44 protein-coding genes and 2 pseudogenes (1 of these 46 running past the window's edge) are annotated in these 57671 nt (G+C 69.9%); 20 read left to right on the forward strand and 26 right to left on the reverse strand.

Annotated elements, in window-relative coordinates; all coding sequences use genetic code 11:
- The 4 genes from ACFYML_RS03240 to ACFYML_RS03255 all read left to right on the forward strand — a co-directional run.
- A partial coding sequence (locus ACFYML_RS03240) for an amino acid adenylation domain-containing protein (RefSeq protein ID WP_387419030.1) occupies window positions 1-3483 on the forward strand: 3483 nt, incomplete at its 5' end.
- Window positions 3480-4490, forward strand: coding sequence for a 2,3-diaminopropionate biosynthesis protein SbnA (sbnA, locus tag ACFYML_RS03245; RefSeq protein ID WP_387419031.1), 1011 nt, complete (start codon window positions 3480-3482; stop codon window positions 4488-4490). The genes ACFYML_RS03240 and sbnA, both read left to right, overlap by 4 nt.
- 14 nt (window positions 4491-4504) lie before the next feature.
- A complete protein-coding gene (gene sbnB / locus ACFYML_RS03250) occupies window positions 4505-5518 on the forward strand; it encodes a 2,3-diaminopropionate biosynthesis protein SbnB (protein ID WP_387419032.1) in 1014 nt (337 codons plus the stop codon).
- A gap of 2 nt (window positions 5519-5520) precedes the next feature.
- Complete coding sequence (locus tag ACFYML_RS03255) at window positions 5521-7311, forward strand: ABC transporter ATP-binding protein/permease (protein ID WP_387419033.1); 1791 nt, start codon at window positions 5521-5523, stop codon at window positions 7309-7311.
- 3 nt (window positions 7312-7314) lie between these two features.
- Here the strand turns inward: ACFYML_RS03255 and argH are convergent, their stop codons facing one another.
- From argH to ACFYML_RS03290, 7 genes are read right to left on the reverse strand one after another with little or no spacing between them, the layout of a single operon-like run.
- On the reverse strand, window positions 7315-8790 hold the full coding sequence (gene argH, locus ACFYML_RS03260; protein WP_387419034.1) for an argininosuccinate lyase: 1476 nt from the start codon (window positions 8788-8790) through the stop codon (window positions 7315-7317).
- Entirely contained in the window at window positions 8791-9993 is a 1203-nt protein-coding gene (locus ACFYML_RS03265; RefSeq protein ID WP_387419035.1) for an ATP-grasp domain-containing protein, read from the reverse strand.
- The gene (locus tag ACFYML_RS03270; protein WP_387419036.1) at window positions 9990-11051 is read right to left on the reverse strand and encodes a pyridoxal-phosphate dependent enzyme; all 1062 of its coding nucleotides are present in this window, start codon (window positions 11049-11051) and stop codon (window positions 9990-9992) included. The genes ACFYML_RS03265 and ACFYML_RS03270 overlap by 4 nt, the downstream gene beginning before the upstream one ends.
- Window positions 11029-11982 carry a hypothetical protein gene (locus ACFYML_RS03275; protein ID WP_387419037.1) on the reverse strand — a complete coding sequence of 318 codons (954 nt, stop codon included), beginning with the start codon at window positions 11980-11982 and terminating at the stop codon, window positions 11029-11031. The genes ACFYML_RS03270 and ACFYML_RS03275 overlap by 23 nt, the downstream gene beginning before the upstream one ends.
- Window positions 11979-12563 carry an NADPH-dependent FMN reductase gene (locus tag ACFYML_RS03280; protein ID WP_387419038.1) on the reverse strand — a complete coding sequence of 195 codons (585 nt, stop codon included), beginning with the start codon at window positions 12561-12563 and terminating at the stop codon, window positions 11979-11981. The genes ACFYML_RS03275 and ACFYML_RS03280 overlap by 4 nt, the downstream gene beginning before the upstream one ends.
- Window positions 12564-12568: 5 nt before the next feature.
- Complete coding sequence (locus ACFYML_RS03285) at window positions 12569-17842, reverse strand: amino acid adenylation domain-containing protein (RefSeq protein ID WP_387419039.1); 5274 nt, start codon at window positions 17840-17842, stop codon at window positions 12569-12571.
- Between the two features lies 1 nt (window position 17843).
- Window positions 17844-18059, reverse strand: a complete 216-nt coding sequence (locus ACFYML_RS03290) for an MbtH family protein (RefSeq protein ID WP_357446539.1) — start codon at window positions 18057-18059, stop codon at window positions 17844-17846.
- 207 nt (window positions 18060-18266) lie between these two features.
- Between ACFYML_RS03290 and asnB the strand changes: the two genes are divergently transcribed.
- From asnB to ACFYML_RS03310, 4 genes are read left to right on the forward strand one after another with little or no spacing between them, the layout of a single operon-like run.
- On the forward strand, window positions 18267-20141 hold the full coding sequence (gene asnB / locus ACFYML_RS03295) for an asparagine synthase (glutamine-hydrolyzing) (RefSeq protein ID WP_387419040.1): 1875 nt from the start codon (window positions 18267-18269) through the stop codon (window positions 20139-20141).
- 41 nt (window positions 20142-20182) lie between these two features.
- Window positions 20183-22027, forward strand: a complete 1845-nt coding sequence (locus tag ACFYML_RS03300) for an amino acid adenylation domain-containing protein (protein ID WP_387419041.1) — start codon at window positions 20183-20185, stop codon at window positions 22025-22027.
- Window positions 22024-24300, forward strand: coding sequence for a 7-cyano-7-deazaguanine synthase (locus ACFYML_RS03305; protein WP_387419042.1), 2277 nt, complete (start codon window positions 22024-22026; stop codon window positions 24298-24300). Before ACFYML_RS03300 ends, ACFYML_RS03305 begins: the two co-directional genes overlap by 4 nt.
- Entirely contained in the window at window positions 24297-25034 is a 738-nt protein-coding gene (locus ACFYML_RS03310) for an aspartate/glutamate racemase family protein (protein WP_387281456.1), read from the forward strand. Before ACFYML_RS03305 ends, ACFYML_RS03310 begins: the two co-directional genes overlap by 4 nt.
- Here ACFYML_RS03310 and ACFYML_RS03315 read toward each other — a convergent pair.
- On the reverse strand, window positions 25006-26733 hold the full coding sequence (locus ACFYML_RS03315; protein ID WP_387419044.1) for an acyl-CoA dehydrogenase family protein: 1728 nt from the start codon (window positions 26731-26733) through the stop codon (window positions 25006-25008). The genes ACFYML_RS03310 and ACFYML_RS03315 overlap by 29 nt on opposite strands.
- The gene (locus tag ACFYML_RS03320) at window positions 26734-27012 is read right to left on the reverse strand and encodes an acyl carrier protein (RefSeq protein WP_387419045.1); all 279 of its coding nucleotides are present in this window, start codon (window positions 27010-27012) and stop codon (window positions 26734-26736) included.
- Window positions 27013-27199: 187 nt separating this feature from the next.
- Here ACFYML_RS03320 and ACFYML_RS03325 point away from each other — a divergent pair, with 187 nt between their 5' ends.
- From ACFYML_RS03325 to ACFYML_RS03340, 4 genes and pseudogenes are all read left to right on the forward strand, one after another.
- On the forward strand, window positions 27200-28444 hold the full coding sequence (locus ACFYML_RS03325; protein WP_387419046.1) for an LLM class flavin-dependent oxidoreductase: 1245 nt from the start codon (window positions 27200-27202) through the stop codon (window positions 28442-28444).
- Window positions 28445-28451: 7 nt separating this feature from the next.
- Window positions 28452-33002, forward strand: a complete 4551-nt coding sequence (locus tag ACFYML_RS03330; protein WP_387419047.1) for an amino acid adenylation domain-containing protein — start codon at window positions 28452-28454, stop codon at window positions 33000-33002.
- Between the two features lie 7 nt (window positions 33003-33009).
- Entirely contained in the window at window positions 33010-33816 is an 807-nt protein-coding gene (locus ACFYML_RS03335) for a CPBP family intramembrane glutamic endopeptidase (protein WP_387419048.1), read from the forward strand.
- A 363-nt stretch (window positions 33817-34179) separates the two neighbouring features.
- A pseudogene (locus ACFYML_RS03340) lies at window positions 34180-34260 on the forward strand (hypothetical protein); the annotation flags it as partial.
- 471 nt (window positions 34261-34731) lie between these two features.
- Here ACFYML_RS03340 and ACFYML_RS03345 read toward each other — a convergent pair.
- Window positions 34732-35034 (reverse strand): DUF4193 domain-containing protein, encoded by a 303-nt coding sequence (locus ACFYML_RS03345; RefSeq protein ID WP_387419049.1) that lies wholly within the window; start codon window positions 35032-35034, stop codon window positions 34732-34734.
- A 212-nt stretch (window positions 35035-35246) separates the two neighbouring features.
- Complete coding sequence (locus tag ACFYML_RS03350) at window positions 35247-35741, reverse strand: YfbM family protein (protein WP_387419399.1); 495 nt, start codon at window positions 35739-35741, stop codon at window positions 35247-35249.
- Between the two features lie 194 nt (window positions 35742-35935).
- Here ACFYML_RS03350 and ACFYML_RS03355 point away from each other — a divergent pair, with 194 nt between their 5' ends.
- From ACFYML_RS03355 to ACFYML_RS03365, 3 genes are all read left to right on the forward strand, one after another.
- Complete coding sequence (locus ACFYML_RS03355) at window positions 35936-36763, forward strand: LacI family DNA-binding transcriptional regulator (protein ID WP_387419050.1); 828 nt, start codon at window positions 35936-35938, stop codon at window positions 36761-36763.
- Between the two features lie 61 nt (window positions 36764-36824).
- Entirely contained in the window at window positions 36825-37175 is a 351-nt protein-coding gene (locus tag ACFYML_RS03360) for a hypothetical protein (RefSeq protein ID WP_387419051.1), read from the forward strand.
- Between the two features lie 521 nt (window positions 37176-37696).
- Window positions 37697-38737: a glycoside hydrolase family 6 protein gene (locus ACFYML_RS03365; RefSeq protein WP_387419052.1), complete on the forward strand. Its 1041-nt coding sequence runs from the start codon at window positions 37697-37699 to the stop codon at window positions 38735-38737.
- 68 nt (window positions 38738-38805) lie between these two features.
- Here ACFYML_RS03365 and ACFYML_RS03370 read toward each other — a convergent pair whose 3' ends face one another.
- A complete protein-coding gene (locus tag ACFYML_RS03370; protein ID WP_387419400.1) occupies window positions 38806-40896 on the reverse strand; it encodes a bifunctional polysaccharide deacetylase/glycosyltransferase family 2 protein in 2091 nt (696 codons plus the stop codon).
- 1034 nt (window positions 40897-41930) lie between these two features.
- Window positions 41931-42602, reverse strand: a complete 672-nt coding sequence (locus tag ACFYML_RS03375) for a PPOX class F420-dependent oxidoreductase (protein ID WP_387419053.1) — start codon at window positions 42600-42602, stop codon at window positions 41931-41933.
- A 289-nt stretch (window positions 42603-42891) separates the two neighbouring features.
- Here ACFYML_RS03375 and ACFYML_RS03380 point away from each other — a divergent pair, with 289 nt between their 5' ends.
- Window positions 42892-44100: a hypothetical protein gene (locus ACFYML_RS03380; protein ID WP_387419054.1), complete on the forward strand. Its 1209-nt coding sequence runs from the start codon at window positions 42892-42894 to the stop codon at window positions 44098-44100.
- Window positions 44101-44244: 144 nt separating this feature from the next.
- Window positions 44245-44385 (forward strand): hypothetical protein, encoded by a 141-nt coding sequence (locus ACFYML_RS03385; protein ID WP_387419055.1) that lies wholly within the window; start codon window positions 44245-44247, stop codon window positions 44383-44385.
- A gap of 924 nt (window positions 44386-45309) precedes the next feature.
- Here ACFYML_RS03385 and ACFYML_RS03390 read toward each other — a convergent pair.
- The 5 genes from ACFYML_RS03390 to ACFYML_RS03410 all read right to left on the reverse strand — a co-directional run bounded on the left by ACFYML_RS03390 (window position 45310) and on the right by ACFYML_RS03410 (window position 47553).
- Window positions 45310-45528, reverse strand: coding sequence for a hypothetical protein (locus ACFYML_RS03390; RefSeq protein ID WP_387419056.1), 219 nt, complete (start codon window positions 45526-45528; stop codon window positions 45310-45312).
- A gap of 23 nt (window positions 45529-45551) precedes the next feature.
- Window positions 45552-46139, reverse strand: coding sequence for a YcxB family protein (locus tag ACFYML_RS03395; RefSeq protein ID WP_387419057.1), 588 nt, complete (start codon window positions 46137-46139; stop codon window positions 45552-45554).
- Window positions 46140-46296: 157 nt separating this feature from the next.
- Window positions 46297-46503 (reverse strand): hypothetical protein, encoded by a 207-nt coding sequence (locus ACFYML_RS03400; protein ID WP_387419058.1) that lies wholly within the window; start codon window positions 46501-46503, stop codon window positions 46297-46299.
- Window positions 46504-46671: 168 nt separating this feature from the next.
- A complete protein-coding gene (locus tag ACFYML_RS03405) occupies window positions 46672-47154 on the reverse strand; it encodes a hypothetical protein (RefSeq protein WP_387419059.1) in 483 nt (160 codons plus the stop codon).
- A gap of 219 nt (window positions 47155-47373) precedes the next feature.
- Window positions 47374-47553 (reverse strand): hypothetical protein, encoded by a 180-nt coding sequence (locus ACFYML_RS03410; protein ID WP_387419060.1) that lies wholly within the window; start codon window positions 47551-47553, stop codon window positions 47374-47376.
- Window positions 47554-47569: 16 nt separating this feature from the next.
- Between ACFYML_RS03410 and ACFYML_RS03415 the strand changes: the two genes are divergently transcribed.
- Window positions 47570-47749, forward strand: a complete 180-nt coding sequence (locus tag ACFYML_RS03415) for a hypothetical protein (RefSeq protein ID WP_387419061.1) — start codon at window positions 47570-47572, stop codon at window positions 47747-47749.
- A gap of 119 nt (window positions 47750-47868) precedes the next feature.
- Here ACFYML_RS03415 and ACFYML_RS03420 read toward each other — a convergent pair whose 3' ends face one another.
- On the reverse strand, window positions 47869-49044 hold the full coding sequence (locus ACFYML_RS03420) for a CU044_5270 family protein (protein WP_387419062.1): 1176 nt from the start codon (window positions 49042-49044) through the stop codon (window positions 47869-47871).
- Entirely contained in the window at window positions 49041-49565 is a 525-nt protein-coding gene (locus ACFYML_RS03425; RefSeq protein ID WP_387419063.1) for an RNA polymerase sigma factor, read from the reverse strand. Before ACFYML_RS03425 ends, ACFYML_RS03420 begins: the two co-directional genes overlap by 4 nt.
- Before the next feature lie 110 nt (window positions 49566-49675).
- On the opposite strand from ACFYML_RS03425, the pseudogene ACFYML_RS03430 reads away from it, so the two are divergent.
- Window positions 49676-49957: pseudogene (locus ACFYML_RS03430) on the forward strand (helix-turn-helix domain-containing protein); the annotation flags it as partial.
- Between the two features lie 207 nt (window positions 49958-50164).
- Here the strand turns inward: ACFYML_RS03430 and ACFYML_RS03435 are convergent.
- Window positions 50165-50890, reverse strand: coding sequence for a helix-turn-helix transcriptional regulator (locus ACFYML_RS03435; protein ID WP_387419064.1), 726 nt, complete (start codon window positions 50888-50890; stop codon window positions 50165-50167).
- Between the two features lie 34 nt (window positions 50891-50924).
- On the opposite strand from ACFYML_RS03435, the gene ACFYML_RS03440 reads away from it, so the two are divergent.
- Entirely contained in the window at window positions 50925-52505 is a 1581-nt protein-coding gene (locus ACFYML_RS03440) for an FAD-dependent oxidoreductase (protein WP_387419065.1), read from the forward strand.
- A 321-nt stretch (window positions 52506-52826) separates the two neighbouring features.
- Here ACFYML_RS03440 and ACFYML_RS03445 read toward each other — a convergent pair whose 3' ends face one another.
- The 5 genes from ACFYML_RS03445 to ACFYML_RS03465 form a co-directional block, all read right to left on the reverse strand.
- Entirely contained in the window at window positions 52827-54425 is a 1599-nt protein-coding gene (locus tag ACFYML_RS03445) for an FAD-dependent oxidoreductase (protein WP_387419066.1), read from the reverse strand.
- Between the two features lie 91 nt (window positions 54426-54516).
- Complete coding sequence (locus ACFYML_RS03450; protein ID WP_387419067.1) at window positions 54517-55653, reverse strand: cellulase family glycosylhydrolase; 1137 nt, start codon at window positions 55651-55653, stop codon at window positions 54517-54519.
- Window positions 55650-56621: an acetylxylan esterase gene (locus tag ACFYML_RS03455; RefSeq protein WP_387419068.1), complete on the reverse strand. Its 972-nt coding sequence runs from the start codon at window positions 56619-56621 to the stop codon at window positions 55650-55652. Before ACFYML_RS03455 ends, ACFYML_RS03450 begins: the two co-directional genes overlap by 4 nt.
- A 114-nt stretch (window positions 56622-56735) precedes the next feature.
- Window positions 56736-57623: a carbohydrate ABC transporter permease gene (locus tag ACFYML_RS03460; RefSeq protein WP_387419069.1), complete on the reverse strand. Its 888-nt coding sequence runs from the start codon at window positions 57621-57623 to the stop codon at window positions 56736-56738.
- Window positions 57620-57671: the end of a carbohydrate ABC transporter permease gene (locus ACFYML_RS03465; RefSeq protein WP_387419070.1), read on the reverse strand. 770 nt of this gene lie beyond the right edge of the window; only the last 52 of its 822 coding nucleotides appear in the window; its start codon lies beyond the right edge, outside the window; the stop codon is at window positions 57620-57622. Before ACFYML_RS03465 ends, ACFYML_RS03460 begins: the two co-directional genes overlap by 4 nt.

The raw sequence follows: 57671 nt of genomic DNA on the forward strand, positions 1-57671 counted from the left end.
AACCACCCACACACCCCCATCGACGACCTCAACATCCTCCTACCCAACGAACACCACCAGATCCTCACCACCTGGAACAACACCACGAGCGACCATCGCCCGGGCACGCTGAGCAAACGTTTCGAGCAGCAAGCCGCGCGCACTCCGTACGCCATCGCGGTCACCGACGGCGCCACCACGCTCACCTACCAACAGCTCAACGACCGCGCCAATCAGCTTGCTCACCACCTCGGCGCGGGCCTCGACACCACCATCGCCGTCGCGGTGCCCCGCAGCACCCAGCTGCTCATCACCCTGCTGGCCATCGGCAAGACCGCGGCCGCCTATCTCCCCATCGACCCGGACCACCCCGCCACCCGCATCCAGCAGCTACTCGCGGACGCGCGGCCCCGGCTGCTCATCACCACCACCGGCAACGGCGCGAACGACGTCCCCGTTCTCTACCTCGACGACCCGGAAACCGCTGCGGCCGTGGCCGCCCAGCCCACCACCAACCCGCCCACCAGGACACACCCCGACAACACCGCGTACCTCATCTACACCTCCGGGTCCACCGGCCGGCCCAAGGGCGTCATGGTGTCGCATCGGTCGATCGTCAACCGCCTCGACTGGATGCAGGCCGAATTCGGGCTCACGCCCGAGGACCGGGTTCTGCAGAAGACGCCGGCCGGCTTCGACGTCTCGGTGTGGGAGTTCTTCTGGCCGGTCCTCGTGGGCGCAACCCTCGTGATGGCCAAGCCGGACGGCCACCGCGAGCCCGACTACCTGGCCGCCCTGATCCAGCGTGAGCGAATCACGACCATCCATTTCGTGCCGTCGATGCTCGCCACCTTCCTCCAGGAGCCGGCCACCACGGCCTGCCGCAGCCTGAAGCGGGTCATCTGCAGCGGCGAGGCGCTGCCCGCCCACCTGGCCGAGAAGTTCCACGCGACGCTGCAGGCCGGGCTCTTCAACCTCTACGGGCCCACGGAGGCGGCGGTGGACGTCACCTTCGCCCCCTGCACCCCCGGCCGGCAAGGTGCCTCGGTGCCGATCGGCCGGCCGGTCTGGAACACCCAGGTGTACGTGCTGGACCGGCGCCTCCGGCCGCTGCCACCCGGCGTCCCCGGCGAGCTCTACCTAGCCGGCGTCCAACTCGCCCGCGGCTACCACAACCGCCCCGACCTCACCGCCGAACGCTTCACCGCCAACCCGCACGGCACCCCCGGCAGCCGCCTCTACCGCACCGGCGACCTCGCCCGCTGGCTCCCCGACGGCACCCTAGACTTCCTCGGCCGCGTCGACCACCAGGTCAAACTCCGCGGCATGCGGATCGAGCTCGGTGAGATCGAAAGCACGATCCTGGAGCACGAGGCGGTGGCCGAGGCCGTCGTGACGCTCGACGTCGACCAGCGCGGCGAGCAGCGGCTGGTCGGCTACCTGGTGCCGGACGGGTCCAGGGCGGCCGCGGTCCGGGCGCTGTTAGCACTGGAGAAGGACCGGACCCCCGACGGCGTACCGCGCATGACCTTCCCGGACGGGATGTCGGTCTTCTACCGCAACCGGTCGGAAACCACGTTCCTGCGCGAGGAGATCTGGGAGGACGAGGAGTACCTGCGAAACGGCATCGTCATCGCGGAGGACGCGTGCGTGTTCGACGTCGGCGCGCACATCGGCATGTTCACGCTGTACGCCGCGGCGCGCGCCCCCAAGGGTGTGGTGCACGCCTTCGAGCCGATCCCGGACCTGTTCCAGGTGCTCGCGCTCAACACCCGGTTGCACGGCGTCAACGCGCGGCTGCACCCGATGGGCCTGTCCGACGCCGACGGGACGGTGAAGTTCGCCTACTACCCGGAGCTGTCCATCATGTCCGGACGCTACGCGGACACCGACGAGGACCGGACGGTCGTCCAGGCGTACACGGAACAGACCTGGCAGGAGGTCACCGAGCCGGGAGTCGAGGGCCTGCGTGCGATGGTGGACGAGCTGGTCAGCGACCGGATGCGGCAGGAGATCGTGTCGACCCGGGTGCGCACGCTGTCCCAGATGATCCGCGAGACCGGGGTCGACCGCATCGACCTGCTGAAGGTCGACGCGGAGAAGAGCGAGGAGGACATCCTGCGCGGCATCGAGGACGCGCACTGGCCGATCATCGACCAGGTCGTCGCCGAGGTGCACGACGTGGGCGGCCGCCTCGACGCGATCACCGAACTCCTCAAGGGGAAGGGCTTCCAGGTCACTTCCGGCGTTACCTCGGCGCTGCACCGCACCCGGCTGGTGACGCTGTACGCCGTCCGCGAGGTGCGCGGCGGCGCCATCCCGCCACCGGTGAAGCGATGGTCCGACCCGGACCGCCTGGTCGAGGACGTGCGCGGGCACCTGCGGGAGCGGCTGCCGCTGCCGATGGTCCCCGACGCCATGGTCGTGCTCGACGGGCTGCCACTGTCGCACAACGGCAAGCTGGACCGGCGCGCCCTGCCCAACGCGGCCCGGGCGGACCGGGGGCCGCGCCGGCCACCGCGGACCGACCGTGAAGAGGCGCTGTGCCGGTTGTTCGGCCAGATCCTGGACGTGCCGGAAATCGGCATCGACGACGACTTCTTCGAGCTGGGCGGCCAGTCGTTACTGGCGATCCGGCTGGTCAGCCGAGTGCGCGCCGAGCTGGGCGGGGACGTGAGCATCCGGACTGTGTTCGAGTCGCCCACGGTCGCCGCGCTCGCCGAGCGGATCGGCGAGCGGACCGGCCGGGATGATGTCGCCGTGCTGCTGCCGATTCGGGCGTCGGGCAGCGAGCCGCCGCTGTTCTGCATCCATGAGCTGTACGGGCTGAGCTGGGCGTACCGCCGGCTCGCCGAGCACGTGCCGGCCGATGTTCCGGTGTACGGCCTGCAGGCCCGCGGGATCCTGGAGCCCGACCGGTTGCCCCGCTCGGTGGCGGAGATGGCGCTCGACTACGTGGAGCAGATCCGCTCGGTCGCGCCCCACGGGCCGTACCGGCTGCTGGGCTGGTCCTCCGGCGGCAATGTGGCGCATGCCGTGGCCACGGCCCTGCAACAGGAGGGTGAGCAGGTCAGCTTCCTGGCGCTGCTTGACTCGTACGTGCCGGACTGGCACCGCCGACAGGGTGACGACGACGAGGACATGGTCCTGCGCCGGATCGTCGAATTCCTCCGGCGGGACGACGGCCGGCAGCGGGACCGGGAAGCTGTCCTGGCGCTGCTGCGGGAGGAATACGGCGGCTGGGAGCATCTCGGCGACTGGATCTTCCCGGCGTTCGTGGACGCCGCGATCAACACCCGCGCGATCGTCCGGGAGTCCAAGCCTGAGGTGTTCGAGGGTGACGTGCTGTTCTTCTCGGTCGAGGGTGACCAGCCGCACCTCGGCTGGGAGCCCTACGTGACCGGACAGGTCGAACAACACCCGGTCTCAGGCGCGCACAACGACATGATGGAGCAACCGGCGGTGGACGAAATCGGCGCCGTCCTCGGCCGGAGACTGGCATGACGAGCGGCAACCGAGAGCGCGACGGGCTGATGCGGCACGTCGAGTCGCTGGCCGCGGCGATGATGCCGACACCGCTGGTCCCGCTGGCCGACGAGCGGCTGGACCTCTACGCCAAGCTGGAGTTCAGCAACTTCTCCGGCAGCGCCAAGGACCGGTCGGCCCTGTGGATCCTGCGGCAGGCGATTCTGCGTGAGCAGGTGACCCGGAAGTCGGTCCTGGTCGAGTCGTCCTCGGGCAATTTCGCCATCGCCCTTGCGTCGCTCTGCGCCTCGCTCGGTCTCGAGTTCGTCCCGGTGATCGACTCGAACATCAACCGGAGCACCGAAAACTTTTTGCGAGCGCTCAGCAGCCGGGTGGAGCGGGTGCACGACATCGACGACACCGGCGGCTTCCTGAAGTCGCGCCTCCGACGGGTGCAGGACCTGCGCGCGGAACTGCCGGACTCTTACTGGCCCAACCAGTACGCGAACACCGACGGCGCGGACGCGCACTATCGCTTCACCGCATCGGAGTTGTGCGACGCGCTGGACCGTATCACCCACGTCTTCGTCGGTGTCGGTACGGCCGGCACCATCGCTGGTCTGTCCCGTCGTCTGAAGAAGACCGATCCGCGCGTACGCGTCATCGCCGTCGACGTCGAGGGATCGGTCATCTTCGGCGGCGCCCCGGGCCGCCGGCGCATCCCCGGCATCGGCTCCAGCATCGTCCCGCCGCTGCTGCAGCACGCACTCATCGACGAGACCCTGCTGGTGTCCGAGTACGCGAGCATCGTCGGCTGCATCCAGCTGTGGCAGCGGCACGGCATCTTCGCCGGCGGGTCCAGCGGCAGCGTCTACGCGGCCGTCCAGCACTACTTCGCCGACTACCGCGGGCCCCGCCCGCGGGTCGTGTTCCTGTGCGCCGACCGCGGCAACGCCTATGCCGACACCGTCTTCAACCCACAGTGGGTCGCCGAGACCTATCCGGAGCGGATCGACGACGTGTTGATCTCAACGGCATCGGTGTGATTGGAGGAGAGAGCATGCCCTACGCCCCGCCCGAAGCACTGCTCGTCGTCCGCGGCGCCGAGGTCGCCGAGCAGATCGAAGGGAACCGGGAAACGGTTCAGGACATCGTGCGTGACGCGTACCTGACGCACGCCCGTGGCGACTCGTCGCTGCCGCACAGCAGCTTCCTGCGCTTCCCGGACCGAGAACGGGACCGGATCATCGCGCTGCCCGGTTACCTGGGCGGGCGGTTCCGGGTCTCGGGCGTGAAGTGGATCGCCAGCTTTCCCGGCAACATCACGCACGGATTGGCGCGGGCGTCGGCCGTCCTGCTGCTCAACGATGCCAGGACCGGGTTCCCGTACGCGTGCCTCGAGTCCTCGCTCATCTCGGCCGCCCGCACCGCCGGGTCCGCCACGCTGGCCGCCGAGGAACTCATCGGCGGGCGGCGTGCCGGGCGGGTGGGCTTCGTCGGCACCGGCTTGATCGCCGAGCACATCCGGCGCTTTCTCACCGAGCTCGGCTGGGAGATCGGCGGGTACCGGCTGTTCGACACCGATCCGGCAGCAGCCGAGCGGTTCGCGCAGACGCTGCGCGAGACCGGCGCGCCCGACGTCAGGGCCGTCGGCGACGTCCGCGAGGCGTTCTCCGCGTGCGACCTGGTGATCCTCGCGACCGTCGCGGGCACGCCGCACCTCGCCGACCCGCAGCTCCTCCGGCACGCCCCTGTCGTGCTGCACGTCTCGCTCCGCGACCTCGACCCGGCGCTGATCGCCGCGGCGCAGAACGTCACCGACGACATCGGGCACGTCGTGCGCGAGCGGACCTCGCTGCACCTCGCGGCGGAGCGGTTCGGACACCAGGACTTCATCGACGGCACGCTCGCCGATGTGCTGACGGGCGGCTTCACCCGGGACCCGGGGCGAGCCGTCGTCTTCTCCCCGTTCGGGCTGGGCGTGCTCGACCTGGCCGTCGGCAAGCACGTCTACGACAGGGTGGCCGGACTCGGCGGAGGAAGCCCGGTGGCCGGCTTCTTCCCCGCGGGCTAGCCATGGACGAGCCGTTCCTGGACATCAACGGCCTTACCCGTACGTACCGGAGCAAGGGTGGCGCCCTGGTGCACGCCAACGTCGACATCGACCTGGCCGTCGCGCCGGGTCAGGTGTTCGGCCTGCTCGGCGCCAACGGCGCGGGCAAGACCACCATGGTCATGCAGATCCTGGGGCTGCTCACGCCGACATCGGGATCGATCCGGGTGGCGGACGTCGACGTCGTCCAGCAGCCGGAGGCAGTCAAGCACCTGGTGGGTTTCCTGCCGCAGCAGGGCCTGGCGATGCGGCTCATCGAGGTGCGGCGGGCACTCGCCTACACCGGCCGGCTCCGCGGGCTGTCCGGCGAGGCCGCCCGGCGGCAGAGCGACGACCTGCTCGACGAGTTCGGCATCGCCGCCGAAGCCGACCGCTACGTCAACGCGTTGAGCGGCGGCCAGTTGCGCCTGGTCAACCTCGCCATGGCGCTGGTCGGCCGGCCGCGGCTGCTGGTGCTGGACGAGCCGACGAACGAACTGGACCCGCGCAGCCGACGGATGGTGTGGGACGCGCTGCGGCGCCGCAACGAGCAGGACGGCACCACCGTCCTGCTGGTCACCCACAACGTGCACGAGGCCGAGCAGGCGGTGCACCGGGTGGCCGTGATGAACGGCGGCCGGATCGTCGCCGAGGGCACTCCCGGCGAACTCAAGGAGCACCTGGGCAGCCAGGTCCGGCTGGAGCTACGGCTCAAGGAGGGTGAGACGCTCACCCCGGCCGCCGCCGAGCGGCTGGCGTCGTTCGGCTCGCTGGCTCCGCGCGGCAAGGAGGGCGGGTACGTGATCCGGGCCGAACCGGATCGCATCGGCGCGCTTATGGACGTGGTGGTGTCCGACGTCCGGCTCAAGCGCGTCGACGACTTCCGGGTGGCGCGGCCCAGCCTGGAGGAGGCCTATCTGGAACTGGAGGCGACCGGCGACCGGCAGGAGTTCCCCTCGCCGCCGGCGGCGCCGGTGCCCCCGGCCGTTCCCGCCGCAACCCCCCGCCCGCGGCCACCGGCCCGGGAGTCGATCGGCCGCCGGGTGCGCGAGGTGGGCCACCTGTGGCTGGAACAGATGCTCGGAGCCCGTACCACCTGGGTGTGGAATGTGCTGTTCGGGGTTCTCATGCCGCTCGCCATGGTCTTCGGCATGACGAAGATCGGCTCCGGACTGACCGACCGGCAGAGCATGCTCTACATCATCAGCGGCGCCACCGTCTTCGCGCTGACCACCGAGAACGTCAGCAACCTGGCGCAACGGGTCGGCATGCTCAAGGCCGAAGGCACAATCATGTACTACGCGTCACTACCGATCAGCAAGGTCTCGTTCGTCTCCGCGCTCATGCTCTCCCGGCTGCTGCTGATAGCTCCGGGCCTGCTCACCCCGATGGTGGCCGGGGCGATGCTGTACGACCTGCAGCTGTCACCCTCCCCGCTCCTGCTGCTGGTGCTGCCGCTGTCGGCGCTGTCGCTGGCATCGCTGGGCATGATGATCGGCAGCCTGTTCGCCCGGGTGGACATCATCGCGATCGTCACCAACATCCTGGTGTTCGCGCTGCTGCTGATCGCCCCGGTGATGATCCCCGCGGCCGCGCTCCCGGTGCCCCTGCAGATCATCGGGTGGGCGCTGCCGCCGACGTACGCGGCCGACGCGCTCCGCCGGACGATGAGCGGAGACCTGGGTATGCCGCTGACCGTCGATCTCGTCGTGCTCACCGGGATGGCGCTGCTCGGCCTGATCGGGTCGGCCCGCTGGCTACGCTGGCGGCTGTGAGGCTCACGCCGCCGGCGTGCCGGTGATGATCCCCTGCACGGCGGCGGCCAGCCGCTCCTCTCCCGCCTCCCATCCCATCGTCCAGCCGAGCAGACGGCGCCGGTGAGCCACCGCGCGCTCACCGGCCTCGGCGATCGCCCGGGCTCGGGACCGGGGACCCGGGCCGCCGCCGTACTCGGCCGCGGCGCACACCTCCGCCGGCTCCGTCGGCACGTCCTCGATACGGTCCTTCAGCGCCTCACCCATCGACGACGCCTCCGCCTCCAGGACAAGCCGCACGGCCCGGCCCACCTCGTGGTGGGCGCGCCGGAACGGGACGCCGCTGCGCACCAACTCCTCGGCGATCGCCGTCGCGACGGTCATGCCGTCCCGCGCGCGCCGCTGCATGGCCGCGGGGTTCACTGTGGTCCGGGAGAACACCTTGACCAGGATCGCGGCGGCGTCGCTGCTCTCGCGCAGCGCGTCCCATATCGGCTTGATTCCCTCGGTGCCCACCGAGATCGAGTTGGTGTACGGCTCGTTGCGCATCGCCGCGGCCGCGGTCACGAACGCCCCGAGCGCAGCCGAGGACTTGCCGCGTACGTTTTCAAGGACGAACGGATTGCGTTTCTGCGGCATCATCGAACTCGAGCCCACCAGGTCATCGGGCACCGTCAGCAGGTCGAACTCCTGTGACGACCAGAGCAGCAGGTCGGTCGCGGCCCGGCTCAGCAGCACACCCAGCGTCGCGGCCGCGGCCGCGATTCGCAGCACCACGTCCCGCGCGGCTACCGCGTCGATCGAGTTGCGCAGCGGGCCGGCGAAGCCGAGCAGCTCGGCGGTCCGATCCGCGTCGATCGGGATCGAGGTGCCACCGACGGCACCGGCACCTAGCGAGCTGTAGGCCAGCCCCTCGCCCGCTGCCAGCAGCGCGTCCACCTCCCGGGCCAGGCCGCCGGCCAGGCCGGTCAGGTAATGCCCGTACGTGATGGGGGTCGCCGGCTGGAAATGGGTGTAGGCCGGCATGACGCACTCGCCGTACCGCCGGCTGCGGTTGATCAGGACGAGTTCCAGCCGGATCAGGCGGTGGATCAGCTCGGCCAGCGGCTCGCGCAAGCCGAGCCGCAGGCAGGTGGCGTTGAGGTCGTTGCGCGAGCGGCCGGTGTGCAGCAGGCCGCCCACCCCCTCGCCCAGCGTCTCGATCAGGTGGCCCTCGTAGGCAAGGTACAGGCCGCGCGGCGCGGGCCGGCCCTCGATTGGCCGGAAGTCCTGCCGGCGCAAATCGGTGACGGCCGCCAGCAGGGCCGCGGCCGCGGCCCGCCCGACGATGCCTCGCTCGGCGAGCATGACCACGTGCGCCAGGTCCACCCGGGCGATGCGGTCCAGCTCGGCCTTCCACGGCGCGGTGACCTTCCAGCGGGGTTCCAGCAGCATGCGCTGAAGCTCGGGGTCCAGGCCGGTGGTCAGTCGTCCGGTGTCCGCCCCTCCTGTCGCCGTCATTCAGGGTTCCTTCCGGATCTCCGGTGTGAGCTTGTGCAGCGCCGCCTCGGCGGCCGCGCCGGACTGCGCGACGACGTGGCCGATGCGGTCGCGGAAGTCGCCGTTGCGGGCCAGCAGGGTGCCCGGCTCGCGGTAGATCTGCACCTCGACGACGCCGGGGATCGCCCCGGCGTCCTCGACGCCGTGCACGGCGACCAGCTCGCCCTCGGCGTCCGGGATGAGGAAACGGATCGAGCTGGGTCGCGGTGCGACGTCCTGGGACAGGCGCGGCGGCAGGCCGGCGAACCCGCGGACGGTCTCCAGCACCAGGTCCAGGCCGGTCGCCTCTTGCACCAGGCGGGGAATCCAGCCGCCCGCCAGCCGCGGGTTGACCTCGATGAGCACCGGGCCGTCCGGGCCGAGGCGCAGCTCCACGTGCGCCGGGCCGAAGGACAGCCCGAGCCGCAACACCGCCCGCCGGGCCGCGTCTCGCAAAGCGTCCTCGTCCGGCGGGGAAAGCGGCGCCGGAAAGTCGTGGCCGGTCTCCACGAAGGACGGCGGTGCGCCGAGATGCTTGCGCGTCACGCCGACCGGGACACCGGCGAAGAGCTCGACGGAGAACTCCGTCCCTGGGACGTACTGCTCCAGCAGGATCCGCTGCGGTAGCGGCCGGCCGCGCTCGTCGACCCGCTCGCCCAGCAGCTTGCCCGCGTACCGGACGGCCTCCGCCGCGGTGCCGCACAGGCGCACGCCGCGGCTGCCGCTGCCGGAGACCGGCTTGACGACGACCGGCGTGCCGAGCCGGTCAACCGCGACCGCCGCGTCGTCCACATCGGAGACGCCGGCGAAGCGCGGGACCTGAACGCCAGCGGCGTGCAGCAGCTCGCGCTGCCGTTCCTTGTCCCGGGTGACCTCGACCGCGGCCGGGTCGGCGCCGGGCAGCCCGAACCGGCCCGCGGCCGCGGCCGCGATGCCCACGTAGTACTCCGAGCTGGTGCCTACCCCGGCCAGATCGCCGGCCAGGTTCGCGCACGCGCGCACCACGTCGTCGAGGTCGTCCGTCCGGGCCGCGACGACGTCCGGCTCGTCGTCTCCCCAGTGGTAGCGGGACGCGTTCTCGGTGAGCAGCACGGGCCTCAGGCCGCTCGCCCGGGCGCGCCGGACGAAGAGCCGCCCGGTGCCGGAGGTGTTGCTCTCCACCAGGACGAGGATGCGGTCGCTCATCGCGCGCCCACCGCCGCCCGCAGGTCGACGACCTCGTCGCGGGTGCGCCGCCCCCAGGCGTACCGGCTCCAGCGGTCCTCCAGGTCGCCTGGATGCGCGATCTCCGTCGGCTCGCGGGGCGCTTCGACGCCGGCCAGCCCCTCCCGCCGCAGCCACGCGTCGTGGAAGACCGTCCGCTGGTAGCGGTGCCCCTCGTCGGGCATCACGGCCAGCACCGTGCCGCCCGGGTTGTGCCGCGTCCACCACTGGCCCACCTGGTAGGCGGCACCGCTGGTCGGGCCCATGAAAAGCGTGTGGTCGGCGTGCAGCCGCCGGGTCATGGCGAACGCGTCCCCGGCCGGCACCCAATGCACCTCGTCGAACAGTGAATGGTCCAGCACCTTCGGCAGCAGCCCGTTGCCTAGGCCGCGGAGCCGGCGCCGGCCGTTCGGCGCGCCGAACAGGACGCTGCCGGGGGTGTCGACGCCGATCAGCACGAGATCGGGCCAGAGCAGCCGGAGGAAACCGGCGATGCCGGTCGAGGAGCTGCCCGAGCCGACCGGGCAGATCAGTGCGTCCACCTGCGGGAACGACTCGGTGATCAGCTCGGCGACCCGGCCGTACGCGTTGGCGTGCATGGTGTTGTCGTACTGGCCGGGGGTGAATGGCGAGCGGTGCCGCGCCCGGATGCGTTCCACCCGGTCGAGGCGCGCCTGCTGGATCCCACCGGTCCGGGCGGCCTGTCCGCTGACGATGCTCACCCGGGCGCCGAGCGCCTCCAGCCGGCGCCGCAGGTGACTGTCGATGGCGGTGTCGCCGACCAGGATCAGCGGTAGCCCGAGCCGGCGGCACACCATGGCCAGCCCCAGCCCGTACGTGCCGGAGGTGGTCTCGATGACCGTGCTGCGCTCGGTCAGCTGCCCCTGTTCCATGGCCCGCTGCAGCACGAACTGCGCGGGCAGGAGCTTCATGAGCTGGAAGGCGGCGGCGTACAGGTCGCCGGAGAGGTGGATGAGCCGCGGCAGGACGGCCGAATCCACGACGTCCGTGAAGGGCTTACGAATCCGGAAGGCGCTCATCGTCCCCGTCCGTGAAGAACTCCCAGGTGTGGGAGATACCGATGCGGAAGAGCTCACGCCGGGCCCGGTCGATCTTGCCGGCGAGATTCGGGTCCGCGGCGTCGTAGAGCAGGCCGGCCACGCTGCCGCTGTGCGCCACCTCGATGCCGGCCGCGCGGGTCTCCTCGGTCACCTGGAGCAGCCGCGGGAAGTGCTCGATCGGCAGGAACCGCTGGTTCAGCCGGGCGCTCGCGGTGGCCGCCCGGCCCAGCGCCGCCACGTCGCCCTGGGCCGCGCCCCGGCGCAGCATGCCCCGCAGCGCGCGGAAGCTCTCGATCTCCCACCGGCTGTACCGGGCCGGCACGAGTGCCAGGGTGTCGATCGGCTCGGGGCGGGCGGCGAAGCCGATCACCTTCATCCGCGGCATGCGCACCTGGAAGTCCTCCAGGATCAGGCCCTCCCGGTGGGCGAACAGCAGCATGCGGTCGTACATCAGCGGGTCCGCGGCGCGCTCGGCCTCGACCGCGATGCGTGCGATCCGGTCGGTGGGCAGGGTGCCGCCGAACGCGCTCAGCACGGCCCGGACGGTGGCGGTGACGTCGCTGGTGGACGACCCCATGCCGAAGCCGGTAGGGATGTTGCTCTGCACCGATACGGCCCCGCCGGCCTTTTCGCCCAGGATGTCGGCGGTGGCGCGGGCTGCCAGCAACGCCTTGGTCTTCCACGGCGGATGCACCGTCCACTCCGGAGTTTCCTCGGTGACGACGACGCTCACCTCGGTACTCATGATCGGGCAGGGCAGCGTGACCAGTCCCCGGTGCAGGGAACCGGCGAACTCGAAGACACCCTGCAGAAGCTCGCCGTGGTGGCCGTGTGCGGTCCCCCACCCCCGGCGGTCGCCGTCGCCGGGAAGGAGCAGGGTGCCCTGCGCCTCGTCCTGCTGGCTGCTCAATTGCCTACCCGTCTCTCTCCAGCGCCGGCGCGGCGTGCCAGCGCGAATTCCACCACCTGCCGGCTCACCAGGGCTAGCTGGTGTTCAACGGCCGGGCTCGGTATCCCCTGGCACAGCGCCGACGCGCGGTCCACCGCCACGCCCAGCGGGGTCGGCCAGCCGCGCAGGGAGTGCACCGTGTCGCGCAGGGAACGCATCGTGTTGACTGGGCCCTGCGTACCCGCACCGACGGCGACACAGCCGACCGCCTTGTCGGTGAGGTACGGGTTCGCGTGGTCCCGGAGTCCTTCCAGGTAGTCGATGGCGTTCTTCAGCAGTCCTGAGAGCGAGCCGTGATGGGAGGGCGATCCCAGCAGTACGCCGTCGGCCGCGGCCACCGAGGCGAGGAGCTCGCCGACCGCCGCCGCGTCGCGGGCGTCGGCCGGCGAACCGTACAGCGGAAGCCGCAGCTGCTCGCCCCGGAAGAAGCACACGTCTGCGCCCAGCAGCTCGGCGTGCGTCGCCGCCACCCGCAGCAGGCTCTCCGTGGACGACTGCGGCGCCTGGCTTCCGCACAGGGCCACCACGCGGATCACGCCCATGTCGCTCACCGCATGCGCCGCAGCGGGGGCCGGGTGGTCTGCGCCGCGCCGGCCAGGGCTTCCGCCACGCCGGCAACGGTCGGGTCCATCATGACGTCCCGCAGGTTCAGCTCGACGCCCAGCTCGCTGCGGATCCGGCTGAGCAGGCGGACGGCCAGCAGGGAGTGCCCGCCGAGGTCGAAGAAGTTGTCGTCGTCGGTGACCGACGGCACCTCCAGGACCTCGGCGAAGAGTTTGCGCAGGATCGTCTCCCGCCCGCCGGCCGAGGCCGGCCCCGCCGCACCCGGCTCCGGCGGGGCGGGCAGCGCGTCCGTGTCCACCGTGCCTGCGGCGGTCAGCGGCAGCGCGTCCAGCAGCACCAGTCGCCGGGGGACGAGGTAGTCGGGCAGCCGTTCGCTCCATGCCCGCCGGATGGCGTGGACTGCGGTGCCGGACTGCCTGGGCACCACGTAGGCCAGCAGGCCGTCCTCGTCGGCCACCACGACGGCCTGGGACAGCAGGTCGCCGTCCGCCAGTCGGGCCGCGATCTCCGCCGGGTGCACCGGCACCCCGTCAATCAAAACCTGGTCCTCGACCCGGCCTGCGACGTGCAACTCTCCCTGCCGCGTCCATTTGGCCAGGTTCCCGGTACGCCGCAGACGCGTGCCCGGGGGTCCGAACGGGTTGGCGACCGTGTCCGCCGCCGGCCCGTCCACGCTGACGTACAACTCGCCAAGCACGCCGTACGGCACCGGCTCCAGCGCGTCGTCGAGCACGAACGACTGCCTGGCGTTGCCGGCCGCCATCAGATCGTGCCGGTCCTGCTCGCCGAGCACCGGCAGACGGCCGACCGGCAACGTCGGGTCCGCGGCGGCCGCGGTGAGCAGCCGCTCCCAGGCGGCGACGAAGAATTCGATGGTCGCCCGGTCGAAGAGTTCGTCGGCGTACTGGATGAAGCCTTGCAGCCCCCGCTCGCTGCCGTCGTCGCCGAAGCGCTCGTTCACCTCGATGACCAGGTCGAACCGGGAGATCGGATTGAAGATCTCTTCGTCGGTGATGCCCAGGCCCGCGTAGTCGACCTTCGCGACGTTCTGCAGGACGAGCATGACCTGGAAGAACGGGTGGCGGGCCAGGGAGCGGTTGGGGTTGAGGGCCTCGACCAGGTAGTCGAAGGGCAGGTCCTGGTGGGTGTAGGCGTCGAGGTTGGTGGCGCGGGTCTGCTGCAGCAGCTCGGTGAAGGTGGGGTTGTCCGCCGTGGTGGTGCGCAGCACGAGGGTGTTGACGAAAAAGCCGATCAGCTTGTCCAGCGCGGGATCGGTACGCCCGGCGATGGGTGCGCCGATCGGAATGTCGGTGCCGGCTCCGAGGCGGGTCAGCAGGGCGGCCAGTCCGGCGTGGATGACCATGAACAGCGTGGCGTCGTGCCGCCGGGCCAGGCGGGTGAGGTCCCGATGCAGGGTGGCCGGCATGGTGAAGTGCGTGGTGGCGCCGTGATGGCTGGCGATGGCCGGCCGGGGCCGGTCGGTGGGCAGGACGAGGTGGTCCGGTAGCCCTTCGAGCTTCTGGCGCCAGTAAGCGAGTTGCTCGTCGCGTACGGTGCCGAGCAGCTTCTGCTGCCAGAGCGTGTAGTCGATGTACTGGACCGGCAGGGGCGCCCAGCCGGGGGCCTGTCCCTGCCGGCGAGCCTGATAGGCGGTGGTGAGGTCCTCGGCGAGGGGCGCGAAGGACCAGCCGTCGCCCGCGATGTGGTGCAGGGTCAGCAGCAGCACGTGTTGCCGGTCGTCCAGAGTGAACAGGTCCGCGCGCAGCGGTAGCTCACGGTCCAGGTGGAACGGCCGGCGCGCGGCGGCGGCGAGGTCGTCGGGCAACCGCGGCGCGGTGCTGTCGTGCCGCTGCAGCGGCACGGAGAAGTCTTCGAGGACGTGCTGGGTCGGTTCCCCCTCGACGACCCGGATCAGGGTGCGCAGGCTTTCGTGCCGGCCGATCAGATCACCCAACGCGGCGTGCAGGGCGTCGTGGTCGATCGGGCCGTCGAACCGCAGCGCATTGGGCAGGTTGTAGGTGGCACTCGGACCTTCGAGCTCGGCCAGGAACCACAGGCGGCGCTGCGCGTAGGACAGCGGGGCTCCGGCCGGCCGCGACCCGGCGGTCAGCGCGGGCCGCCTCCCGCCGGTTGCCTCGGTGAGGCGGGCGGCGAGGGCGGCGATGGTGGGTGCCTCGAAGATGGCCCGGGTGGGCAGCTCGGTGTTCAGGGTGGCCCGGATCCGGCTGACCAGCCGGGTAGCGAGCAGCGAATGCCCGCCGAGCTGAAAGAAGTTGTCGTCGATCGTCACGCCGGCGGTGCCGAGGACGTCGGCGAAAAGGTCCGCGAGGGTCTTCTCCGTCGCGGTGCGCGGTGCCCGCCCGCTGCTGCCGGCGGGGCTCTGCGGCACGGGCAGGGCCTTGCGGTCGATCTTCCCGTTCGGGGAGACCGGCAGGCTGTCCAGCACCACGAACACGGCCGGCACCATGTGCGGCGGCAGCAGGGACTCCGCCGTCTTGTGCGCGTCATGCGGGTCGACCGGCCCGGCCAGGTAGGCCACCAGCCGCTCGTGGCCGGCCGTGTCGGCGCGCAGCATCACCACCGCGTCGCGGGTGCCAGGCGTGGTCCGCAGCGCCGCCTCGATCTCCCCCAGTTCGACCCGCCGCCCGCGGATCTTCACCTGGTGGTCGGTCCGGCCGAGGAATTCGAGCTGTCCGTCGGGAAGTCTGCGTACGAGGTCGCCGGTGCGGTACAGGCGCGCGCCGGCCCGGCCGGAGAACGGATCCGGCACGAACGCCAGCGCCGTGCCGAGCGGATTGTCGAGATAGCCGAGTCCCACGCCCTGCCCGCCGACGTACAGCTCGCCCGCCGTGCCCGCCGGGGCCGGCTGGAGCGTCTGGTCCAGCACGTAGAGCTCGGTGTTGCGGACCGCCCGGCCGATCGGCGCGACCACGCCGGCGACGTCCGCCGCGCTTCGGATGAACCCGTGCGTCACGTCATCCGAGCACTCGGTGGGCCCGTACGCGTTAACCATCGGCACGCCGGGGAAATGCCGGAACCAGCGCCGGCACAGGTCGGCGGAGAGGGCCTCGCCGGTGACCAGCAGCCAGCGGAGCGTCTCCAGCCCGGGCAGCGGCGCGCCGTCGTCCCAGGCGTCCAACGCGGCGCGCAGCAGCGACGGCACCACCTCCAGTACTGTGACCCGCTCCCGGTCGGTCTGCCGGAACAGCGCCACCGGGTCGAGGGCGGTGTCGTCGTCGACGACCAGGACGCAGCCGCCAACTGTAAGCGCCGCGAGCATCTGCCACACCGAGACGTCGAAGGTCAGCGGGGCGTTTTGCACCACGACGTCGGCGGCGACCAGGTCGAGGTCCTCGTTCTTGGCAGCCAGATGGTTGACCATGCCGAGGTGATGGACGAGGGCGCCCTTGGGCAGTCCGGTACTGCCGGAGGTGTAAAGCAGATACGCCGCCTGATCCGGCCGGACCGGGGGCGGCTCGATGCCGGCCGGCTGGGCAGCCTCGCCGAGGACGACGACTCGCACCCCCGCAGCCGCGGAGATCTCCGCGGCGGTCTCGGCGTGCTCGGGGCCGGCGAGCAGGACATCCGCCCCGCTCGACTGCAGCAGCGACGCGTTGCGGGCGGCCGGGGCGCGGGTGTCGAGCGGCAGGAAGGCGTGGCCGGCCCCGTGCGTGCCGAGCACCCCGACGATGACGTTGACGCCGCGCTCGGCGTAGATGGCGCATCTGCCGCCCGGCGGGATGCCGAGGGACAACAGCTGACGGGACAGCGCGCCGGCTCGGCCGACGAGCTCCGCATAGGTGATGCGGACGCCGTCCGCGATCACCGCTGGTGCCTCGCCGTGGGCCGCCGCCACCTCGTGCACCCGCTCCAGCAGGCTGCTCATGGCCTCGGGCCGGTGCGCCCCGGTCAGCTCGGTGATGAGCCGGGCCCGCTCGTCGGGACCCAGTATCGACAGCCGGCCCAGCGCGCGCTCGGGGTGGCCGCAGATCTGCTCCAGGAGCCGGATGAGCCGGTCGCCGATGGTCTTGGCCTCGGCCGCGGCGAACAGGTCCGGCCGGTAGTCGATTTGCAGCTGCCAGTCGGGGAACGGGATGGCCACGAGCCGGAGCGGGACGTGGGCCGCGTCGTGCACGTCGGCACCGGCCAGCGACAGCCCCGCGCCGAGGTTCTTGAACTTCGCCAGGTCCAGCGGGTAGTTCTCGACGATCACCACCGTGTCGTAGAGCTGGCTCAGGCCGGCCGTCCGCTGAATATCGGTCAGGCCCAGGTGCTGGTGAGGCAGCAACTCGGCCTGCTGCTCCTGCAGCTCGGCGAGCAGCTCGACCACCGGGCGCGACGCCCGCGGGCGAACCCGGACCGGCACGACGTTGATGAACGAGCCGATCATCTCCTCGGCGCCGGCCACCTCGTCGGACCGGCCGCTGACCGTGGCGCCGAAGCACACATCGTCCCGGCCGGTGAGGCGCGCCAGCAGGATCGCCCAGGCGCCCTGGATGATCGTGTTCGCGGTAAGGCCGTGCCCCTTCGCCAGCCGGGTCATCGCCGCCGCCAACTCGGCCGGCAGCACGATCGTGTGCTTGTGCGGCATGACCGGCAGCCGGGCCGGGTCGGCCGGGGCGACCAGCGTCGGCTCGGTCAGCCCGGCCAGGGCCGCCCGCCATGCCTCCCGGGCCTTCTCGGTGTCCTGCCGGACCAGCCAGGCGAGGTGGTCGCGGTGCGGCACCGGAGCCGGCAGCGCGCCGGCGTCGCCGCGCCGCTCGTACAGCCGGAAGAGCTCCTGCAGCAGCACCGGCATCGACCAGCCGTCCAGCAGGATGTGGTGGTTCGTGAGCAGCAGGCGCCACTGGTCGTCGGCGCTGCGGATGAGGGTGAAGCGAATCGACGCGGGCTGCGCCAGGTCGAAGCGCCGGTCCAGCTCCGCCGCGGTCAGCCGGGCCACCTCGACGTCCCGGCGCTCGGCGGGCAGCTGCCGGAGGTCCTCGAAGCGCCATGACGCGGCCACGCCCTCGACGATCAGCTGCACCGACTGGCCGTTGTCGCGCTGGCGGAAGGCGGCGCGCAAGGCCGCGTTGCGCCGCACCAGAGCGTCCGCGGCGGCACGCATCGCGGCCGGGTCCAGGTCTCCAGCCAGGTCGAGGGAGTACTGGACGTGGTACACGTCCGGGCCCTCCCGGTCGTAAAGGGCGTGGAACAGCACGCCCTCCTGGAAGGGCGTCAGTGGCAGGATGTCCACCACTCGGACCCGGTCCGCCACTTCACGCCTGCCGTTCCATTGCTTGGACCAGGCTCCTCGGCCGCATGTCGGTCCAGTTCTCGGACACGTAGGTCAGGCAGGCGGCGCGGTCAGCCTCGCCGAACACCACGGTCCAGCCGGCCGGCACGTCTACGAATGTCGGCCACAGGGAATGTTGACCCTCATCGTTCACGAGAACCACAAAGGGCGCGCCCTCGTCGTCGAAAGGATTCGTCACGGCGATGCTCCGGTCCGTCTCGAATGGATTCCGGTACTGGCTTCCGGCAGGCTAACAATCGCTCCTAACACTCGACTTAGCTGCGGCTTAAGCGGCTGCATGGTGGTCGGCAAAGGATGTCTTCAGGCCGGTTCGGGCCCGATGACTGAATACCGCACCGGCCCGCATGATGTATGCGGCCATCAGCCCCGAGGAAAGTGCGGAGCCATGTGCGGAATCGCTGGGTATCTGGACCTCCGCGGGGACCACCCCGTCGACCAGGAGGTTCTGTCGGCGATGACGGCCACGCTGGAGCACCGGGGCCCGGACAGTGCCGGGCGGTTCACCGACCCGGGGATCGGACTGGGCTTCCGGCGGCTGAGCATCATCGACCTCGCGACCGGCGCTCAGCCGATCACCAACGAGGACGGCAGCGTGGTCCTCGTCTGCAACGGCGAGATCTTCAACCACCGGGAGCTCCGGGACGGGCTGACCGCCCGCGGGCACACCTTCCGCACCGGAAGCGACGTCGAGGTTCTGGTCCACCTGTACGAGGAGCGCGGGACGGGGCTGCTCGACGTGATTCGCGGGCAGTTCGCCTTCGCGATCTACGACCGGGCGCGGCGCCGGCTCTTCCTGGCCCGGGACCACGTCGGGATCCTGCCGCTGTTCTACGCGCGGACCGCTGGCCATTTCGTCTTCGGCTCGGAGAACAAGACCGTCCTGAGCCACCCGGCCGTCCCGCGCGCGGTCGACCTGGCGGGCCTCGACCAGGTGCTCACGTTTCCCGGGCTGGTCAGCCCGTGCACCATGTTCGCCGGCGTGCACAGCCTGGAGAGCGGCCACTATCTTCTGGTCCAGGACGGGCAGGTGCAGAAGGTCCGCTACTGGGACCTGGACTATCCCGAACTCGGCGAGGGACCCGCGGAACGGCCCGAGGAGTTCTACGTCGAGCGGCTGCGCGGCCTGCTCGCGACGTCGGTGCAGCGGCGGCTGCTGGCCGACGTGCCGGTGGGGTTCTACCTGAGCGGCGGACTGGACTCGTCGCTCATCGGCGCCCTGGTCGGGGAGGTCTCGCCGCACACCCGGCGCCACTCCTTCTCGATCGCCTTCCGAGACGCCGGCATCGACGAGTCGCCCTTCCAGCGGCTGATGGCGGCCAAGCTCTCCTCGGTTCATCACGAGGAGATCTTCGGCGTCGCGGACGCCGCCGAGAGCTTCCGCCGGATGATCCGGCACGCCGAGTGCCCGGTGAAGGAGACCTATAACACCTGCTCGCTGTCCCTGTCGGCCGCGGTGCGGCGGGCGGGGGTCCGGGTCATCCTCACCGGGGAGGGCGCCGATGAGCTGTTCGGCGGCTATCCCGGCTATCGCTTCGACCAAATCGACCGCACCGGCCTGCCGCACCGTCGCGGCGTCCTCGACCTGCTGGAGGCCGAGGCCCGGCAGCACCTGTGGGGCGACGAGAAGGTCTTTTACGAACGCGACTACCTGGCCTGGAGCGACACCAAGCTGGAGCTGTACTCGGCGGAGGCGGCGGCCGAATTCGACACCTTCGAGTGTCTGGCCCTGCCGCTCGTCGACCATGAGATGCTGCGCAACCGGCATCCGCTGCACCAGCGGTCCTACCTGGACTTCAAGCTGCGGCTCTCCGATCACCTGCTGGCCGACCACGGCGACCGGATGGGGCTCGCCAACGCCGTCGAGGCGCGCTACCCGTTCCTCGATCTGGACGTCATCGACTTCGCCCGGACCATTCCGCCGCGCCTGATGGTGACCCCGCAGGGCGGCGAGAAGCACCTACTCCGGCAGGCGGCGCACGGGCTGGTGCCCACCGAGATCATTCAGCGGGAGAAATTCGGCTTCCGGGCGCCCAGCAGCCCCTGGCTGTTGCGCCAGCATCCGGAATGGGCGAACGACCTGCTGTCACACGCCCGCATCAAACGACAGGGCTACTTCAATCCCGACACTGTCGAGCGGCTCAAATCCCAATACCTGAGCGCCGATTTCGACGTGCATCCGCATATGGGCGACGACCTGCTGCTGGTCGTCCTCAGCTTCGGGGTGCTGCTCGATGAGTTCGACCTGCCCGACCACCATTGAACCCGGCATTTGGCATGGCCGTAACGGAGGAAGGAAAGAGGATGGCTTTCGAGGCGATCCATTCGCTGGTCCGCACAACGGCCGAGCGGTCGCCGGGACGCCGTGCGGTGTCGTCCCCCGAACGCACCCTGACCTACGCGGCGCTGGAGAACGCGGCGAACCGGCTTGCCGGCCGGCTGAGCGCGGCGGGTGTCGGGCCCGGCCACCTCGTCCCGGTGCTCACCGCGAGCCGGGACGAGACGATCATCGCCATCCTGGCCGTCCTGAAGATCGGTGCCGTCTTCGTCCCCGTCGACCTGGCGGCGCCCCAGGCGCGCAACGGCGACATCCTCGCCGGCACCGCCGCCGGGCACGCGATCGTGCAGGGCGCGGCGGCCGAGGAGTTCTGCGGTACGCACCTGCCGGGCGCCCGCCTGCTGTACGCGGACGTGGGCGACCCGGATCAGGACACGCTCGACGCGGAGGCGGTCCGGCACATCCCGACGGCCGACGACCCGTGCTATGTCATGCACACCTCAGGCTCCACCGGCCGGCCGAAGGGCATCGTGGGCCGGCTCGGCGCCATCGACCACTACATCCGCTGGGAGACCGAGCTGCTCGGCGCGCAGGACGGCTGGCGGGTCAGCCACCTGGCCTCGCCTGCCTTCGACGCCATGCTGCGGGACCTGTTCGTCCCCCTCGCCAACGGCGGGACGGTGGTCATTCCGCCGCCGGACCTGCTCCTCGACCCGCCCGGCCTGCTCCGCTGGATCGATGCGGAGCGCATCCAGCTGGTGCACTGCGTCCCGTCGATCTTTCGCGGCCTTGCCTCGGTGGACGGGCTCGCGCTGCAGCACCTGAGCTGCATCGCGATGTCCGGCGAGCGGCTGTCCCCCGCCGACGCGGCCCGGTGGTTCGAGCGGTACGGCCAGCGGATCCGCCTGCTCAACCTGTACGGCCCGTCGGAGACGACGATGACGAAGACCTACCGCTTCGTCACCGCTGAGGACACGCAGGCCGCCTCGATCCCGATCGGCCGGCCCATGCCGGAGACGGAGGTGCTGCTTCTCGACGCGGCCGGGCGGCCCTGCCGGGAGGGGCGGATGGGCGAGATCTACTTGCGGACGCCGCACCGGTCGCTCGGCTACCGCGACCTACCCGAGGAGACGGCCGCCGCGTTCGTCACCAACCCGCTGACCGGGGACCCGGCGGACGTGGTCTACCGCACCGGCGACTTCGGCCGTCTGCTGGCGACCGGCGAGCTGGAGTACATCGGCCGCAAGGACCACCAGATCAAGGTCGGCGGCGTCCGGGTCGAGCTGGGCGAGGTGGAGAGCGTGCTGCGCACCCACCCGGCCGTACGGGACGCGGCGGTGGTGGTGCATGAGCAGCCGGATGGGGCGTCCTCGCTGTGCGCCTTCCTCGAGCTGGTCAGCCCGTCGGACAGCGATGAGATCCGCCGGCACGTCGCGCAGCGGCTGCTGCCCAGCGCCGTACCCGCCGTGCTGGTGCCGCTCGACCAGCTCCCGCGGACCATCAGCGGGAAGATCGACCGGCGCGCCCTGCCGGTTCCGGTGGTTCCGGCCGCCCAGGACGACCAGGAGGTCGTGCCGCCGCGCACGCCGACCGAGAAGGCCCTCGCCCGGCTGTGGGAGGAGCTGCTTCCGGTGGCGGAGGTGGGCGTCCGGCAGGACTTCTTCGACATGGGCGGGCACTCACTGCTGGTCATGACCATGCTCTCCCGGCTGCGCGCGGAGTTCGGCGTGGAGGTGCACCTCCAGGCGTTCCTCACCGCGCGCACCATCGAGGCGCTGGCCGGGCAGCTCGAGGAGGCCCTGGCGAGCGAGCCCGATCAGGCCGAGGACCTGCTCGACGCGCTGACCGACGTTGCGGGGGGTACGCGATGACGCAGGTGGAGCCGGCGACGCTGCAGCTGGGCCAGGCGCGCGTTCTCGAGCAGGAGGTCGAGACGGCGATCCTGGCGCACGAGAACGTCGCGGACTGCGCCGTCGTGTACCAGGGCTCCGCGCCGGCCGCCGCGGTGGCCCGGGCATGCGTGCGCTGCGGCATGGACGCCGCCTACCCCGGTGCGGACGTGGACGACGGCGGCACCTGTTACTTCTGCCGCCTCTACACCGGCAACGAAGCGGCGATCCACTCGTACTTCGGGGATGTCGACGGCTTCCTGCGGAAGGTGCGGGAGAAGACCGCGGGCGGCGCCCCGGAATACGATGTCCTGCTCCTGTTCAGCGGCGGCAAGGACAGCACGTACGTGCTGCACCGCCTGGTGGACCTGGGCTTGCGGGTGATGACGTTCACCTTCGACAACGGGTTCATCTCGCAGACCGCGCTACGCAATGTCGAGAACATCACCGCCAAGCTGGGCATCGAGCACGTCACCCTCGGCCGGGCGGACCAGAACCGGGTCTTCGTGGAGAGCCTGCGGCAGCACCAGAGCGTGTGCAACGGATGCTTTCGCTCGCTGCTGAGCCTGAGCACCGAACTGGCCGCGGCACGCGAGATCCCGGTCATCGTCACCGGCCTGTCCCGCGGCCAGATCATCGACGAGCGCCTGAGCTGGTTCTACCGGCGCGGCATCTTCGATCCGCGGGAGATCGAGGAGCAGCTGGCGGTCGGGCGCCGGGTCTACCACCAGATCGGTGAGCGGGTCGACCCGAACGCGGTCGAGGCGTCCGAGGTGGTCGACTTCTTCCGCTACAGCAACGTCACCAAGGGCGAGATCCTGCGCTACCTGGCTGAGGAGGCGACCGCCTGGACGCAGCCCACCGACACCGGCTTCTGCAGCTCCAACTGCCTGATAAACGACGTCGGTGTGTACGTCCACAGTGCCGAGCGCGGCTACCACAACTACGAGTCGCCCACCCGCTGGGAGGTGCGGCTCGGCCACCTGGAGCGGGCCGCCGCGGACGAGGAGCTCCGCACGCCCGTGGACATCCCGCGGGTCCGGCGCATGCTCACCACGATCGGCTATGCCGATCCGGCCGACCGACAGCGCCTCGGCCGCCGTCTGGTGGCCTACTACGTGGCGAGCGGGCCGGTCACCGCGGGTACGCTGCGGAGCTTTTCCGCGCGGACCCTGCCGGACTTCCTCGTTCCCGAGCAGTGGGTGGCGCTCGACCGCATCCCTCGCGACGGCGGCGTGCTGCAGCGGCAGGAACTGCCCTCCCCGGCCCCGGTCACCGTCGAGCCGAAATCCGCTCAAGCATCCGCCGAGTCGTTCCCGCTAACCCCCGCGCAGCAGCGGATCCTGGCGGAGAGCGGCACGCCCGGACGGGTCGCCCTGGTCGGGCTGCCGGACGACGCGGACCTCGCCAAGGTCCGCCGGGCGGTGCTGCGGCTCATGCTGCGCCACGACGCGCTCCGGCTGCGCTTCGTGCCGCCCGGCCCGGACGGCCCGGACGGCCCGGACGGCGGGTGGACGCAGGCCGACGGCGGCATCGGGCGCATCGCCGTGCCGCGGGTCGACCTCACCGGGCGCCCCGAGCCGCGCGCCGACCTGCTGCCGGCCTTGGCGGACCGGCTGCTCGCACAGCTGGACCCGGTGGCCGGCCCGGTGGTGCGCTGCGCGGTCGTCGACACCGACGACGCACGCCTGCTTCTGGTCGCCGCGCACGCCCTGGTCCTCGACGTCCGCTCGTTCCGGCTGCTGCTGACCGATCTAGCCGACGTGTGGGACTGGCTCGACGGCGCGGCTCCCGAGCCGCCGCCGGCCGGATCGTTCCTCGCCCAGCTCGACCGGGCAGCTCCGCCCACCGCCCAGCCCGCGGAGATCACCGCTGTGCTGGCCGTGATCGGCACTCCCCCGCTCACCGTGGACGTCGTCGACCACACGGCGGGGTCCAAGACCACGCTCGGCCCGATTCTCGCCGTCGGGCCCGTCGCCGGGCCGGACATCGCGCCCATCCGGCTGCATTACTTCGGGCCGTTCGGGGCGGAGGCCAGCCAGGCCGAGCCGTTCCAGCCCTCAGCCCTGCCGGGCCACGGCCTGACCGCGCTGCCGTCCGTGTATCCGCTGGAGCTCGGCGTGAACCTGATCGACGGACGACTCCGTCTGCACTGGACCGGCGGGCCGGCTGCCGGTGTCGATCCCGCCCGGATCGCGGCCCAGCTGGAGGGGCCGGCCGGCAAACTCTCGGCCGGCGATTCCCCGGCCTCATGACGATCCGGCGAAACCTCGGCGTCCTCGGCGGGATGGGTCCGGCCGCGACGGCCGAGTTCCTCCGCCTGCTGGCCGCCGAATCGCCGGCTACCAGCGATCAGGAGCACCCGCGCGTACTCCTGATCTCCGAGCCGGGCATCCCGGACCGCAGCGCCGCAGTGCTGGCCGGCCGGTTGGACCCGCTGATCCCGATCCGGGCGGCCCTGCTGGATCTCGTGCGCTGGGGGGCAGACCTGCTGGCCGTCCCCTGCAACACGGCGCACGCCTTCATCGACCGGATCGGCGACGAGCTGCCGCTGCCCCTGGTGCACATCGTCGACGCCACGCTGCGGGAGGCCGTCCGGCGGGCGCCCGGCGGCGGCTGGCTCGCGGCTACCACCGGCACCGTGGCGAGCGGTCTCTACCAGCACCGGGCCCGCCGGCTGGGCTACCCGCTGCACGTGCCCGGCGCCGCGGCTCAGGCTTCCATTCAGCAGACAAGCGTCCTGGTCAAGGCCGGACGGACGGCCGAAGCCGGGCAGGTGTTCGCGGCGGCGACCCGCGGGCTGTGGCGCCAGCACCGGGTTCCGGTGCTGGCCGCCTGTACCGAACTGCCCATCGCGTACGAAGCCGCCGGCCTGCCCGCCGACGCCATGGTGTCCAGCCTCCAGGCTCTCGCTCTGGCATGTCTCGACCGGCTACACGGCGAGTCGGACACGCCGACGCTCATCCGGCCGGGAGTGATGCCAGGGTGAACCAGTCCTTCTTCTCGGCGCCGTGCTCCAACTGCTGCGCCAGCTCCGCCTCGTGCCGCTCGTCGACCGCCACGGTCACGCCGAGGCGCTGCAGCAACCGCTGAAGCGACAGCACCAGCCACCCGCCGTCGGCGAAGGCACCGCCGAGGCGATCCCGATTGTCGAGCCAGATCAGCAGGCATGACACGGCGGCGTGGTGGGCACAGTGCTCACCCGCGGCCGTGATGGCGGCGACCGAGCTTGACTGCCAGGCCTCGGTGGCCACGATTCGGTGGTGCAGGGCGGCGCGCAGCTCGCTCAGCCGGGCGCACAGGTCCAGAATCTCGGCGCCGGCCGCGGGCGGACGCGGCCCCCGCAGCAACGCCTCGGCGCGGCGGACGGCGAGTGGCCAGGCCGCGGTGATCTCGTCCAGGCCGCCGTTGGCCAGGCGCAGCCGTCGCCCGTCGGGGTGCCACGCCGCGGTGTTGTCGCCCAGGTCGAACAGCTGCCGCAGCAGATCCTGCGCCGCGTCGTCCGGCTCGCCGGCGCCGGCCACCACGGCGGGCAACTGCTCGGCGATCCAGTGCAGGTTCACGTGGGTGGTGCCCTCGAACACGCTCGCGATCGCATGGTCGCGCTGCAGCTTCTGAAAGGCGCCGGAGGCGACGCCCTCGCGCAGGTAGCTGCGGGCGCCCATCACCACGCCGACGTTGTGCACCGTCTTTTCGGCCATGACCGGAACCAGGTACTTCGCGATCGCGGACCAGAGGCTCAGCCGCTCCGGCGCGAGCACCAGCGCCCGGGAGATCGGCAGCGTGGTGCACTCACCGATGAAGAGGTTGACGTGCTCCTGTACGAGCTGGTGCCGTATGATCGGAATGGCGAAGATCCGGTCGCCGTACAGGCGTCGGTCCATGGCGTAGCCCAGCCCCATGCGCAGCACCGCGTCCATCACGCCGAGCGACATCGCCGCGATGGCCGTCCGGGTGATCTGCAGGGTCTTGAGCACCTGGGTCACCCCGATGCCGGGCGGCCCGACCAACGCGTCGCCCGGCAGCACGGCGTCGTGGAACTCGACTCCGCTCAGGTCGTGCCCCTTGAGGCCGAGGGTGCGCACGAACGGCAGGTGGCGCACCGCGCCGTCGGACAGCTGCTGCTTGTCCACCAGGGCCAGCGAGAGGTCGTGCTCGCCGGTGCGGGCCAGCACGGTGACGAACCGGGCCCGGGTGGCGTTGCCCACCGGCCACTTCGCCGCGTTCAGGCGGAGGCCGCCGTTCTCGCGGACCAGGGTCCCCTCGGTGGACAGCAGGTCGCTGCCGTGGTCGGCCTCGGACACCCCGAAGCAGGCCAGCCCACCGGACAGCAGCTCGTCCGCGAGCTCCCGCTTCTGCCGCGCGCTGCCCCACAGCCACACCGGGTTCGCCGCCAGCAGGGTGGAGCCGTACATCACGGCGATCGTCGGGTTGCGCCGGGACAGGACCCGGCAGACGTGCAGCAGCTCGTCCAGGGTGCGCAGCCGGCCACCCTGCTCCACCGGCACGAGGAGTTCGTGGAACCCCCACTTCTCGATCGTCGAGCGGGCGTTCGGCGGCAGTTCCGAGGCCTCGTCACCGGCGACGATCTCGTCGTACGAGAACGGCGTCCCGCCCGCGTAGGGGTCGCCCAGGTAATCGTCGAAGGCACCCGCCAGCACCTGGGCGGGGGACAACAATCCAGTCATCTATTCACCCTCGCGATTCGCCGGCAGGGCCTCGAGGTATTCGACGAGCTTGTTGACCGTGGGATAGCCCCATGTCGCCTGCATGTAATCGATTTCTACGCCGAGTTTGGTCTCCAGGTCGGCCAGCAGACTGACGGCGTAGACGGAGTTCATGCCATAGTGTGTCAGCTCGGTGTCCGGGTCGATGGTGTCCGCCGGCTGGTCCAGATAGAACGCGATCCGCTCCCGCAACCAGGACTGGAGCTCACTCGTGTTCCTGATATCAAGGCTCTTTTCCATCGCTATTCCTCCGGACGCGGCACTGGGTATCGCGGGCGAGACTGTCAGGACAGTAACAGCAGGCCATAAAAGGCACCTTAATCGGCGCTTAAGAGCGACCGGGACCGGCGGCAAACTCGGGCCCGGCAGGCCGCGAGTTCCTCTTATCGTATTCCCCGGCGGCAGCATTCCTCTCGAAGGGGCGATCATGCGGTTCGGTCTGTTCTACGAGCTTCAGCTCCCTCGGCCGTGGCGGCCTGACTCAGAGCTGCGCATCGTGCACGACACGCTGACGCAGATCGAGCTGGCCGACCGGCTCGGCTTCGACTACGCGTGGGCCGTGGAGCATCACTTCCTCGAGGAGTACAGCCACTGCTCGGCGCCCGAGGTGCTGCTCGGCGCCGCGAGCCAGCGCACCGAGCGGATCCGGCTCGGCCACGGCATCATGGTGCTCCCGCCGGGGATCAACGCACCGGCCCGGGTGGCCGAGCGGATCGGCATGCTCGACCTGCTGTGCAACGGCCGGGCCGAGTTCGGCACCGGCGAGTCCAGCACCGAGGTCGAGCTGGGCGCGTTCGGCATTGAGATGTCGGCCAAGCGAGCGCAATGGCGGGAGTCGATCGACGCGGTCACCCGCATGTTCGTCGAGGAGCCGTTTGCCGGCTACGACGGCACGTACGTGCAGATGCCGCCGCGCAACATCGTGCCGAAGCCGCTGCAGAAGCCGCATCCGCCGATGTGGACCGCGTGCAGCAAGCGGGAGAGCCTCACGCACGCCGCCCGGCACGGCCTCGGCGCCCTCACCTTCTCCTTCGTCGCACCAGACGAGGCCGAGAAGTGGATCGGCGACTACTACGCAACCATCGAGTCGGAAGAATGCGTGCCGGCCGGCTACTCGGTCAACCCCCAGGTCGCCATGACGCTCTACCTGATGTGCCACGAGGACGAGGCCACCGCGCGCGAGCGCGGGCTGGCCGACCACCGGTTCTTCGCCCGGTCGCTCGCCTACTACTGGGGTCTGGGCTCGCACGTGCCCGGGAAGGGCGACCTCGCTCGCGACCTCGGGCTCGACACGCCGCGGGACCAGGTCGACAAGGAGTTTCCCGCGGTGCTCGAGGGCGCGTACAGCGGCATCGGCACCCCGGAGCAGATCCGCAGGACGCTCCGCGAATACGAGGCGGCCGGCGTGGACCAGATCCTGCTGATCGCCCAGTCCGGCCGGATCAAACACGAGCACATCTGCTCCTCGATGGAGCTGTTCGCCCGCGAGGTGATGCCGGAGTTCGCCGAGCGGCACGAAAGCGCGGAGTTGGCCAAGGCCAAGCGGCTGGCCCCGGCGATCGAGGCCGCACTGGCCCGCCGCACCGCCGCCCGCGAGGTGGACCCGGAATACCGGGTGCCCCGTACCGCCATGCCGACCGCGCTGCCGCGTTCTGCGGTGCAGAAGGGCTGAGATACGCATGCAGTCACGGCTCCCGCTCTCGGCCGCGCAGTCCGGCGTGTGGACGGCGCAGTACCTGAACCCGGACGACCGCTCCTACACCGCCGGCCAGTACGTGGAGATCACCGGCCCGCTCGATCGGTCCGCCATGCACCGGGCCGTGCGCCGGGTGATGGAGGAGTCCGAGGCGATCCGGCTGCAGGTGTCCGTCGACGATGACGGCTTCCACCAGGTGGTCGCGCCGGCCCAGGACATGGACTTCCCGCACGTCGACCTGACCGGTACAGCTGAGCCCCGGCAGGCCGCGGTGGATTGGATGGCCGCCGACATCGACCGCCCGGCCGATCTCACCGGGCGGAACCTGTTCGCAACCGCCCTGCTCGCCCTCGGCGACGAGCACTGGATCTGGTACATGCGCGGGCACCACGTCGTCATCGACGGGTACGGCGCCGGCCTGCTCGCCCGCCGGGTCGCCGAGCTCTACACCGCCGACGTCACCGGGGCCCGCTGCCCCGAGGCATCCTGGGCCACGGTCGAAGAGCTCCTGGAGGAGGAGGCCGGCTACCGCGGCTCGACGGACTTCGAGCGTGACCGGACCTTCTGGAACGACCACCTCGCCGACCGGCCCGAGGTCGCCGGTTTCGCGGACACCGTGTCGCTGCCCGGCAACGGCCAGCTGCGCCTGACCCGTACGATCCCGCCGTCGGCCCTGGACTCGCTGACCGCCGCCGCGGGCTTGTCCAGCCAGGGCTGGCCGGGTGCGTTCTTCGCCGGGGTCGCCGCCTACCTGCACCGCACCACGGGCGCGCGCGACATCGTCTTGGGAATGACGGTGACCGCGCGGCGCACTCCCGCCGCCCTCCGGACGCCGTGCATGATGTCGAACGTCCTGCCGCTGCGGCTCACCGTCGAACCGGGCGCGACCGTCGTGGACCTGATCCGGGCCGTCGGCCTGCAGACTCAGCGGCTGGTCCGGCATCAGCGGTACAACCAGGAGTTCCTCCGGCGCGACCTGGGTTATCTCGACTCCGGGCGCCGCCTGTACGGGCCTGAGGTCAACGTCCTGCCGATCGACCAGCGGTTCGACTTCGCCGGGACGCCGGCAACGCTGCGCTACGTGTCGTACGGCCCGGTCGAGGACATCGCCTTCACCGCGCACCCGGGAGCCGGCCTCGACCTGGTGCTCGACCTCGCGGCCACGGCGCGCAGCTACACCGCGGACGACCTCGACCTGCACGCCGATCGCGTGCTGGCTTTCCTGGAACGGCTGGCCGCCGACCCGCACCGCCCGATCGCCGACACCGAGGTCCTGCTGCCCGCGGAGAGCAAGCGGGTGCTGGTCGACTGGAACGCCACCGACGAGGGCGAGTCCTTCGAGAACGTCGTCCGGCGCATCCGGAAGGTCGCCGCGGAGTCACCCCGGGCCGTCGCGGCAGTGGACGACCGGACCAGCCTGGACTACGCCGCGCTGGTCGGCTGGGGCAGCGCGATCTCCGGCAAGCTGCGGCAGGCGGGCGCCGGCCCGGAGGTGCTGGTCGGCGTGCTGACCGGCCGGGGAGTGCAGGTCGTCGCGTCTATGCTGGGCATCTGGGGCGCGGGCGCGGCGTACGTCCCGCTGGATGTGGATGCCGCACTGACCCGAAACGCCTCGCTCGTCCACGACAACGGGATTGGTCTTCTGCTCGTGGAGCCTGAGCACGCCGGGCTGGCGGAGGCGATCGCCGCCGCTGCGGACCGGCCGATCGAGATCGTGGTCCTCGACGAGGACCGCGACGCCCCGAACAACCTCGGTCCGCTGGCCGGGGACGAGGACTATCTCGCCTACGTCTACTTCACCTCCGGCTCCACCGGCCGACCGAAGGGCGCGATGGTCTCCCAGCACGGGATGATCAATCACCTAGTGGCGAAGGCCCGCGACCTCGGCATGACCGCCGCCGATTCGGTGGCGCACAACGCGCCGCTCACCTTCGACGTCTCGGTGTGGCAGATGGTCGCGCCGCTGCTGGTCGGCGGCCACACCCGGATCGTCGGCAACGAGATGGCCGCCGACCCACTCGCGCTGTTCCAGCTGATCGCCGCCGAGAAGGTCACCATCCTCGAGGTGGTGCCGTCCTTCATGCGCGCGACGCTCGCCGCGTGGAGCGGCGGCGGGCCGGCCACCGCCGCGCCAGACCTGCCGGCCTTCCGCTGGTACATCGTGAACGGCGAAGTCCTGCCGCCGGAGATGTGCGTGCGCTGGTTCGCCCTCCACCCGAATGCCAACATCATCAACGCGTACGGCGCCACCGAGTGCTCCGACGACGTCTCGCACGCCGTGCTCACCAAGGATTCCCCGTACGACGTGGCCCGGGTGCCGGTCGGCCGCCCGCTGCGCAACACCCGCCTGTACGTGCTGGACGACAACTTGCAGCCGGTGCCGCTCGGTATGCCGGGCGAGCTCTACATCGGCGGCATCGGGGTGGGCCGCGGCTACCTGGCCGATCCGATGCGGACCTGCACGAAGTTCCTCCCCGACCCGTTCGCCGGCGACACCGGCGCCCGGATGTACCGGTCCGGCGACCGGGTGCGCTACTTCCCCGACGGGCAGCTCGACTTCCTCGGCCGCCGCGACTTCCAGCTGAAGATCCGCGGACAACGGATCGAGCCCGGCGAGGTGGACGCGGTCCTGCGCGGCGCGCCGGGCGTGACCGACGCCGTGGTCGTCGCGGTGGACGGCCCGGCCGGGCAGAAGGTCCTGATCGGCTACGTCGTCGGCGGCTCCGATCTGCAGGCCCTGCGCGCATACGCCGCCGACCAGCTGCCCGACTACGCCGTACCGACCGTGCTCGTCCCGCTGGACGCCCTGCCGCTGAACCAGAACGGCAAGGTGGACCGCAAGGCGCTGCCGCCGGTGGACCTGGCGTCCGGGTCCGGTGGCCGTGCGCCGGCCACGCCCCAGGAGAACGACCTGTGCCGGATCTTCGGCGACGTCCTGGGCATCGCCCGGATCGGCGCCGACGACGACTTCTTCGTGCTCGGCGGCGACAGCATCCTGGCCATCCAGGTGGCCGCGCGGGCCCGCAACTCGGGCATGCTGCTGACCCCCAGGGACGTGTTCCGGCATCGAACGCCTGCCCTGCTGGCCGGCGCGGCGTCGACCGCGACGCCTGAGGACGCGGGCGGAGCCGCGCCGGACGACGGCACCGGCCGGATCCCGGCCACGCCGGTCATGCACTGGCTGCGCGAGATCGGCGGCGACGTCCAGGGCTTCCACCAGAGCTTGGTGGCGAAGGTACCGCCGCTCGGCGAGGAGCAGCTCGTCGCCGCGGTCCAGGCGGTCCTCGACGGGCACGACGCGCTGCGGGCGCGCCTGGTCAGCAGCGGCGACGGCACGGTGTGGGGCCTGTCCGTCCCGTCGGCCGGAACGGTTGACGCCCGCAACTGCGTACGGCGGGTGACCGGTGGAGATCTGAGCAGCGAGTTCGTTCAAGCCCGCGATCGGCTGGATCCCGCGGCGGGGCGGATGCTGGAGGTGGTCTGGTTCGCCGACGCGGGGCAGTTGCTGCTGGTCGCCCACCACTTGGCGGTGGACGCCGTGTCATGGCACATTCTGCTAGCCGACCTGGCGGCCGCCGGGCAGGCCACCGTGGACCGGCCCGTGACGTCCGTCAAGCGCTGGGCCGAGCAGCTGGTGCTGGCGGCCCAGGACCCCGCGCTGGCGGACACCCTGGAGGTCTGGACCGGCATGCTGGTGCCGGACGCGCCCACGCTGGCCAGCCGCCCCCTCGATGCGGAACGGGACCGGGCCGGCAAGGTGGGGTCGCTGGTGCGCACCCTTGGCGTCGATGAGACCGAGGCGCTCCTCGACCGGGCCGCCCAGGCGTTCGGCGCTGACGCGCAGGATGTGCTCGTCACCGGCCTGGCGATGGCGCTCGCCGAGATCACCGGCAGCCGCACGGGCGTACCGATCGATCTCGAGGGCCACGGCCGCGAGGACGTCGTGCCCGGCCTGGACCTGATCCGCACCGTCGGGTGGTTCACCAGCATCTATCCGGTGCGCTTCGACCTGGCCGGCGACCTCCCTCCTGGCGTCCGCGCGGTCGAGTCAGTCAAGCGGGTGAAGGAGCAACTGCGCGCGCTGCCCCTCCGGGGCGTCGGGTACGGGCTGCTGCGCTACCTCAACCCTGTGACCCGCCCGGTGCTGGCCGCGTTGCCGGCCCCCGAGGTCCGGTTCAACTACCTCGGCCGGTTCCGGATGGCCAGGGGCGGCGACGATTACTGGCTGACCGACGAGGGCTCCTTCGCGCTGACCGATCAGCCGCCGCAGATGCCGCTGACCCACGCCCTGGACGTCGTGGCGATCGTCCAGATGGAACCGGGCGGTCCCCGCCTGTCCCTCCGGATGACCTGGCCGGAAGAGGTCCTCGACGAGGGAAAGGCCGGCGAGATCGCAGACCGCTGGCTCGCCATCCTTCACGAACTGGGTGACTATGTCACCCGGACCGGAGCCAACGGACTCACCCCTTCGGACGTGGCGCTGGTCGAACTGGAACAATGGGAGATTGAGGAGTTCGAGGCGCAATTCGGATAGGAGAACGATGCACGATTTGATGACCGTGCCGGTGGTGGCCTCCTCCTCCCGCACCGAGCGAGCGCTGACCCTGGGCACCGCCATCGCCATCGCCGTGGTCCTCGTGCCGGAGAGCCCCGCCCTCACCCTGGCTGGCGGCATCGCCCTGCTGCTCATCACGCTGGTCGCGGCCCTGCGGCCGTCGCCCGCCGTGCTCCGCATGGTGATCTGCTGCGACCTGGTCGCATTCCTGTTCTCCCTGTACGTGTTCGCGGGCTTCCCGCCGGCGCTGGTCACGACGCTGTTCGTGGTCGCGCCGGCGGTGGCGGGCTGGGTGCTGCACCGGCGCGGCCTGCTGCGTCCGATTGCGCCGTGGCTGAGGTGGGGTCCGCTGACGCCCGGCGGGATCGCGCTCTTCATCGCCGTCGTCGTCACCAGCGTCCTCGGGCTGTTCCTCTGGACCCTCATCGACGACCCCAAGCTCTCGGAGTTCCTGGGCCAGTTGCAGCACGCCTCCCCGTGGCAGGCGTTCGCCGCGATCCTGGGATTCGCCCTCGTCAATTCCGCCTGGGAGGAGCTGCTGTTCCGTGGCGTTCTGCAGACCGAACTCATCAACACCTGGGGAATCCACCTGGCACTGGTGATCGAGTCGGTGGCGTTCGGCATCTCGCACGCCAACGGCATCCCTTCCGGGCCGCTCGGCATCGTGATGGCCGGGGTGTGGGGCTACCTGCTCAGCGTGATCCGGCTGCGGACCGGCGGCATCGGCTATCCGTTCGCCGCCCACGTGGTCGCCAACACCACGATCGGCCTCCTGATCTATCTACAGGTCTAAGGCAGCCGCTGCGCGGTTAACGATCTTTGGTGTTGGAGTTCTACAGCCGGCAGCAGCGGCCCATCCGCCACCCTTCTGCTCGCTGCCTGCGAAGTTACCTGATCCCATGATCGACGGCGGCGAGCCTGTCCGACCATCGAACGACCCGGTCGTTCGCTGGCGAAGGCCAGGGCCCGGACCGATGTGGACATCTCAGGGCCCCAGCCCTGGCTGATTAGACTGCTCGATTGTGCGCTCGGCTGAGGTCCTCGAACAGCTCGACGCCGCTGCCGAGGCGTTGTTGTTTCCGGACCTCGGCCATGCTACTACTACGCCGTCGATGCTCGGCTCCATGGGTACCGGGACGTTGGGCAGTGGCCCCTCATCGTCGAGACGGTCGGCTACTCGCCACGGGCCGGCAACCTCATCGACGTGCTCCACGTATTCGGCGACTGCCTGACCAGCGGCGAACCTGGCTATGGAAACGGTGACTTTCACGAACGAGTGGACAACTGGGACCAATCGGTCAACGCCGGCGCCGCTCGGATCCGCTGGCGCGCGGGCCTTCATCTGCTCGGCCCAGTCGCCGGGAACCTCGGCCAACGAATCAGCCCGCCAAGGTTCCACGCCTCCCGCAGGGCAGTCCGGCCGCCTCCTCTCAAGATCCCTGTCGTTCGTCTTTCCGCAAGTGGTGCTATACGGTCAGCACGTGAGAATCGAGCGTCATTGGTGGAACGGGGACCGGAGCCTGCGAGGGCGCCGCGACGTCTACATCCGCACCGACGGCCAGCGATGGGAAGTGGAGGCGCAAACCGGCGGCATCGCGGGCCGGTCGAAGCTACACCCCTGTCCGAGTCGGGCGTCGGCAAAGATCCTCGCCGACGCGTGGCTGGGTGGCCGCCCGGAGTGGCGGGAAATGGTGCCCGACAGCGGACGTCAGGAGCAGTCCCGGCAAACCTCCCGGCCGTCGGACTGCGCGGCGAGCTGACTGCGATGGTGCACCAGGAAACAGCGCACGCATCGAAACTCGTCCGGCTGCATCGGCACGACAGCCACGGTCAGTTCCTCGCCGGACAGGTCCGCGCCGGGCAACTCGAAGTTCTCGGCAGCCTCGGCCTCGTCGAGGTCGACTCTCGCTGACTGCGACGCCGCGCCGCGCGCCTTGAGCTCCTCCAAGCTGTCGTCTTCAACCTCAACAACGGGCCGGCGCGGTGCGTCGTAATCAATGGGCTTGCTCATGGTGATGGCCTCTCCCGCTTGATATGGGTGTCACGACGGTAGACCGCGGGGGCATGTCGTGGTGCTCAAGAGAGCGGTGGAAGGGTAACGCTCACCCTTGGACGCGAGGGGCACCGTCGGCGGTGGCCGCCACCCAGACGGGGAATACTAAGAACTCCCACTCCCCCGGCCATGGCCGGTCCGAAGGGGTCACCGGACGGCGGGCGCCTGCCTCAGGTGATAGCGAGCAAAACAGCTTGCCCGCTCACCGCCGCCGAGTGATAGAACTGGCATAGTTCGGCGAAGTGCGACATAAGGTAGTCGAAATCGTCGGTGCCATTGGTCCAAAGGTCCGGATAGATTTCGGCGGCTGTCATGGCACCCGGATCGAAGCGGGCGCGCAATGTCTCCACCTCCAGCCCGTTGAGCGCCGTGGCGATGGCGCGGACGGAGTCCGGATCGAGCAGTCGGGGCGGGCCGTAGCCACCATCCGGACCGATCTCGACGCCCCCCAGGATCGCCGCCCCAGCACTCTCCCCGATCTGCCACGCCGTGCCAGTGAGCAAGTAGTGGATGCCGTGCCACGACTTGTCCAGATCCAGCTCCGGCTCGGGCATCTCGGCCTCGTCGTCGTCGAGATCGCCGTAGAGCAGCATGTCGACCACCGACGGGTCGGCGAGCACTGCCGCCAACTCCCCCGCCGACAACCGGCGCCCGATCAACTCCATGCCCACGAAGCGGCCCCTTCTAGTCGTTGGCTTGCTGTCACCATTGCTGTCGACAGCCAGCTACGGTTCGGTCGCCGGCCCTCGGGCTAAGAGTGCAGCCCAGCGGTCATGGTCCCGCTCGCCGGCCTCATCTCGTCCCGCTGGACTGTCGTGCAGACCGTGCTGGTCTTGCGGTCGGTTGCAGAATATCCGTCATGGATGATGTTCCGCCGGCTCGGCCAGGGACGCGCCACGGGCAGCGCCCGACAATCGAAACGGTGGCCCGGCACGCCGGAGTATCTCGGCAAACCGTCTCCAACGCTCTGAACACTCCTGAGCGGTTGGCGCCGGCGACGCTGCAGAGAGTGCTGGACGCCGTGGCGGAGCTGCACTATCGGCCGAACTCGTCTGCGCGGGCGATGCGCCGTGGCGCCGCCCGGTGTGTGGCAATGCGGATCACGTCGGTGCCGAACGGATTCAACGGACCGATTTTCGACCGGTTCGTCAAGGAACTTTGCGGCGAGACGACGCATCGAGACCACGACGTCCGGCTGGTCACCGCGTCGTGGGGAAACGTCGAGGTGCGGGCGTACGAGGATCTTTACTACGGCGGGAGTATCGACGGCGTCGTGTTGACAGAACTTCACCTCGACGATCCCCGGCCAGCCCTGCTGCAGGCGATAGGGGTCCCCTTCGTCGCGTTCGGCCGGCCGTGGGGCGGCAGCCAGGCCTATCCATGGGTCGACGTCGACGGCGCGGAAGGCACAGAGAAGGCAGTCGACCACTGCGTCCAACGCGGCTACCGCAGAATCGCATACCTCGGCTGGGAGCACGGCTCAAGCGTCAGCGACGACCGGATGGCCGGTTGGCGTCGGGCACTGACTCGGCACGGGCTGCCGGCGGATACGGCCGCGCTTGGCCCCTCGGACGCGGTGGAAATCGGGCGGAGACTCGCCGAACAGGTGCTGGATGATCCGGCCGGGGTACGACGTAGCCCGGACCTGGTCCCGGCATTATCAAACGGCAGGCCAGGGAAATCATGACTCCCGGAGCCCGGACCGGCCGCCCGGCTCACAACGGGCACGGCGGGGGACAATCCGCACCATGGCCGACCTAGACGGGCTGGCCAACACCGAGTACCTAGTGCTCAGCCCACTGGAAGGAGACACGCCACGACCGCTCTGGGAGATCGCGGAAGCCTTCATCGACTGCGTGGTGGGCGAGCTACCGACGACAGAGCAGGTGGCTGCCCTCCTTGGGCCGGCGCTGGCCTCCTTAACGGCGTACGGCCTAATAGGGGTTCGTCGCTTCGATGCTTGGCCAGCCTCTTGGGAGCAAGGGGCTGACGTAGTCGACCTCGGCAGCGATAGCCGATGCGTCGACATCTGGTCACGGACCCGGACTCGTGATGTGTTGGTCGCTCACATCACCCAAGTCGGGGCCGAATGGCTTTGACCTACCACCGCCTGGCACATTTTGGCCCGGGATCGGTGTCCGGCCAGACTCGGTCCAGGTGCCCACCGAGACGCTCCCACATTGCGGCTGCAGACCGGTGTCATTGGTGTAGCTCTCTCATGGCCTGCGGTCTCGCCGGGCACCGCGCAGGAGTGGCTGGAAAGGGGCTTGTTCTGCTCGAAGTAGCGGTGCCCTCCTTGTGACAAACTCCGTCGAGTTCAGCCAAGGGAGGCGCCGATGAGCGTGATCATCGGGATGGACCGCACAGCCAGCACCCGGCCGCGTTCGTCGACGACCTCGATGGTGGCCGAACGCTTTGATCCGGATACCTGCGACCGGCCGTGAGCATGTCGGCGTAGCCGGCCTTGTCGGTGCCGCACCTGCCCGTAGATGTGCTTGCCGATGCCGTTGCAGCCCTCCACCGCCCAGACCCGCGCCCACCGCCTGGTCCACGACGGTGAGACGGTGCTCGACGTGCCCGCGAAACCGTCGGCGGTGCCGACGCCGGTAGCCTGACCGCCGTGGTACGCACCATTTACCGTCCCGGGCGACGCCGTTGGGCCCTTGTGCCAGCCGGGGTCGTACTGATCGCGTTGCTGTCGAGCTGCGGCGGTGGCGCTGCGCAACGTGGGGTCGACAACTCCGCGTCGTTTTCGCCGCCCCCGCCGCCACCGGTCTTCTACGTGGACCCGGACAGCGAGGCCGCTCAGGAGGTCGACCGATGGGAGCGTGCCGGCCGGGTCGCCGACGCGGAGACGCTGCGCCGGATCAGCACCCGCCCGAGCGCGAAGTGGCTGGTCGGCGGCGATGCCCCGGTTCGCGAGGAGGTTGACGACTACCTGACCCAGGCGACGATCGCGGGCCAGACACCGGTCCTGGTCATTCATAACGTGCCGGACCGGGACTGTGACCGGCTGGGCTCCGGGGGAGCCGCGACCGGCCAGGAGTACCAGCGCTGGATCCGTGAGCTGGCCGGCGGGATCGAGGGCAGGCCGGTCATCGTGGTCCTCGAACCCGGCGCGGTCCCGGACGCCGTGGATCGGTGCGTCCGCAACCTCAAGGAACGGCTCCTGCTACTGCGCGACGCGGTCGCCGTGCTCAAGAGCACCGGCGCGGCCCGGGTTTACCTGGACGCCGGGCACCCCGAGTGGATCAGCGACACTGCGTCGCTGGCCACGGCACTGGGCCAGGCCGGCGTCAGGGACGCCGACGGGTTCGCGCTCAACGTCGCCAATTTCCTCCGTACGCGGGACAACGTTCGGTACGGCCACCGGTTGTCCGACGCCCTTGGTGGCGATGTCCGGTTCGTGATCGACACGAGTCGCAACGGCAACGGCCCGGCCGCTGGCGCCACCGTGGACGGCGCACCGAGCTGGTGCAACCCGCCGGGCCGGGCGCTCGGCGAGAAACCCACCGATGCCCCCGGCCTCGACCGGGTCGACGCGCTGCTCTGGATCAAGTACCCGGGTGAGTCCGACGGAGCCTGCCGCCCCGGCGAACCCGAGCGCGGGGTCTGGTGGCCCGAGTATGCCCTCGCGCTCGCCCGCGGCGCGGCCGGCTGACCCCGGACGCGCCGCAACATCACATCAACCCAGGCCAGAACGGAACCCAGGTCGAGACAGACCACCAGTTAGCCTCGGCCGGGTGCTGGCGGCGCGAGCCCGGTCCGGCGCAGCTTCTGCCAGCCCAGCCGGCCGCCGGTCAACGCGGTGACCACCGACTGGAGCAGCACCAGGTACATCAGTTGCCGGTAGGCGAACTGCTGCAACGGAAGCGCCCAGAGCACTCCAAGCTTCTCCCGGTCCAGCCGGAACGCCGTGATCGCGGTGACGAACTGCAGGCCAAGCATCGCCAGCCAGGCCAGTACGGTCTCCGTCCGGTCGAGGAAGAGCAGGCCGTACACGGCGAGCAGGTCGATCACCGGCGCGCCGAGCGGCAGCAGCACACCGTACAGCGCCAGGAAGGCCAGGCAGCGGCGGCTGAACCGGCCGGAGGCGCCCCGGTCGAAGACCGAAGCCGCGTGTTTCCACATCGCCTGGATGGTGCCGTAGCTCCAGCGGTACCGCTGCTTCCACAGTTGTCCGAGGGTGGTCGGCGCCTCGGTCCACGCGCGGGCCGTCTCCTCGTACACCACGTGCCAGCCGGCCCGGCCCAACGCCATGGTGATGTCGGTGTCCTCCGCCAGCGTCTCGTCGGTCATCCCGCCTACCTCGTTGAGCGCCTGCCGGCGGAACGCCCCGATCGCGCCTGGGACGGTGGGCATGCACCGCAGGGTCTCGTACAGGCGGCGATCCAGGTTGAATCCGATGACGTACTCGATGTGCTGCCACTTGGCGATCAGGCTGCCACGGTTGCCCACCTTGACGTTGCCGGCCACGGCACCCACGCGAGGATCAGCGAACGGCTGGACCAGTCGCCGGACCGCGTCGCGCTCGAAGATGGTGTCCCCGTCCACCATGACGATCAGGTTGAACCGCGCCAACGCGACGCCGGTGTTCAATGCGCTCGGCTTGCCCCCGTTCGGCTTGCGCACCACTCGTACGTTCGGCAGCCGGAGGGCCTCGGCGATGTCGGCCGTACCGTCGGTGGACCCGTCGTCGACGACGACGACCTCGATCCCGCCGGGGTGGTCACCGCCCGCCAGGGACCGCACCGCCGCGGCGATGCCCTCCTTCTCGTTGTACGCCGGGACGACCACGGAGACCGGTTCGGTCACCGGGGGACCCCACGAAAAGTCGTGACGCCGTCGCCGGCGTGCGTGCCGCAGAGCGAGCAGGAACAGCAGGACGGTACGCCCGAGCGTGAGCACCCCGACGATCACGAAGAGCACACCGAAGACGCTGAACGTGGCATCGGCACCGCGCACCGCCAGCGCCAGCACGTCACCGCGCCACCGCTCGCCGAGCCTGACCGGGGTGTGCCCCGCCACCGCAACACCTGCCCCGGCCAACGCGAGGTTCAGCCCCTCGGTCACCGTGGTGAAGCGGTAACCGCGCGCCTTCATCAGCGGGATGTACCGGTCAAGGGCGGTGACCGTTCCCGACCGGTCACCACCGGCGTCGTGCCACAGCGAGATAGCTCCCGCGTATCCCGACGGCGTGGCGTTGGCGATCATCGTCTCGATGCCGGGCTTCGCCCAGTCCAGGCTGTCGACGTCGTTGACCACCGTGAGGTAGCCCAGCTCACCGGCCTGCCGCAGCAGCGGCCAGTCCCCGTCCGTATAGGCGTCCGCGCGCGAGGAGTATGGGAAGCGCAGAAGGGAAGTCCGGACTCCGGTGGCGCTGGCGATCGCCATCTGGGTCTGCTCGTACTCCAACTGCCGTCGCCAGGCGGGGAGGTCGGCAAGGTTGGCGTGGGTGAACGTGTGCACGCCGAGTTCGTGTCCGGCCGCCACCATCTCTCGGGCCAGCTCAGGATGCCGGACAACCTGCGTGCCCAGGACGAAGAAGGTTGCCTTCACCTGGTGCCGCGCCAGCACCCGGAGCACCTCCGGCGTCCAGCGTGGATCCGGTCCGTCGTCGAAGGTCAGCGCCAGGGTACGGGGCGGCAGGCGGTGCGACTGGGTACGCCCGTCGGCGCCGACGTTGAGGATGGGGCCGCCGTCGCGTACCTCGGTGGGCACGTTGTCCTGGCCTCTGGGGGTGGCCTTGTGATCGGGCACGAAGGCGGCGTTGGCGTACGCCTCGACGAAGAGCAACCCGCCGAGCAGCACGAACACCATCGCGAGCACCGTCCAACTGGGGCGCGGCACAATACGCCGGTACGTCCGGCGCGCGTGACGCTGGGCCTTCAGCCCCACGCCACTGCGGTCACTCACCGGCAGGCCCCTGCCCGGTCGGGCCCGGCGATGTAGGCCCCGGCTTGGGCTTCGGCGACGTCGGGACGGAGGGCCGGGGCGCACTCGGCCTGGCCGACGCGGAGCTACGGGATGCTGCGCCAGAGCCGGCGGCTGGCGTGCCGGTACGCAGCGAGGTGGGCCGGGCCGAAGGCCTGGCGGAGGCACCAGCGGTCGGCGACTGATCGGGCGAGAGGGCGGGGGGCGGCTGCCAGGACGGGCTCGCAGTGGGTTCGACAAACGGTAAGACGGTCTCGGGACGCGCCGGACCGCCGGCGAAGCTCACCCCCACCACCAGCGTGTAGCCGACACCGAGCACGCCGAAGCCGTACGCGAGGCGGCGCAGCCACCGCCGCCGCCGACCGCTCGGATCGACAAAGACCGGGGGTGGCTCTGGTACGGCGGGAATGATGGCGGTTTGATCCACGCGCGGGATCTTAGTCGCGGAAACGATTCGCCTTCGTCGCCCCCGTTCCGTCCGCCTACAACCCTTTAAGACTCCGTTTCAATTGAATTCAGCGTGTTCGTGGATTGTCGCGCGACGGTCGGTGGATCGATGGGCGGTGTCACGCCGGCCGGTCCTTTCCTCGGTGCCGATGGCGCGTTGTCCAGCTTGGGGCGACGCCCACCATGAGGAACTCCTGATGGTTCGTCCGATGACCCCGATGCCGTGGCAGCCCCAGATCTCGCTCGTGGGCTGGGGCCAGGGCGCCCACAACGCCGGAGCCAAGCCCCAGCGCCCCATCCCCGGATGCGGCCCACCCTTGCCTTCTCGCGGCTCGGTCAGCGGGCCGCTGGGCAGTGCGCGGCGAGCAGCTCTGCCAAGTGCGCCGCAGCACACGTTCGGTTCTGGGCTAGTGCGCTGTCTTGTTCGCCGGGTACCACGTGTCGCCGGCAGGCACGCCGGCAAGGTTCCAGCTTCAGGACACGGTGGGCGTGATGCGCAGGTAGGTGCCCGAACCGACCAGGCCGACCCGCTCGAAAGGCTGCTCGGCGTGGCCGTACACGCGGATGCCCCGGGCGACGAATGGTTCGAGCGACACCAGGTCGTCGACCACCAATGCCACCTTGTGGTTTCTCGAGGCGATGTTGCGAAACTTCCGGGTGCCGCGCACGGTGGCGCCACCGCCGACCCACAGGAAGGTCCCGTCGAACTCGACGGCCACCGGCACGACGTCGGGCTGACCGCCCGCGCCGAGCGTCGCGAGCCCGAGCGGCTGCGACCGCGGGTACGCGATCTCGTCACTTGAAAGCGACGTCCTGCGGTGCGAGGCGGGCGAGGTTGCGCTTGACCTGCACGGCCCCCGCCCCTTCCCCGGTCTAACCAGCGGTGCCGTAACGGCAAGGCGACCCGCAACGCCTCCTTTTGTGGAGAGAACGGGCTTAAGCACCTTCCCTGACGGGTGTGGCGGCAAACCGAGGGTGCCGCCCGGCCCGGTCGTATAGGCGCAGAGGGAGTACACGCATGGTCGAGACCAAACCGTCAATCCAAGCTCCGCAGCCCCGGCCAGCCCGCCACTCCGCTGCCACCGCCTCGTCGGAACCCACAGTTGTGGCGCCTGCAGAGGTGGAAACGCCTGTCCAGGTGGCACAACCGGATCCCGAGGAAACGCTAAGCGCAAGCTGTCGGCACTGCCGGCGACCCCTGTTCAAGGACTGGCTTTGGGGGTGGATGCACGAGGGCCGCCGATACCTGTGCCAGGATCCGGCCACGGGCGAGTTGCTGTGCCAGCCCGCTACACCCGCCTAACGCCTCTGCGCACGTCGTCTGGACGGGCTCAAAGGTCGCCTGTTCGCGTGATGGCCGGGTGGACTTTTGGCCGATGGTGAGTAAGGTCAGCTTGCTGTCCGTATCTGTGCTTTCCGAGGAGGCCAGCGACCGTGGCCGAGAGATCGACCGCTTATTCCGGCGATCGGGCTGCGCGACATCACGGCGACGCGGCGAATGGCTTGGACAGCTGGGTCTCTCGGCAGTCCCGACTGGCAGCAGACGATTCCGACTCGTCCTACGAGTGGCCGGGGGACACCGCGTCGCAGTGGCGTGAGGACCTGTCGGAGCCGTACCAGCCCGAGAACGTCCACCAGGAGCGCGAAGGGCGGCACGCAAGGCATCGACACCGGCAGTACGAGCAGTACGACGGGGCGTACCGCCAGCACGGGCACGCGTATCGACCGTCCGACCCGCTGGACTACCCCGAACCCGAGTACGACGAGCCCGACCGGGCCTATCTGTACCACGAGCACGACCAGGCCTATCGGGAGGAACGCCGGGACCACGATCCGTACCGACCGATCGGTGCCAGTTCGGTCCACGAGGGCGCGTACGGCGCGCCGCAGGAAAGGTACGCCCCACCGGAGGCGGGCTACACCGACGAGGGGTATTACCCGCAGGATGTTTCCGCCGGCCGCAACGAGTACCGCCACGACGAGTCGGGCCCGCAGGACCCCGAGGCGGAGGAGGGCGGGCGGCATCGAGGGAAGCACAGCCACGGGCGTGCCCGCCCGCGACCGGCCAGCCGACGGCGCCGCTGGCTGATTCCGGTCGGAGGGCTCGCGTTAGGAACGCTGCTCTGCGCCTTGGCGTTCATGTGGGGTTCGGGCCACCCACCGGAAGGCGGGCTGCCGGTTTCGGCGACCACCGCACCGCCGGACCCGTCCGAGGAGCCGATCGCCTTCCCGGAGGTGCCGTCCACGTCGCCCAATTCAGCGGCACCACGCAGTTCCTCCGGCACGCCCAGCGCCACACCGTCGCTGATTCCTTCCCTCACACCCAGCGCCACACCGCGTGTCACGTCTTCCGCCACGCCCAGCGCCACACCGTCCGTCGCGCCTACGCAAACGCAGAGCTCGAGCCCGGTCCTGCTCGGCCCATCGAGCAGCCGCGGTGTGACGAACATGGCCCAGCGATACTGCGATCGGTACACCGGAGGCTCAGCGGAGGCCCGCAACGACGGCCGCTGGCAATGTACGAGGCTTCTCTCCGCGTCCATCGTCGACATGGACGTCGCCTGCCGCGACACGTACGATTCGGGCGCCTACGCACGGACATCGAATCCGGGTGACCCGTACGCCTGGCGGTGCTACCGATGATCACCCGACCGGCAGCACCGCCGTTCAATCCCCGGTACAACGGAGTGAGCGCATCCCGCGCAGGCAGCCCAACAGCGCACCCACGCGGCCCGACTGGACCTGGCGCAGATCGACCAACCCACCTACCGGCCACCGAACACCACGGTGAACGCGACACTGAACCTGACCGCCACCCGCCTCATCCTGCCGGTCCGGCAGCGCGCCGACCACCATCCATTGACCGGCTCCGGCAGCAACGCGACCGCCCTGGAACCGGCAGGTCGGGGGTGGGGTAACCGGCGGTGACTTCTCCGGGTACCCCACTGCCGTTCGCACACGGCGCGGGCGTCTCCTGGGCGATTCGATTCTGCGGGCTGCCACCCAGGCCGGTGCGCCTTCCACCTGCCTCGCAGGCGACCCCCTAGCTGACACCGAGCCAACCTTCAGACCGCCACTTGTACCGCACCGTTTCGCCCCCTGACGGCGGACTGAATGCCTAGGCCTGGGGCTGCACGGGTGGCTGGGAGCAGGTCTGCTCGGACGGGGACGATTTTTCGGTACAGGTCTGCCAGTGCTTGCCACGAGTCGGCACGAGGTCATCGGGCCAACATCGCCACGATCATGGTGACGCTGATGACCAGCAGGACGATCACGGCGACCACGACGCGCGGCGGCCCCTGCCGTGAACGCTGATGGAGCTGCCGCAGCAGCTGTGTGGGTTGGTTCCAGACGGATACGGCAGCGTGGCGGCCACGCCGGCGTGTCGGTTCGGTGCGGGTCGTTGAGTACGCCACCGGTTTGCCTCCAACGGAGCGTCTGGTGCTCTGTTCGGGTGAGCGGGACGAGTTCGTGTCGTCTGCCGCGAGGGCCACGCCCCTCGGCCTTCCACCATGACAAGCGGTACGCCCCTCCGAGCCGTTACATTTGCGTGAGCGAGCGTGCGCAGACAGTGTTCATGATGTGGTGTCGCTGGTCCTGCTTTCGGTGAGCAGGTGACGAAGGGCTGGCCGCGCGGGCGTAGGGCACTCGACGCTCAGGTGGCCGGCCGGCTGAAGCCGCTCGCGACCGACCACCGCTCGCCCTTCGGGGACGACGTCAAGGTGCTTACACCACTACCTGGTACGCGCCGACGACCTCGAGCGGTTCCGCCCGCCCCTCGGCGCGGCCCGGCCGATCAAGTGGATCGCAGGCCAATGACACGGGGCGAGCACGGCATGATGGTTTACCTGGTCAGAGGCCCGGGTACGGCTGCTGCGCCGCTGCGGGTTGCTCGACCTGGGGAGAACAGGGCAGACGACGGCCGAGACGCCCGTTCCGGTCCCAGATCACGCCAAGGACCAGATCTGCCGCACCTTGGATGACCTGCATGCTCGTACGCAGCAGGCAGCAGCGCACCTCGCTGACATCTATGCGCTCCTCGCGCTGCTGGACAGGGAGATCGAACGGCATCAGCAACGCCGGTAGGTGGTCGGTCAGGAAAGTCGGCGGGAGTGGGCGGAGAGCAACGAGCGCAGCGGTGCCGGGCCCGCCGCATCGAGCCCCCGCTTCGGGAGTACGAGCACTGCTCCGCCGCGCCGCTCAGATGCAAGCAGGACGAACGACCGATCGGTCTCGACGTGCAGCGGGTACTGAGCCCAACTTGTCGTCGATTGTCCGGCGGCGCTGCTGAGATGCACCCCGATGTCGGTAACCGTGGCCTGCATGGGCTGGGACAGCGCAGGATTGCCGCGCATGATCTGCCGAACCTGAAGCCGGTAGATCCAGCGGGAGCCGCCGAAGAACCGGCGCAGCAGCAGGCTGAACCCGACGGTGACGGGCACCACCACGATGAACAGCACGACGGCACCTATCACAGCGGTGCCCGCCGCCACATTCGCAGACAATGCAGAGGAAACGAAGACGACAGCGAGCAGGCCGACCGTCAGTAGGGTGCTCAGCCACCGCAGATACCAGGGACGCGCGATGCTGCGGTTCTGGGCGGCGAAGCCGTCCAGCAGGTCGTCCGACGTGAGGACGTAGTGCAGCTGCACGGAGTGGGCCGTGACGTTCTCCGGGGGCATGACTGGAGAGCCTACTCACCGCCGTGCATCCCTGTGGTCATCATTGGTCGCCTCCGTCTGCCTATGGGCGGCCTGGTGATGGCCTGGACCTGGTCCTCATCGTCGATGCGCGGCGCCCTATCCCCACCTCCGACCTCTCGCTTGTAAGTTGTGGCCGCTATGCCTCCGGCTGAGGAGGCGTGGTGTCGAAGCCCGCTTGCTCGGTGTAGAGGATCGCTCCCCACCGGTCAGAGGTGAGCCTGGGCATGGTCCGGACAATCGTCCAGTCGAGCAGATGTTCCCTCTCCGCCTCCAGGACCGACAGCACCGGCACCCATAGGCGCGTCTCCGTCTCGAAGTCGGCCCGGTGGATCAGCGCGGACACCTGCCGGTTCCCCGACAACAAACTCCGATGATCGACGCCCCGTGCCTGTTGCCGCCCCGGTGTCGCGTACCCAAACCATGGCCGGATCGTGAGGAACAGCGGCTGGTGATCGGGAAGGGCGTCCCGGCGGCCGATCCAACGGCTACCGGGACGCCCTGATGACGCTGATTAACCGTAGAAACCCCACAGCTTTTGCAGATGCAGAAGGGGGGTGCTCTCCCGGTAGCCGGCCCAAGCCTCCTTGTAAGCCCCTTCGATCCAGTCAAAGTTGCACCTGGCCCAGGTACCGGATCCATAAGGGTTGCGGCAGTATCGGAACGAGTAGGAGCCCTCGTAGGCGCTGACTGCCCCGATCGCCGAGTTTCCGTCGGTCTTGCCGTCCTTGACGTAGACGTAGTCACCGTAGTAGTCGACGCAGACAGTCGTGTTGCCGTAGGGGGTTGAATGGCATTCGCCTTCCCCCGCTCCGACCTGGACGCCGGTCTGGCATGCGGTTTCACCGTCGTTGCAGCCTTTGTACCAATCCTCGGCGGCCATGGCCGGCGCCGGCGCGGCGAACACCACGAACGCCGCGGTCGCGAGAGCGAGGGCCCCGCCAACCGCACGCCGAGAACGCGCGAGTCCGCCTCGAACCGTCGTCAGGTATCTCAAGGATTACATCCTCTCTGAAGCTAGTGCGATCTTCATCCGCACCGAGAGCACGCTATGACGCAGCTCCTGCTAAGAGCCACCGTGCACGATGCTCAAATGCCCCATCGCGTTGTGCACGGTGCACACTCAGACGCCGCCAGAGTCGGCATTCCCCCTGACCGGACGGCCAACAGCAATTTCTCCACCACCGCCATCTGAGAGGGAGTTTCACATTGTGGCTCAGCCGGGTGTGTTGAAGGTTCGGCGTTGCTGGCGGGTGGCGGGTTCGCCTCGGGTGAGGCGGTGGAGCGTGCCGGCGATGGCGGCCCAGCGGATCATGGCTTCCGAGGCGGCGGGGCGGGTCTCGTAGTCGCGGGCCAGGCGGCGGTGGGCGGTCAGCCAGGCCAGGATCCGCTCCACCACCCCAACGGCGGGGGTGCACGACGAATCCGCGCTGGTCGGCTGGTTTGCGCACGATCTCGATCGTGGTGCGGAGGGTGTCGCGTGCCCAGTCGACGAGGCGACCGGCGAAGCCGGTGTCGACGAAGACGTGCCGGATGGGCGTGGCCGCGTATGCGGCGAGCAGGGCGCCTTTGGCGCCGTCGCGGTCGGGTAGACGTAGGCCCCCACTGGGGCTGGTCCGTGGGGGCCTACGCCTAATCGCAAGGTGACGCGAGGGCCATCAGCACCAGGCTCGGTACAGCTCTCGCACGTGTCTTGTCCACTCGCGGTGGCTCAGTCGGTGACGTCGACCTTCGGCGGATTGTCGTCGGTGTTCTGCGAGACCAGCACCAGCTGGTACGTGCTGATAGCGCCTGGCTCGATCCGCGACTGCGGGCCGCGCGGCTGCACCGCGCGCATCTCCCTGCCGAGGGCCTGCCCGGTGTCCGGGTCGATGATCAGACGCACCTCAAAGCGACCGAACGTGGGGCTTTCCTGGGCGAATGCGATCGCCTGCCCGGGCCGGCCGTGCATGTCGTGCACGAGGCCCAGCCCGCGGACCCCCGGCAACGTGGCGAGCATGCGGTATGCGGCGGCGCGGACCTTGTTGCTGACCGGCAGGTCGATCACCACGCTGGCGGCGACGGTGAACAGCCACTGATCGCGGTCGGTGGGCATGTCGCTGCCTCCCCCGTCAAAGCGGCTGAGCAGTGCGCCGCGGAGGGCGACCGGGTCAGTCGGCAGGGCGTCGAGTTCTGCCTGCGACACGTTTCGGTCGCCGAGGGCGAAGAGATGCGCTGCGTCGACTGTGTTGCCGTGGACCTTGCCCGGGGCGATCTGCAGGTCGAACGGCTTCGGCTTGGTGATCCTGATGACTGCCGGGGAACCGTTGCGGCGCCAGGCGGCCTCGTCACTTGGCGTGGCGGGCGCAGCGCCGAGCGACTGCGAAATGACCCAACTGCGGTCGGCGCTGGAGCGGGCCAGCCAGTACTGGCTACCGCTCCTTTCGAACATGGTGTATGTGCCGTTGGCGGCCTCGACCGGCACCGCCCAGCCGCTCTCCGTTTGGATGGTCAGATAGCGCCCGCTGTCTGACGAGGTTTCGTTGCTGTGTTCGGCTGCTACGAGCAGCAACCGGCTAGCGTCCATCGGCCTCTGCGGGGCCGGCGACGCGACACTGGATGCGGCGTTGGGTGCATCGCGCGGAGCGGTGCCTGGCCCGGCCACGGCCACGGCCACCGCGACGGCGGTGATAGCCGCCGCGGCCCCCCCTACCGCCTGGAGCAAGACCGCCCGCCGACGTCGGGGCGTGCGGGGCTGGTCGAGCGCGGCATGCCGGTCGGCGGCTGAAGCATCGGCCATGATGCCGGCAATGGCCTGTGCGGTGCCCTCGGCCCGGTTCGGCGGTGGGTTCAGTCGTGCCGGTCTGGCCTTGGCAAGCAGGTTCAAGACGTCTGGTGAGCGGCTCATTGGATTGACTCCTTCGGAATAAGCGTGGCGGCGGATCGAGGGAATTCCGGTTCGGTGGTGGCGGCCATCGCGGCCTTCAAGTGACGCCGGGCGCGATGCAGGCGCACGTAGTACGTCGCTGTAGAGCAGCCGAGGACCCGAGCCGCGTGAACTGGCGCCAACCCATGCCAGGCGACCAGCGTCAACAATTCGCGGTCGTCGTCGGACAATTGAGCGAGAGCCGCGAGCACTGCAGCCCGCTCGGCGACACTGTCTGCTACGTCGGCGACGGACAACTCCTCGTCGGTGATCCACGCGCGCATCTCGGCAGCGACCGCTTGCCGCCGTTCCTCCGCGCGGTATCGTTCACCCACCACATTGCGAGCGACGGCAAGCAGCCATGGCAGCGGCGCAGCCCTCGGCAGCGCCGGCAACCGCCGCCACGCCACCAGAAACGTCTCGGCGACGACCTCATCGGCCAGCTGACGACCAGCGCGCGCGACGGCATACGCATACACCTGCCGGTAGTGCGCCCGGTACACAGAGGTGAAATGGTCCTCCGGTTGAGGTTCTGGCACTGACTTCGACCCTTCCTGTCAGAGGTTCTCCATCACCAAGAAATGTCTCGGGCACACCGTTTCTTACATCAGCCATGGATTTCGCCCCGGTCACCGCAGGCAGACCGCTGCCCCCGGGTCGGGTGACCGCCGGCTCGAAGCACTCTGTCGTTCTGCGGCGGCCCTCCTGGCTCCCCGCCTTCCGCGCCAGCCGCCGGGGATCAGGGGTCGCCGAACGGTTCGGAGTCTCCCGCCAGGCCGTGCATCGCTGGCTGGCCTGGTATGCCGACGAGGGTCTGGAAGGGCTGGCCGATCGGTCCAGCCGGCCACGCTCCTCGCCAGGGCAGACCCCGCCGGAGGTGGAGGCGCTGATCTGTGAGCTGCGCCGGACCATCCCCGCTGGGGTGCCCGTCGTCTGGTCTTCGAGCTTGGCCGCCGTGAACTCGAGATACGACGACGCGATCGCCTCGGCGGCATCCTCCACGAGTACCAGAATTCGGCGTGACCTGCGTGGACGAGGTTTTCGGCAATCGCACTGTGCCGGCGAGGGTGGGGAGATCGTTCGCTGCGACGTCCCTCGTTACTCAGACACGGCTGTCGTGCCGGTACTGCGATGGCGACTGGCCGGTGTGGTTGCTAAAGACCCGGCTGAGGTAGAACGCGCTCCGGTACCCACAGCGCTCGGCGATCGCCTGCAGTGTGTCGTCGGTCTCGGTCAGCAGCTCCCGTGCCTTCTGCAGCCGGACGCTGCGGAGGTACGCGACCGGCGTGACGCCCCGGACGGCCCGGAAGCGTCGTGAGAGCTGCGTTGGACTGATGCCGAGTGCCGCGGCCAGATCACCGAGCGAAAGGTCCGGCGAGGTGAAGTGATCCAGGATCAACACTGTCGCTTGCCGCACCAGCTCGTCTCCGGGCGCGCCGCGGTGGGTGCGGCGCATCATCAGGATGAGGTCGGTGACGACATGAGCGGCCAGCAAGCCGGGGTGGGCTTCGGCGGCTTCGAGCATCGCGAGGTCGGCGCGGTACCGGTCGACGTCCGGTACGCGCGTACGGCCGATCGGCGGCTCCAGCTCAGTGGTGAAGCGCGCATGGAAGAAGGAGGTCGGAGTCTGCATCCGGCGCCAGAGCGTGCCGCCCGGCGGGCAGACGACGATGTCGCCGCGCTTGGCAACCCCTCGCGGTCCGCCGGAGACCTCGAAGGTGAAGGATCCAGTCCTCGGCAGCAGCAGGCACCAGTCGTCGTACCTGTCGAAACTGAGGCTGAACTGATCCTGGGACGGGGCGAGCAGGTAGCCGTCCAGCGTCACCATGGCAAAAAAGTATATGCGGATGGCCGGAACTGCTATGCCCAAGCAGATTCCCGCGGCGGCAGAGTGCATGCTTATGACGACTACAGCCGATGTCTGTGTCTACGGAGGAACGCCGGCGGGTTGCATCGCCGCGATGACGGCGCATCAGGAGGGCGCGTCCGTGATCCTCATCGAGCCGAGCCGCTGGCTAGGCGGCATGCTGGGCTCGGGTATCAAGCCCCGGCAGGACTGCCCGATTTCCACGATCGCGGGCGGCCTGACGAGCGAGGTGGTCTTCGGCTTCGGGGACAACCCCCACAGCGTCATGCTGGCTTTCCACGAGTGGATCGAGAGTGCGGGCGTCGAGGTGATCTTCGAGCGCCGCGCTCGTTCGGTGAGACGAGAAGGCAACCGCATCACCGCCGTCCAGCTGGAGACCTCGCAGCCGGACCGGTGGGGTGTTCCATTGCCGGCTTCGGAGTCGGTTCCCGACATCGCCGTGCAGGCGGCGGTCTTCATCGACGCTTCGTACGAGGGCGACCTGATGGCACTGACCAAGGTCCCCTACCGTACCGGACGCGAGTCACGAGACGCCTTCGGCGAACAGGTCGCCGGCGTTCGCCCGGTCACGAACTGGACGCCTATCGACCCGTACGTCGTACCGGGGGACAGCACGAGCGGACTGCTGGCACTGGTAGAGGGGGATCACGGTCTGCCCATCGGCGCAGCCGACGACTACACGCAGGCGTACAACTTCCGCTTCTATGTCACGACCGACCCGGCACGCCGGGCTGAGCTCACTCCGCCCGACGACTACACCCCCGACGACTTCGAACTGGTACGGCGCTACGTCCGACATCTGGGATCCGACGTCGAGGCGCTGCGCGGCATTTTCCCCGGTTGGCTCAACTCGGGTGAGTACAACTACCAGCGCGCGTCACTGATCACCAACGCTCCCGTCGGAGTGAGCCGCCGATACCAAGACGGCGACTGGAACGACCGTTCGCGACTGTGGCGCTACCACATCGACTATCTCCGCGGTCTCCACCACTTCCTGTCGACGGATCCCGCCGTACCTGAGGAGTTCCGAGCGGAGACAGCGACCTACGGCCTGGATGCGAGCGTCTTCCCGGACACCGACGGCTGGCCACCGCAGCTCTACGTGCGGGTGTCGCGGCGGCTCGACGGGATCTACACCGTCACATACGCGGACGTTGCCAACCAGACGGATCCCAGCGACAGCATCGGCCTCGCCCTGTTCGGCGTGGACGTCTATCCGGTACGGCGGATTCCGCATTGCGATCCGGCGACCGGGCAACTCGGTGTGGCGACCGAGGGCGACATGTTTCTCGGCGGCCACATGGGCACCGGCGAGCCGTATCCGATTCCCTACCGGGCAGTCACCCCGTGGCAGTCCGACTGCGGAAACCTGCTGGTCCCAGTCTGCCTGTCTGCCACTCATATCGGCTACGCGGCCACCCGGATGGAACCGGTGTTCTCCGTCCTGGCTGAATCCGCAGCGGTTGCCGCGGTGCAGTCCCTGCGCGAACACACCGACGTGCAGGACATCGACGTTGCCCAACTCCAATCCCGACTCGTCGAGCGCGGCCAGGTCATCGCATGGACCGCCACATAGGCCCTCAGGTCCTCACTCGCCGGACCAGTGTCTTGTCCGCCCTCGCCCGGCTGGTGCGCGCCGACCTGCCGGCCAGGACAGGACGGACACTGCCATCAACAGCAACTCGTCGAGGGCGCCGCTGGCATGGCTGCGCTCGTTCGGCACCCCGGTGCTGGTCGGGATCGAGGGCACCGCCGCCGCTGGCAGGGGCGTCCGACCCGATCGACGCCAGGCCGCCGCCCTCGCCACCCACCGCACCGGCATGCCGAAGCTTCTCGGAACCCCACCGGCCCGTCCCCGATGGACGCGATGTGATGTTCCTTCTCTTCCCGGGCGGATTCACGGTGCTCGGTGTTTGCGGATCTCGTCTGGCCAGGCGAGAGTGACGCCGAGGGTGTCGGTGAGCAGCCGCTGGTAGTCCGCCAGGTGGGTGTGGTCGATGCGGACCTTGCGGGGTGGCACGCCCCGGTCGAGGCAGTACGCCGCCATGGCGCCGGCGGCCTCGCCGATGCTCCACTCGACCGGGTGCAGCCGGTAGCAGCCGTTGGTGATGTGGGTGGTACCGATGTTCTTGCCAGCGGCGAGCAGGTTGTCGACCCGGATCGGGATGAGGGCGCCGAGCGGGATCTGGAACGGGTACGACTCGATGTCGACGTAGGTGCGCCCGGCGGTGCTTGGGTGCAGGTCGATGCGGTAGTGGCCGATGCCGACGCTGTCGGAGAAGACCTGGCTGCCGGCTCCGGGTGGGCGGGCGCCGACGCCGACGTGCTGCTCCAGGACGGTGAACTCGGCCTGGATACGGCGTGATTCGCGGATGTAGGGGGCGATGGCCAGCCCGTCGCGGGTTCCGGTGACGTCGCCCCGCAGCCGTAGCCCGGGGTATCCGGTGCCCTCGCCGTCCGGGTGCGGTGCCTCGGTCTGCATCCAGTGCAGGAACGACAGCGACAGGTCGCGGGCGCCGTCGAGCGCGGCGGCCCGGGTGGCGTCGTCGACGCCGAGCAGCGGGGCCTGCCAATAGTCGATCTGCGGCCAGTTGACCAGGGTGACGTCGGCGAAGGCGGTGCCGGTGAACTGGCGGGCGGCCAGGATGCGCCGGTAGTGCCACAGGTCGTCGGCGGGCCCGCTGCCGGGGTCATCGCGGAAGATGGGCCGCTTGCGCGTACTGAGGGTGATCGGTTCGACGTCGATCCAGGACAGCTGCGGGCCGGGCCAGAACGGGGCGACCGTGGTACGCCAGAAGTCGTAGCCTGCCGGGCGGTCGATGGTGTGATCCTCGCCGGGCCGATGTTCCAGGGCGAAGCACCAGGAGATTGCCTGCTGGTTGAGCGGGTCGGCGACCGGCAGCGCGTGGGGTTCGCCGGTGGTGTCCTGGCCTTCGGCGCCGATGACGTGCTCGACTCCGGCCAATGGGAGCAGGTCGCCGAGTTCGGTGGCGTCGAGGATGTAGTCGGCGGTGACGGTGATGTCGCTGCCGTCGGGGCGGCGCAGGGTGACCGCGGTGATCTGCTCCCCGGTGGTGTCGGCCGCGACCGGTTCGTGCTGCAGCAGGACCGTCACGCGACCGGCGGACTGCCACGGTGCCAGCAGCTGATCGATGACGGCAAGGGCTGAGCGGGGTTCATGGCACAGCCGACTGACGTGACCCAGGCCCGGGTTGAGCAGTGGATCGGCGGCGGCCCGCGGCGTCAGCGGGTAGTTGTCCCGGTAATGACGGCGGATGCGCCGCCGGAAGTCGGCGTAACTGACGGCGGCCAACTGGGTCTCGATCCAGGCGTTCTCGTCCGGTGGCACCGCCTGGCTGGTGAGCTGGCCGCCGAGCCACTCGGTGGCCTCGGCGAGTATCACCTTGCGGCCGAGCTTGGCGGTGGCCAGCGCGGCGGCGACGCCGCCGACTCCCCCGCCGACCACCAGAACATCCGTCTGCAGCTGCGTACTCACGCAGTCGTTCCCCTCTCGCACCTCGGGTTCATTGGCCGGTCGGCCGGGGTCGGGCACCACTGACGCGTCGGGCGCTGACGAGCTGGCGCACTCATCGGGCGTCCTCGCGTACGATCCGTGGGCCGGCGTCGGTTCCCAGCTGGGCGAACCATTCTGACGCGAAGTCCAGGTCCGGAACGGTTCCCGCCGGCAGCGGAATGCCTGGTACGGCAAGCTCGGGTGGCGTGCGGTGAGCCCGCAGCTCAGCGATCACGTCGCGGACCCGCGCCCCGACGGGCTTCACGGAGTTGTTCGTATCGATGAGACCGAGCCCGTATTCGAGCTCGTCGAAGCCGCGGAATCGGCGATCGATGTCGTGCGACGCCCACCACGTCACGGCGGTGACCTCCGGGATCGCGGCGATCCGCCGCAGCATCCGTTCGGCGAAGTCCGGCACCGTCGCCCGGTCGAGCCAGAGGTCGGACACGCCGACCTCCTGCACCCACAGCGGCTTCCGTCGTCCGCCGAGGGTCGCCAACGCGACCTGGGCGAGATAGTCCGGGATCGCCCACGCGCCGCGCTCCTGGTCACCGAACCGCGCCAGCGCCCCGGTGAAGTACGGCCAGGCGTGGATGGCGACCAGGTCCGAGATGTCCACCACTGCCTCTGCGGTGAGCGCGCAGTCGCCGGTCATCCAGGGTTCGTGATCGACACCGACAGTGACCGGTACGCCCGGAGTCCCGGCGCGCGCGGCCGTGACCATGCGGCGCGCCCAGCCATCGCAGGCACCTGATCCGAGCCCGGACTGTCGCATGAGCACGTTCGGCTCGTTCGCGATGTCGAGACACCACAGGGCCGGGTGCGCCGAGACGGCCCTGGCGACTGCGGTCACCAACAGCGCGGCGGCTTGCACCGCGTCCGGATCGGTGAAGGGATTGGCATCCCGTAGCCAGGCGGGACGGAAGTCGAAGCCGCTCAACCAGCCGTCGAGCACTGTCGGGCAGACTGCCAGGCCGCGCGCTTCGGCAAGGTCGAGCAGGCGTACGAGCCGGTTTAGGAGGGCCGAGGAGACGTACGCCGGGTTCGGCTGGAACAAGGGCCACAAGCACTGGATGCGTATGTGGTCGAAGCCGAGTCCGGCGATGACGTCGAGATCACGCGCGATGGCAGCGTCGTTCCAGTCGACCCACGCGTACCACCAGTCGCGGCTGGGCAGGTAGTTGACGCCGTAGCGGACTGAGGTGCTCACCGGCCCAGCCGATCCGCGAGGAACGACGCCTGGAGTGTCCACTGACCCGCGGCTCCACCTTCGTGACCGTTGTAGGGGTGGACCGTGATCGCCTTCTCCCCCGCGTACGCGTTGTACGCGGCGAACACTGTGGACGGGGGGCAGGTCTGGTCCATCAGACCGACCGAGAAGAGCGCCGCCGCAGACGCGCGAGAGGCGAAGGACACCCCGTCGAAGTACGACAGAGTCGTGAAGACCCGCTCCGTCATGCCTCGTTGCACCGCGAGGTATCGGACGATCTCCTGGTACGGGTCACGGTCGGTGAGGCCGACCGCCCGCTCGAAGTGACACAGCAACGGGACGTCCGGCAGGGCGGCGACGAGGTCGCCGGACAGCCCGGCGGCGGCCAGCGCGATGCCGCCGCCCTGGCTGCCTCCGCAGACCGACACGCGAGCGGCGTCGACCAGCGGATGCTCCCGAACAGCGTCGATCGCGCATACGGCATCGGTGAACACCCGGCGGTAGTAGTAGGTCTCGGGGCTGTCGATGCCGCGGGTCATGACGCCACTGGCGGCAGGGCCGCTGCCGTGCGGATCGGGCGTGCGGCCGCCGACGCCCCACTGGGCCCCCTGCCCGCGCGTGTCCATGACCAAGAACGCGTATCCGGCGGCAACCCAGGGAAGCCACTCGTGCGGCAGGCCGCGACCCGCACCGTAACCCAGGTACTGCACGACGGTGGGCAGCGGCGCCTCGGCATCGGCCGGAACGAGCAGCCACCCCGCGACCGGGTCACCCGCGTACCCGGAGAACCGCACGTCGAAGACCTGGCATGCCGCCAGGGGCGAGTCGACCGGCGTGAACGACGGCTTGTCGCCCGCGGCGCGCGCCTCGGCGAGCGTACGCGTCCAGAAGTCGTCGAAGTCCGCCGGTTCGCGGACCTCGGGCCGGTAGGCGCGGAGTTCGTCGAGGGGGAGGTCGAATCGAGGCATGGGGTTCCTTCCGAGAGCAGGCATTCGGTCCGTGCGGACGAGGGCGGCCGGCCGTGCAGCGGAAACCTTTGGGGCGGCCCGGGAGAATCCCCTCCTGTTAGGGAGAGGGGGATGTCAACCTTTCAGGGCTCCCGAGTTGCCGGCCGCCCGCAGGAACTGCCGCTGGAACACGAGGAAGAGCACCATCGGGATGATCACGGAGATGAACAGGGCGCCCATGAATTGCGCGAAGTCGACGGCGGTCTCCAGCCGCGGCAGCGCGACCGAGATCGGCTGGTCCTGCGGATTCGGCAGCACCAGTAGCGGCCACAGGAACTCCTTGTACGCCCCGACGAGCGTCAGCAGGCTCACCACGCCCAGGATCGGCCGCGACATCGGCAGCACGAGCGAGACGAAGACCCGGAAGGGACCTGCGCCGTCGATTCGGGCCGCCTCGAACAGGTCGGCCGGGATGGCCGCGAAGAACCGTTGCATGAGCAGCACATTGACCGCGTTCGCTGAGGCGGGGAGCCACACCGCCCACAGGGTTCCGATCAGGTTGACGTGCACGAGCGGCATATCCATCACGGTCAGGTAGAGCGAGACGAGCGAGATGACGCCGGGAATGAACAGCGTCGCGAGGAGCGCTGCGAACACGACCTTCGCGTACCTCGGTTTCAGGACGGCGAGCCCGTAGCCGCCGGTCGTCGCGACGAGCAGCCCGAAGAACAGCGACCCCGTCATGAGCCAGAGGGTGTTGACGAAGTAGCGCGCGAAGTCGATCTTCGTCCACACCTCGGCGAAGGTGCTCCAGTGGATCCCGCTCGGCCAGAGCGTGAAAGGGTCGGAAAGTGTCTCGGTCGTCGTCGATGTCGCGGCCTTGAACAGCCAGAACAGCGGTCCCACGCACAAGACGGCGAGTGCGGCGAACACCAGCGCTCGGACGGCGACAAGTGCGATCCGTACGCCGGGGCGGCGCCGGTCGAGACGGGACAGGATGCTGCGTTCGGCGTCGGCGGTCATGAGGTGCTCCAGCGCTTGGTCGCCCAGAGGTAGATCCAGGACAGGCCC

It is taken from the genome of Micromonospora sp. NPDC007230 (genome assembly GCF_042869115.1).
Taxonomy (GTDB): Bacteria; Actinomycetota; Actinomycetes; order Mycobacteriales; family Micromonosporaceae; genus Micromonospora.

Bases quoted from the DNA above. Each gene is read 5' to 3' on its own strand.
- sbnA (WP_387419031.1), top strand. From the start codon at position 3,480: ATGACGAGCGGCAACCGAGAGCGCGACGGGCTGATGCGGCACGTCGAG.
- sbnB (WP_387419032.1), top strand. From the start codon at position 4,505: ATGCCCTACGCCCCGCCCGAAGCACTGCTCGTCGTCCGCGGCGCCGAG.
- ACFYML_RS03255 (WP_387419033.1), top strand. From the start codon at position 5,521: ATGGACGAGCCGTTCCTGGACATCAACGGCCTTACCCGTACGTACCGG.
- argH (WP_387419034.1), bottom strand. From the start codon at position 8,790: ATGACGGCGACAGGAGGGGCGGACACCGGACGACTGACCACCGGCCTG.
- ACFYML_RS03265 (WP_387419035.1), bottom strand. From the start codon at position 9,993: ATGAGCGACCGCATCCTCGTCCTGGTGGAGAGCAACACCTCCGGCACC.
- ACFYML_RS03270 (WP_387419036.1), bottom strand. From the start codon at position 11,051: ATGAGCGCCTTCCGGATTCGTAAGCCCTTCACGGACGTCGTGGATTCG.
- ACFYML_RS03280 (WP_387419038.1), bottom strand. From the start codon at position 12,563: ATGGGCGTGATCCGCGTGGTGGCCCTGTGCGGAAGCCAGGCGCCGCAG.
- asnB (WP_387419040.1), top strand. From the start codon at position 18,267: ATGTGCGGAATCGCTGGGTATCTGGACCTCCGCGGGGACCACCCCGTC.
- ACFYML_RS03300 (WP_387419041.1), top strand. From the start codon at position 20,183: ATGGCTTTCGAGGCGATCCATTCGCTGGTCCGCACAACGGCCGAGCGG.
- ACFYML_RS03305 (WP_387419042.1), top strand. From the start codon at position 22,024: ATGACGCAGGTGGAGCCGGCGACGCTGCAGCTGGGCCAGGCGCGCGTT.
- ACFYML_RS03310 (WP_387281456.1), top strand. From the start codon at position 24,297: ATGACGATCCGGCGAAACCTCGGCGTCCTCGGCGGGATGGGTCCGGCC.
- ACFYML_RS03315 (WP_387419044.1), bottom strand. From the start codon at position 26,733: ATGACTGGATTGTTGTCCCCCGCCCAGGTGCTGGCGGGTGCCTTCGAC.
- ACFYML_RS03320 (WP_387419045.1), bottom strand. From the start codon at position 27,012: ATGGAAAAGAGCCTTGATATCAGGAACACGAGTGAGCTCCAGTCCTGG.
- ACFYML_RS03325 (WP_387419046.1), top strand. From the start codon at position 27,200: ATGCGGTTCGGTCTGTTCTACGAGCTTCAGCTCCCTCGGCCGTGGCGG.
- ACFYML_RS03330 (WP_387419047.1), top strand. From the start codon at position 28,452: ATGCAGTCACGGCTCCCGCTCTCGGCCGCGCAGTCCGGCGTGTGGACG.
- ACFYML_RS03335 (WP_387419048.1), top strand. From the start codon at position 33,010: ATGCACGATTTGATGACCGTGCCGGTGGTGGCCTCCTCCTCCCGCACC.
- ACFYML_RS03345 (WP_387419049.1), bottom strand. From the start codon at position 35,034: ATGAGCAAGCCCATTGATTACGACGCACCGCGCCGGCCCGTTGTTGAG.
- ACFYML_RS03350 (WP_387419399.1), bottom strand. From the start codon at position 35,741: ATGGAGTTGATCGGGCGCCGGTTGTCGGCGGGGGAGTTGGCGGCAGTG.
- ACFYML_RS03355 (WP_387419050.1), top strand. From the start codon at position 35,936: ATGGATGATGTTCCGCCGGCTCGGCCAGGGACGCGCCACGGGCAGCGC.
- ACFYML_RS03360 (WP_387419051.1), top strand. From the start codon at position 36,825: ATGGCCGACCTAGACGGGCTGGCCAACACCGAGTACCTAGTGCTCAGC.
- ACFYML_RS03370 (WP_387419400.1), bottom strand. From the start codon at position 40,896: ATGGTGTTCGTGCTGCTCGGCGGGTTGCTCTTCGTCGAGGCGTACGCC.
- ACFYML_RS03390 (WP_387419056.1), bottom strand. From the start codon at position 45,528: ATGCCGTTCGATCTCCCTGTCCAGCAGCGCGAGGAGCGCATAGATGTC.
- ACFYML_RS03395 (WP_387419057.1), bottom strand. From the start codon at position 46,139: ATGCCCCCGGAGAACGTCACGGCCCACTCCGTGCAGCTGCACTACGTC.
- ACFYML_RS03420 (WP_387419062.1), bottom strand. From the start codon at position 49,044: ATGAGCCGCTCACCAGACGTCTTGAACCTGCTTGCCAAGGCCAGACCG.
- ACFYML_RS03435 (WP_387419064.1), bottom strand. From the start codon at position 50,890: ATGGTGACGCTGGACGGCTACCTGCTCGCCCCGTCCCAGGATCAGTTC.
- ACFYML_RS03440 (WP_387419065.1), top strand. From the start codon at position 50,925: ATGCCCAAGCAGATTCCCGCGGCGGCAGAGTGCATGCTTATGACGACT.
- ACFYML_RS03455 (WP_387419068.1), bottom strand. From the start codon at position 56,621: ATGCCTCGATTCGACCTCCCCCTCGACGAACTCCGCGCCTACCGGCCC.
- ACFYML_RS03460 (WP_387419069.1), bottom strand. From the start codon at position 57,623: ATGACCGCCGACGCCGAACGCAGCATCCTGTCCCGTCTCGACCGGCGC.